We start from the raw sequence: 54,645 nt of genomic DNA on the forward strand, positions 1-54,645 counted from the left end.
CGACGAAGCACTCCGTCGAACACATCGGGGGTCAGGTGGGCTTCGGCTCACCCACCGCCTTCCGCGACCGCTTCAAACGCACCACTGGCGTCAGTCCGCAGACCTACCGACGCACGTTCAGCTGAGCCGCTGGCCCGGCACCGCGGCAGACCGTTTCCGATTGCACACCGGCCGGCAGCGTGCGGGACGCGGTGTCCGCCGGCCGGGTCTTCAGCGGTTGCGCGCGACGGGCAGTTCCATGCGGAGTTCGTAACCGCCGTCCGCGGTGGGCCCGGAGGTCAGGCTGCCGCCGAGGAGTTCGGCCCGCTGTGCCAGGCCGACCAGACCGTGCTGGGCGCTCGGCAGCGCCAGCGCCCGCCGGAGCGGGGCGGTGTTGGTGACGGTGGTGCGGACCCGGTCCCCGCGGTGGACGATGCGGACGGTCGCCGTGGCGCCGGGGGCGTGCTTGCGCGCGTTGGTCAGCGCCTCCTGCACGGTGCGGTAGACGGCGCGCTGCAGCCTGGGCGGCAGGTCGTCGGGCAGATCGGTCTCCAGTTTCGTCTCGATGCCGCTGGCGTCGATCAGCCGCTCCAGGTCGGCGAGGGAGGGCTGCGGTGTCAGTTCGCTCGGTTCGCTGCCGGAGTCGCGCAGGACGCCGACCATGTGCCGCAACTCGTCCAGGGTCTGCACACTCAGGCGGCGGATCGTGGCCGCGGCCCGCCTCGTCTCGGAGTCCCCGCTGCCCACCTGGAGTGCTCCGGCCTGTACGGCGATCAGACTGACCTGGTGGGAGACCACGTCGTGCATCTCGCGGGCGAGCTGGGCGCGTTCCTCGGCGAGGACGCTCCGGGCGGTCAGCAGCCGTTCCTGCTCGCGAGCCGCGCAGATGTCGGCGAGGCGCAGGGAGAGTTCGCGCCGGGCCTGGACGAGTTGGCCCAGGAAGACCGGGGCGGCAGCGGTGGCCACCGTGTAGCTGAGGTGGAAGAGGTTGTTCGTCTGGGACAGCTCCGTGGCGTCGAGGGACGACCACGGCCAGGGCAGGTAGTCGATGACGGCATAGGTGAGGGCGCAGGCCGCCAGCAGGACGCGGTGGCGATTGAGCGAGGCGAGCGTGTACAGCGCGGCCATCGGCGCGAGGACCGCGTCCGTGATCAGGGCGGTGGGGAGCGTGAGGACGAAGGTCGCCAGGGGCAGCCGGCGGCGCGCGCCGAGCGAGAGCGCGCCGAGGAGCGCGCAGGCGGCGGCCGGCTGGTCCGCGATGGCGACATGGGCCGACGCGTCGACCAGCGCGAGCCCGACGAGGACCACGTCGAGCTGCCGGTCCGAAGGCCGTCGGGGGGTCAACGTACGCCCTCGTCCCCGTCCCGCGCGAGCAGACCGGCGCGCTCGGCGATCAGTACGGCCTGGACCCGGCTGCTGACCCGCAGCTTGCCGAGCAGGTTGGTGACGTGGCCTTTCACGGTTCCGGTGCTCAGGTGCAGCCGCTCGCCGATGTCGGTGTTGGCCAGTCCCTCGGCCATGAGGGCGAGGATCGCGCGTTCACGCCCGGTGAGCCGGTCGGTGAGGCGCACCGCGGTGGGCTCGCGCACGCCGTGGTCGAGGTAGCCGTCCACCACCCTGCGCATGACCTTGGACGACAGCACGGTCCCGCCCTGCGCCAGCGTGCGCACCAGGTGGGGAAGCTCCTCGGGATCGGTGTCCTTGAGCAGGAAGCCGGCGGCGCCCGAGCGCAGTGCCGTCGTCACGTAGTCGTCCGCGTCGAACGTGGTGAGGATCGCGACCACCGGGGGTTCGGGCATGCGGCGCAGGCCGGCCAGCACGGACAGCCCGTCGACGTCCGGCATCCGGATGTCGAGCAGGACGACATCGGGGCGCAGTTCCCGCACCGCGTCGACGCCCCGGCCGCCGGGCACCGCGCCGACGACCTCGATGTCGTCGGCCGCGTTGAGAATGTGCGTGAAACCCGTACGGATCAGGGCTTCGTCGTCGATCACCATTACCCGGACCACGTGCGCTCCGCTCGTCGCGTGCCTCCGTGCGATGCCTACCCCCGCGGGAGCCCGGCGGGGCCGACCGGCATGCGGTACCCGCCGATCGGGGGGCACCGACTCAGCCGGTCGGCGGGCCGGCGGCCGTCCGGTCGGCGGAGGGGGTCGCGGACGTGTGGCGGAGGGGGTGGCGGACGTGTGGCGGAGGGGATCGGGACGGCTGCCGGAGTGGTTCGGGCGGCGTCGCGGTGAACCCATCGGTACATGGCCCGCAAAGCACCGGCGCACAGCGCGACACCGGCCCCCGAAGTACTCCCGGCCCCGTCGGCGCGTATGCCATCGCCGCCCGTACGAGCCCGTCCCCCCGCCCCGGCTCCCGCCAGGGCCGGGAGAGTGCCGCCGGGGCGGCTCATCGGGATCGACCTGGCCCGCGGGCTCGCGGTCTTCGGCATGTTCTCGGTCCATGTCGGTCCCGACCCGGCGGTGGGCGGCCCGGTGGGATTCCTGCTGGAGACGGCGAGTGGCCGCTCCTCCGCCCTCTTCGCCCTGCTGGCCGGGTTCTCCCTGATCATCATCACCGGCCGCCCGCAGCCCCGTACCGGCCGGGCGGGCAGGCAGGCCGTGGCCACGGTCGTGATCCGCGCCGGCGTACTGCTGGTCCTCGGGTACGCGTTGAGCGCCCTGGGCACCGAGGTCGACGTGATCCTCAGCTACTACGGGGTTCTCTTCCTCGCCGTGCTCCCCCTGTACCGGCTGCGGGCCGGGACGCTGGCCCTCATCGCCGCCGCGGGCGCCCTGGTCCTCCCCCAGGCCCTGTACGGGGTCCGGGCGGTCGTCTCGGACGGCGGCTGGGCGGACGTCATCGCGGCCCACGACCCCCTGGCCCTCGTGACCGGCACGGACGGCACCATGGAGCTGTTGTTCACCGGGGACTACCCGGTGCTCACCTGGATACCGTTCCTGCTCGCCGGAATGGCGGTGGCCCGGCTGGACCTGGGCCGGGCGCACGCGAGATCGCTGCTCGCGCTGACCGGTGGGGCACTCGCGCTGCTGGGCTACGGCGGCTCCTGGCTGGCTCTGCACCTTGTCCCGCACGCCCTGTCCGCCATCGCGTCCGCCACGCACAGTCCGGCGTCGTCCCCGTGGTGGTGGTCCGACACCGCGGGCGAACCGGCGGGCCGGCCCCCGCCCGCCTGGTTGCTGGTGGCCGTCCCGCACAGCGAGACGACGTTCTCCATCGTCGGCACCACCGGAGTCGCCGTGGTCGTGGTCGCCGCCTGCCTGACCGTCGCCGAGCGGACACCCCGGCTCGCGCGTCTGACCGGCCCCGTCGCCGCGGTGGGCATGATGGCCCTGACCTCGTACGTCCTGCACATCCTGGCGCTGTGGTTCTTCGACGACGTCTGGTACCTACCCGCCGTCGACGGCGACGGCATGTCCGCCCTGGCGGTGCTGGCCCTCTTCATCGCGGCCACCATGCTGCTGGCCACGGCGTGGACCCGGCTGTTCAGGCGCGGGCCCACGGAGCAACTCCTGCACCTCGTCACGCGCCCGGCCAGGTCGTTCGGGTGACTCCGACGGAGGCTCACCCGGGCGTGGGCGCGCCCCGCGGAAGCCGGGTTCCACCCGTCCTTCCCGTGGACGCCACCTCGGGCGGCAGACGCGGTGGCCGCCCCCCTTACGCGTGCGTGGCGCCCGGAGTGGCATGGTCGGCCACCCAGCGGTCGACGCGGTCCCACTGGGCGAGCAGCCATTCACTGCGGGCGTCCTCGCCCCGCGGCACGCTGTCTGCGGGTACGCGCCACCAATGCGCGCGCACGGCGTCGCGCAGGGGCAGCCGGGTCCACGCGGTGCGCGCCGAGTGGAGGACGTCCAGGCCGGTGTGGGCGACGAAGACGATGTCCGTCGTGGGCGCGGCGGCGATCGCGGCGAGGGCGCCGGCATCCCTGGGTGGCAGGACATGCTGCATCCGTTCCGCACGGCGCGCCCGGCGCGGCAATCCGCGGCGGCGCAGCGAGGCGATCGCGCGCCGCCGTCGGCGCGGCGTGAAGTTGCCGCCCTCCGGAAAGATGACGAGCGCGTCACCGGGCCGCAGTCCCGCCGCCAGTTCCCCGATCGCTTCCTCGTCCCGGCCGTCGAGGGACGGGAGAAAGCAGTGGGGCACCTGCCCGATCAACACGTCGAGGGCGGGGTCGGCGCGCAAGGTCCGCTTCAGAACGAGGTGCGGGCGCAGACCAGCCTGGCCGAGCAATGTCTGCATCAGCAGGAAGGAGTCGCCGACACCGGCGTGCCGTACGAAGACCAGCACCGGCGCCGCTACGGGACGGGACGTGGCGGCGAGCGCGGGCGTCACCTCCAGTCTGAGCCGGAAGACCGCTTCGGCGGCCCGCCGTAGCAGCCGTAGCAGTCGCTCCAGTACGGCGAAGGCGTCCGCCGCGCGACGCTCCTCCCGGTGCCTTCGGTCGGGAAGTCGGCGGGCCCACAGAACAGCGGCGGCCAGCAGTCCGCCCAGCTCCGCCAGCAGGTAGAGCAGAGCGAAACCGATGATCCGCACGGGCCGCCACGGCTCGCGCATGACGGGCGCGAGCGGGGCGCGGAGCAGGGCCGCTGCGACGAGGAGCCCCGCCGCCACGGGCACGAGCGCCAGCAGCAGTGTGATGGTGGTCGCACGGCGCAGGCCGGTGACCGCCGCACCGGCGAGCCTCGCCGGGCGCCTGTGCAGGGCACTCGCACCGGTCATGGTCAGGGCCCTTTCTGTGAAATCGGTCGGCTCCGTAACGGCTCCTGCTCCCCGACGAGAACCGGCGGAGTGGCTCTATCCGAGGGAGGCGTCGAGGTAGCGGGAGGAAGCCGCGTAGGCGCGTTCGATGCGTTCGGCCGTCCGTCCGAAGCTGCGGTGACGCAACTGCCGCAGGGTCGCCGTGCCCTCCTCGTGGCTCGACCCCGAGGGCAGCACGTGGACCGTGACTCCCGCCGGGAGGTCCGCCATGTCACGGGCGAACCGGTGCCTGCGGGCGATCTCGAAGGCCACCAGAGCGACCTGCCAGGGGGCCCGTGGCGGCGAGAGTGCCCGCTCCACCCGGCCCACCTGGAGGACGTACACCTCGGTCGCCCCGAGAGCCACCGCGCGGCCGACGGGAATGCTGTTGACCAGGCCCCCGTCGACGTAGTGCTCCCCGCCCACCCGGACGGGCGGCAGCAGGCCGGGCACCGCGCAGGACGCGAGCACGGCCTCGACCAGCGGTCCGTCGGCGAACCAGTGCTCGGCGGCCCGCTCGATGCTCGCGGCGACGCACTGGAACGCCAGGGCCAGGTCCTCGATGTGAGTGACCGGCACGTGGGAGGTGAGCAACTCGCTCAAGGGTGTGGCGTGGTAGAGGTGCGTGCCGCTGCGCGCGGCGGTGCCCAGCCGGCCCAGCAGCGATCCGGAGAACACACCGGAACGCCCGAGACCGGTCCACAGATCGGCGAGCCGGGCCACGGACGAACTCGACGGGTCTGCGGCGACGACAGCGCCGTTGATCGCCCCCACGGAGGTGCCGACGACGAGGTCGGGGCGCACGCCCGAGGCGAAGAGGGCCTTGAGCATGCCGACCTCGTACGCGCCGAGCGCGCCGCCGCCGCCCAGCACGAAGGCGCGGGTCGGTGGACGTGTGCTGGGGCTCTCCTCCATGGCCCAAGGGTGCCCCGAGGTGGGGCCACCACGCCTCGCGGGCTTCCGGCTTCACGAAAGCGGCGGCCGCGGGCCGGACGGCGTCCGTGGCACGAGGGCGGGATACGACCGGGCCCCGCGGGGCGTGGGTGCCGCCACGGGGCCCGTCTGCCGGTGGTACGGCGTCAGTGCTCGTCCGTGCCGTGACCGCCGTAGGAACGCCGCACCGCTTCCGCGGCCCGGTCGGTCTGGGCGTCGTACTTGTCGCCCGTGCGCTCGTCGACCAGCCGCTCGGCGCTCTCGACGCCCTTGTCGGCCTGGTCCGGGTGGCGCTCGGCCATCTCCTTGGCCTTGTTCGCGATGTCCCCGAGCTTGCTCATGAGATACCTCCCGCACTGCTTGTACGTCGTACCCGACGACGGGTACCCCGCGCCCGGAGTGGAATGCATCGAGTCCGGGGACGGCATCCGGGGCGGCCCCTCCCCTGACCACCGTGCGGTGATGGTGCGCCAGGTTGCGTGCCGGGTAAGCCGCAACCGCGGCAGCGACAACGACTCGTCCACCTCCGCCGGCGCGGTCGCGGACATCCCGGTCATCATCCGACGCCCCCTCAGATATTCACGCGGCGCACCCGATCCACCGGGCCCCACCCGACGCTCGGTCGCCGAAGGGGCAGGGGTGTGCGCCGGGCGGGTACCGCCGCGCAGGGACGGCCGGGCATGAGCCGGTGCGCGGCCGTGGCACGGTCCGTCAAGCGCTGCCGGTACGGCGGGGTGTCGCCCCTTTCTTCCAGTCAAGGCGCAGGACGGCGAGGTCGTCGGTATGGCGATCCGCGTTGAGCGCGCGGGTGCGGGCGATGATCTCGTCGAGATGGGCGCCGGGATCGGATGTGTGCAGCTTGCCGATGATGCGCAGCAGACCGTCCACGCCGAGCCGGGCGCCCGTGCCCTCCGCGAAGCCCTCGATGAGACCGTCGGTGTAGGCGATGAGCGCGCCTTCGGCGGGCAGCGCCACCGTGGTGGCGGGCCAGTCGCCGAGTCCGGGAGCGATACCCAGCGCGATGCCGTGGGCGGCGCTGACCTGCTGTGTGCCGTCCGGCGTGGTGATGAGGGGCTCGTGATGGCCGGCCAGGTGCAGGGTGAGAGTGGCGGCCGCCGGGTCCAGGGTGATCAGGGTGCAGGTGGTGAACAAGTCGTTGCCCGCGCGTTCGGCGATGTGAATCTGTTCGAGGAGGTGGAGTAGTTCCTGATCGCGGTGGCCACCGAGGGTGAGGGACCGCCAGGCGATGCGGAGGCAGACGCCCAGCGCGGCCGCGTCGGGGCCATGGCCGCTGACGTCTCCGATGACGGCGTGGACCTTGCCGTCCCCGGTCTGGACGACATCGAGGAAGTCGCCGCCCAGCAGGGCCTGCGCCCGGCCGGGGTAGTAGCGGCTGGAGGCGGTGACGCTGGCGGAGGACAGGATGGGTTCGGGGAGCAGCCCACGTTCAAGGCGCGCGTTCTCCTCCGCCCGCAGACGGCCGATCTGCAAGGCGGCGTTGGCGCGCTCGGCCTGCTTGCGCTGGACGGCGTAGCGGACGGCCCGCTGCATCAGTTCGGGCTCGACCTTGCCCTTGATGAGGTAGTCCTGGGCGCCGGCGGCAAGGGCGTCGACGCCGGCGCGGGGCTCCTCCAGCCCGGTGAGCACGATGATGGCGGCCTGTGTGTCGGCCTGGATCGCCTGGACCGTCCCCACGCCGCTCGCGTCGGGCAGGTGCAGATCGAGCAGGACGCAGTCGACGGGAGCCGCCTCCAGTGCCGTGCGCGCCTCGGCCGCCGAACGGCACCGCGTCAGGGTGTGCGGCAGGTCGGTGTCGTACAGGAGTTCCTCGACCAGGAGGGCGTCTCCGTCGTCGTCCTCCACCAGCAGCATCGCGTACTGCTCGGCGCGGCCTGCGGCTGGAGCGGTCACGACTGCGTCTCTCTGTCCGGGGCCGCCGTCGCGGCGTCGAGGGCGGGGAGGGTCAGGACGACGCGGGTTCCCAGGCTGTGGTCCGGATCGATCCTGATCGTACCGCCGTGGAACTCCACGACCTTCTTGCACATCGCGAGGCCGATGCCGGTGCCCGGATAGGCGTCTTTGGTGTGCAGCCGCTGGAAGAGGATGAACACCTTCTCCTGGAACTCCGGCGCGATGCCGATGCCGTTGTCGGTGACCGTGAACTCCCACACGTCCTGCTTGCGCTCGGCACCGATGTGGATGCGCGGCGGCCGGTCGGGGCTGTGGAACTTGAGCGCGTTGGACAGCAGGTTCTGCCACAGCATGCCCAGCTGGGTCAGGTCCCCGACGACGACGGGCAGGGTGTCGTGGGTGATCTCCGCACCGGTCTCCTCCACCCTCACACTCAGGTCGTCCAGCGTTCTGCCCAGTACTTCCTCCAGGTCCACGGTGCGGTGCTCGTTGTGGACACGGCCGACTCGGGAGAAGGCCAGCAGGTCGTTGATGAGGTTCTGCATCCGGTTGGCGCCGTCCACGGCGAAGGCGATGTACTGGTCCGCCTTCGCGTCCAGCTGGCCGCCGTAGCGACGTTGCAGCAGCTGGGTGAAGCTGGAGACCTTGCGCAGCGGCTCCTGGAGGTCGTGCGAGGCGACGTAGGCGAACTGCTCCAACTCCGCGTTCGACCGCCTCAGGTCCTCGGCCTGCTCGTCCAGGGCCTTGCGGGTCCCTTCGCTGAAGCGCAGCTCCTCCACCAGCCGCACGCGCATGGAGTCCACGTCGGTGGCCAGTCGCCGCAGGTCGGCGGGTCCGCTGCCGGTGATCGAGCGGTCGAAACGGCCCTGGGCGACGTCGCGGGCAGCAGCACCGAGCCGGCTGAGCGGGCGGGTGACACCGCGGCGCAGGCCCTCGAAGACGAGCACCGCCACCACGGCGATGACCAGGGCGATGACCGAGAACATCCAGTTCCGCAAGCTCACCGCCTGCTTCAGCTCACGCGTGGCCGTCGCCCGTTCGTCCTGGAGGTGGGCCTGCTGGCGTGCAAGCGCACGCCGCAGTGAGTCGAAGTCCGCCTTGCCCGCGTCAGCCCGCTCCCCGGCGATCCTCGCGGCCTCGGCGGGGGGAGCCGTCGCGATGGGCCGGGCTATGAGCTTCTGCCAGGCATCGGCGTTCTTCTCCACCTCGGCCAGATCGGCAAGTGCTCGGCTGTCGCCGTCGAGGAGGAGCCGCACTCTCCTGAGTGCCGTCTTCTCGTCGGCCACGCCCTGCGCGTACGGTTGCAGGAAGTCCCGCCGACCGGACATGCCGTAGCCCCGGATGCCGGTCTCCTGATTGATCAGAGCCTCTTCTATCCGGATCGACTCGATCAGGGCCGGGGAGCGCCGGTCGACCAACGAAGCGGTGAGCTCGGAGGTCCGCCACATGGCCCAGCCGCCCAGGGACCCCAGCACCGCCAGCACGACGAGCACGCCGGTCACCCCGACGCGCAACCAGCGGCGGGTCGTCCAGCCGCCCAACACGCCCGGAGCCTGCGCCTGCTCGCTTGTCATCGTTTTGGCTTCTCTCCCCTGGTCGGCCGCCCTTGCCGCACTGAGGTGCACGGCAGGGACACTGTACCCGCGCTTCGACAACACATGTTGTCCACCTCTGTGGCGGGGCAGTAGAGTGAGGCCATGCTTGATCCGTCTCCCGCTCCCCGCCCGCCCAGCGAGGATACGGCCGCTCTGGTGGCCCGGCTGGTGGACGAAGTCAGTCGGCGCCTCACCCCGGAATCCGTCCGCCCGCCGGTGCAGCCCGCTGATCAGATTCAAGAGACCCGCAGATATGCTCTGCTGCGCCTGCGGGTTCTCACCGACGTCAAGCAGGCCGTTCGACATCTGGAGGACCAGGCCGCGCACGCCGCCGCCGAGAGCGGAGCCGGGTACCCCGAGATCGGTCAGGCCGTCAGCATGAGCCGGCAGGGAGCACGGCGCCGCTGGCCCGGTCTGATCACCAGCGAAACAATCCATCCGACCCATCGCCCCTGACACCGGAGCACCTGAATCATGGCTGCCGCCGCAACCCGCCCCTACGACGTGCTGCTGGTCGAGGACGACCTCGCCGACGCGATGCTCATCCAGGACGCCCTCACCGAGCGCGGTACTCGTAACCTCACCCAGGTCTCCGACGGTGTCGAGGCACTCGACTATCTGCGTGACCCGGGCAACGCGCGTCCCGACCTCATCGTGCTCGACCTGAACATGCCGCGTATGAACGGGCGCGAGTTCCTCGCCGTGGTGAAGGAGGACGCCGACCTGCGCACCATTCCGGTCGTCGTGCTGACCACGTCCGCCGCCCCCGATGACGTCACCGGTGCCTACCACCACCACGCCAACGCGTACGTCACCAAGCCCGTCAACCTCGAAGAGTTCGAGGCGGCCGTCCGCAGCATCGACGCCTTCTACCTGGACGTCGCCGTCAAGCCTCCCAAGGAGTAGAACGGCGCGGCCCGCGCGTCCACCGGCCGGCCCCTCCCCCTCCTCGCGGCAGCGCGTCGCCCCGCAGGACCGCGCCGGAACCGGGCCAGGGACAACCCCGCCGGAACGCCGCTCGTCAGCCCTCGACCGGCCGGTAGCGCCCACGCGGGGCACCGCACGAGGCATCGGCCGATCGGCTCGCACGCGCGTTTGACCCCAGCGCACCGGGTCACACGAACAGGCAGCCCTCGCCGCTGCCCGGCGCGGCGTCGACGGGGCCACGCGGGACTGATGAAGAGGGGTTGGTCGTGATGACCGTGGCAGCGCGGGCTGGCGGCGGTGGCGGGTCCAGTGGCCTGTACGACGTTCTGGAGCTCATCCTCGACCGGGGGTTGGTGATCGACGCTTTCGTACGGGTCTCCCTCGTCGGTATCGAGATACTCAAGATCGACATCCGTATCGTGGTCGCCAGCGTCGATACCTACCTGCGCTTCGCTGAGGCATGCAACCGTCTGGACCTGGAATCGGGGCCGCGGAAGCCGGCCGGTCTCACCGAACTACCCGAGCAGCTCAAGGGATCCGGCACCCGCGGTATGGCCAAGGGTGTCCTGTCCGGTGCCGCGGAGGCGCTGTCGGACGCCTTCCACCAGGCACGGGACGAGGGCCGGGCAAGGTAAACCGGACGGGAACGGCATGGATGACGCGGGCCGGGCGGCCTTCCTGCAACTGCCGCCGGACCCGGTGACAGGCGGCGAGCCGAGACCGCGGCCGACTCGGGGCGTACGGAACAGCCCCCTGAATCCTCCGGCGCCAATGGTTGGCGGGATCACGAGAGGCTGAGCAGCATGACGCGGCGATCAGGGCGCTGCCACGCGGCGCGGACTGGGGTGCCGTACGGTGCCCTCTGGAAAGGCGGCGGCCAAGGCGTGCGGAACCGTCTCCAGCGAGTCCTCCAGGAAGACCCCTGAGAGGAAGACCCCCGAACGGCCGGAAGAAGGCCTCGGATGAACGGCTCGGAGAAGCCCGCGTCGGTCAACGCGGTGCCGGCGGTGCACTCGGGAGCGTGCTTGAGCGTGCGGGCCGGGGCGAGCGCATCGCGGGTACCGAGCACGGCCGGCGCCAGTAGGTCGCGCGGCCGGGCGAGCCGCCCGGCCGGCAGCGAGGCCACCGCGTCGGGATGACGGCGCGGGTCGTCCGGCAGCACGCGCTGATCACCCCTGTGCACCAGGACGCCCGGCAGGAAGGGGCGCGGGCCGACGAACCGCGCGGGCAGACGGCGGCGCAGCTGCGGACAGGCCGGGTTGTTGACGACATGGAAGCCGCGGACCACCGTGAAGCCGTCCAGGCGGTCCGTCCGCATCCGGCCGCCGACCACGTCGTCCGCCGCCAGCACGCTGACGCCTGGATGTCATCAACGCGGTCGGCGAGGGTAGGCGACAGGAGCCCAACCGTTCTCACGAAAGTGGTGCCACAGCCATGGCCGAAACCCAGGACGTCGTCGAACTCATCCTCCAGGACCACCGGCGCATGGAGGACCTGTTCCGCCTGATGCGCAGCGTCGAGGCGGACCGGGAGGCCGCGCTCCGGGAGTTCGCGGACCTGCTGGTCGCCCACGCGCTGGCCGAGGAGTCCGAGGTCTATCCCGCCCTGAAGCGGTACAAGAACATCGACGACGAGGAAGTAGAGCACGGCGAGCACGAGCACGAGGAGGGCAACCAGGCCCTCCTGGACCTCTTGGAGGTGGCGGACGTCGGCTCCGAGGAGTGGGACGCCAAACTGGAGGCGCTGGTGGAAGCCGTCACTCACCACGCCGACGAGGAGGAGCGCACCATCCTCAACGGCGCGCGGGAGAACGTGGCGATGGAGCGGCGCGAGGAACTGGGAGCGGCGTTCCTGGACGAGCGCGAGCGCCAGCTCAAGGCCGACTGCGGCTCGCTCGACAACGTACGCCGTATCGTCCAGTCCTGAGCGCAGCCCGGCGCGAGGGCGCCCGCGCCGGGGACATCGAACCGGATTCGCCGCTCGGCGTCCCACCTCGCCTGGCACCTGCTCCGCGGGGCCACCCGGCCGCACGCCGACCGCCTCGGTGACCTGAAGCCGCGGCCTCCCATCCCGGCGGTATCCGGGGCGAGTCGGCTCGGCCCACCGACGATGTCGCCCTGAGCCGGAGTGGTGCGGACCTCGCGGGCCCGGAGGACGGCGAGGTGCCGGCCGAGGCGGATGTGCGGCCCCCATGACCGAGTGCGGCAGCGCCTGCCGACGCAGGTACAGCCGGCCCGCGTCGGCCCGCTGGGCTCCGTCCCGCTGGAGTGCCGGCGGTGCCCGCTGACGCGGGTTCTCCGCCGGTGCTCCATGGGCACCGGGCGGCGCGGTGCCCGGCTGCGTGAGGGGACCGGTCTGTGCCGACATGACGTCGGCGGGGTCGGAAGTCACGGACACACACTCGACGACATCCGTAAGCGGCTGCCCGGACACCCTGCCGCCCGCGCACGCCCGCGCGACAGGACTGCTACCCGCCGACGGAACCGGTCACCTCGACCGGTGGAGGCGAACCCGGACGGGTGATCCGGGCGAGTGAGCATCGCCTCTGCGGGCAGAGCGCCTCCTGAGGGGATATCAATGACGTCCCCAGCCTGCTTCTTCGAAAGGGGTGCGACGGCCATGGCCGACGATGCCTTGTTGTTCCTTCTCCCGGAGCGTCATCCGCGTCTGGGGGCCGCCCTGTCGGCGGTCGGCGATCTGGAGTGCGCCGAGAGTCCGGCGGTCCTGGGCTGGCTCCACGCCCACGGGACAGCCATTTCCTCCGAGCACGTCAGGATCGTCCCGGCGGGCTCCGAGGTGCTCATTCCCGAGGAGGCGGAGCGGCTGCCGGTCCCCCTCAGTGAGGAGGAGACACTGCGGGTCGAGCACGCGTGCGCGCCCGCGTCCCTGACGGACATGGAGTCCGAGCTGCTCAGTTTCCGGGACACCACCCAGGACTGGCAGTCGCTGGTCCACCGCGCCCTCACCGCCGGCATCCCCGCGCCGCGCATCGCTCAGCTCACCGGCCTGGACCCGCAGGACATCGCCCAGGCCGTCGGCGACTGACCCTGGGCGTGCGCCGACGGCGCCCAGGCCTCGCCAGTGCGTGCCCCGCCGGTCATCCGGGGTCCGTGCAACCGAATAGACCTGCGTGCCCCGGTGGCAACTGGATGAGCAGCCGACGCAGCAGTGCGTGGTCCGCGGCGTCGGCGAGGGTAGGCAGTACGGCGTCGATCTCCCGCCTGGCCTCGGCGACGTCCTCGTTGCTGCGGTCGGCCACGGCTCGGACGAACGACGCCGGGGACAGTGGTTCGCTGGCCGGCTCGGCCGCGGTCAGCAGCGAACCGCATCCGTCGGGGAGCAGGGCGGCCAGGTCCGTGCGGTCCGCGCCCACGAGGTGGGCGCCGAGGACCTCCAACACGTTTTGTACGGCTCTGGCTGCCTGTTGCGGTCTGTCGTAGCGTGCGCGTTCGGTGACCCGGGCGATGAAGGTGTCCACATCCCATTCCATGGCGGCTCCTGTCGTAGGTCTGTCCCCCGCGGCGGTCCGGATCGTCCTGCCGGTCAGGGGTACGCATCGGGTGTCTCACGCGGGGCGGCGGTGCGCACCATGCGGGGGTGCATGGCGGCGACGCTGCTGCGGCGCGCCGCCAGCACGTCGGGCTTCCGTCCGGGCGAGGGGGGCGCCGAGTTCCTCCCGGCGGTGCCGACTGACGTTTTCCCAGGCGTGGTTGACGAAGATGCGCTCCTCGTCGTCAGTGTGGTGGGGCGGGACGGAGGTCAACTGCGTGACGGCGTGTACCAAGGCCCTCCCGGCCTCGCCGTGGTCGGTCAGCAGGTGCGCGAAGTCGCGCAGCGCAGCCCGGCGTTCGGCCTCCGCGCCGCACACGAGGCGCAGCGGATCGTCCATCGGCTGGTGATCTTTGAGGATCACCTCCAGGACATCCCCAGTCGGTGCCATGCGATGCGCCTCCCAAACGGAGTGGCTTTCACCTCCCGCTACCCGCGTCGGCACCAGAGATTCTCCAGTGTGACCCGTTTGTCCGATATGCCGAGGCCGCGAGGCGAGCGCAGACGCCACGCGCCGGCGCACACCGCCCAACCGAACGCGCGCAGCGGAGACCGGAACTGACGCAGCGACTACCGCCATGTGAGATGACATATCCGGGGCGCAAGCAGTCGTCGGCACTCAGGTTGGAATGAGGAACACAACCGCCCACACCACAGGGCGCGTGTCAGGGTCGGTCGCGCCTTCGCCCGCGAGAAGATCTGACGGCCCTCCGTGACGGAGGGTTGCCGGCGACAGGCGTTCATAGGCAATGCAAGCCGGCCAGGGCTTCGACGCGCCACCACAAGACGGCTGTGACGCGCTGAGCCGACTCTGCGTCACCTGGCGCCCTTATGACGTCGGGTCTGGGTACGCCGCCGTAGGAGTGGGCTACCATCACCGGGCCGTCGATGCGCCGCAGGCCGTCCCGGTGCGGGGTTCGTCGGGGGACTTGGCGATACCGCTCGGCCTCCGCCCCCCGGCGTCGATCCGGCCGGTCAGAGCACGGGCGAATGCTCCACCGTGTAGCGCTTCGCCGCCAGGAGGGCGGGGACCTTGCCGCCTTCCAACTCGGCGTCAGGGGAATCATGTTCAGGTTCGTCGGCGCACCTGTGCAGGGCGACGCGGCTCCGTGAAGGGGCGAACGCTCTACGGGCTCAGCCGGCCAGAACGCGCTCCGTGTCGGCCTCGGGCACGTCGGCGAAGAGTGACCGGCGGGTTGGCGCCCCGTACCATCCAGCTACGTCAATCCTTGCCGCGCCCTGTCAGGGCATCCCTGATCCGGTCCACCATGCCTGCACCGGGGGCCAGCAGCTTGTTGGCCGGCGGGGTGTCCGGAGCCGACGGGTGCGGCCGGGTCGGGGCGGTCTTCTTGGCTTGGCGGACCTTGTCGCCCAGCTTCATGAGCTCGTCCTCGGAGGCTGCCGAGCGCAGGCGGGGGAACAGGTTGGTTTCCTCGTCGCTGACGTGCGAGCGGATCTCGGTCATCAGCTGGCCGATGAGCCGGTCGAACTCCGGGTCGCCGGCGTCGAGACCCTCAAGTGCCTTCATCGTGCGCTCGGCCTCGGCGTGGTCTTCGATCTCCTTGTCGGCGACCGTGTCACCGTCCGGCAGGAAGTCGCGCACAGCCGGGTAGAGGTACGCCTCCTCGGCGACGGAGTGCCGCACCAGCTCGATCACGGCTTGGTCGGTGTACTTCTTCCGCTGCTCGTCCCCCGGAGGGAGGGCTTCGATCTTTCCGAACAGTTGCTCGACTTCGCGGTGATCGGTGGTCAGTTCCGCGATGACATCTCCACCATGGCCCATTTGGGTCCCCTTCTCCTGTGCTGACCGCAACGCCTCGACCGTGTATCCCCGGTCCCGCGAGCGCAAACCGAGTGGGCATTCGGCGTAACAGGGCGCGGTTGCTTCCCAGCGAGCACAAGTAGGGGCATCACAGCAGGTGGTGACGCTGACGCTCTGCGTCGACGAGGGCTGCCACTCCATTTCGGGTCCGGGTCCGGGGCTTCGAGGAAGACGCGTTCGCCGAGTTCGCCGCCGGCGTGCAGGCCGAGCAGTTGCCAGTCGACAGGTAACAGGTAGGGGGGCACTGCCGGTCCCAGTGGAAGCGCTCACGCGCCCGATTGACGACGCCGGGAGGCGCGTGCCCCGACGTGCCGGGAGCGCAAGGCTCGTCCCCGTTATGTCGGTCGGCCCGGACCCGGAGGGCCGGAAGCGCCAGTACGCAGCATCCGCACCGACAGCCGCGGTAGGCGACACCATGTTGTGGCGGCAACTCGCGGTCGTGCGGGTCGGGGCCTGCCCGGACATCGGTCCGACGAGCTGAGGCGGTAGCTGAGCAGGTCGCTGGGCTGGTACTGCGGACCTCGCAGATCGGCGGCCCCCTCGTATGCTTCACGCTCGCCTACCCGAGGCGCAGCCTCCGCGATCCTCCGCCCTGCTTTACTCCCCGCTCGTCGGATCGCTCGCGGCGCGGAAGACCGCCTCGGCCGCGCGGACGCGCCACTCCTCCAACGTCTTCTGCTGACGCCGGGCCCTCTCCAGCAGCGTGTCGAGCTGCGCCGCGTCAAGACGTTGGTCGACGGCACTGAGCCGACGCAGGGTTTGCCACCCGGCGGCCTTGCCCTCCACCGCGAGGCGCAGCGCCTCCAGCTCCAGCACCGTGCTGAGCGGCGAGCGCCGGATCAGTCGGCCATTGCCCTTCAGTCGTCCCAGCCTCTCACCCGCCCAGCCCGCGCAGACCTTGTAGCGGCGCACGGGAACCCCCAAGTCCCGCATGATCCCCAGCAGCGCCGCCCGGTCCTGCGCGATCTCCGTGGCCACAGGACCGACCGCCCGGCCGAGCGCGGAACCGCGGCTGCTCCGGGCCAAATGACCGGCCCGCAGCACTCCGGCGGTGGCACCGGCCATGTGGTCGTTGAGATAGATGCCGAGCAATTTCATGGCGAGGCCGTCAGCGGGCGGCCGGTGCGACGGCTTCGCCGAACGGTACGGACTGTCCATGTCGGGCCTCCTACGGAACCAGCAAGGTGAGCGGGGTGAGCGGCCGTGATGACCGTGGACCTCGGGTACCCGCGGTCACGCGATGACGCGTGCTGTGCCAGGTCCTCCTCGCCGGGACGGCCGGAGGTGGCGCCGGCTGGCTGGTCCGGGGTAGTGCCAGAGGCCGCTGCCCCGCCGCTGCACTTTCAGTCTCGTTTCGGCGGCGTGACGCCCGCGTCCGGCTGGGTCACCGACGCCTTCGGCCGATGTCGCACGACCATCTTCGGCATCGCTCTGTCCCTTCTCGCCGCACTGCCGTGCGCGGCCGCGCACAGTGTGCCGTAGCTGGTCGCCGGCCTCGCACTGCAAGGCGTCGCCGGGAGTTTCATCGTGCCGTAGGGCGTAGCCATGACCTCCTCCGCCGTCTTCACCTGGCCGCAAACGGGACACCGGCGTCGGCACGGTGCCGGCTTTCGCGAGCGGCGGCACAGCCGTGTCCCCGTTCGCAGCCGGAGGCCCGCTAGTGGCCTGGCTCGGTCGGCGCTCGGTCTTCCCGGTGAACCTCCCGGTGTTGATTACCGCCATGGCATTGATCTACTACCGGGGTGCCGCCCTCCAGCAACCCGGCGGCAGCGGCTCGGCGACCCCCTCTGCCCAACGGGGCGTGCGTAATGCTCGGCGCCGCTTTCGGACGCCACGTCTACCAGGACCGGCGGCTGCCCTGCCGGTCATCGCAGCGGCCGCCTCGGCGATCGCATTCGTCACTCTGACCGGCTGTAGCCAGGCGTGTTCGCGCAGGCGCGAGGCTGCCTCCCTCCCGCCTGCGCGAACAGCTGGAGCTTCGACTGAGGCACAGCGCGTTGCGCCCTCGCGGACCGTGATGCCGCTGCCAGTCGGTGTTCCGGACGCCTCCCCCCTTAGCGTTCACCTTCAACGCATTGCAATGAAGGATCGTTCGGCGTTGCATTAACTCCGGATCGGTCGCAATGATTTATGCATGCTCACCTGCGGGATTGTCAATCCAACGCAAAGCTGTCGTTGCCGTCTAATGGAAAGCAACGTAGTGTTTCCAACGTTCGGAAACAACGGGTCGCAAGTCAGGGAGAGCCGCCCCATGCAGAAGTTCGACACCCCCGCCCCGATCTCCGCCGTCCTGGACATCCCGGCGGGACGCGTACGGTTCGTCGCCGTGGACCGGGCCGACACCGCGGTCCAGGTCCTGCCCGCGAACGCCTCGAAAAGCCGTGATGTGAAGGCAGCCGGCCAGACCACGGTCGAATACGCCGACGGAGTCCTGCGGATCGAATCCTCGGCGAAGGACCAGTACTTCGGCTCCTCCGGGTCCATCGAGGTGACGATCGAACTGCCCGCCGGTTCCCACGTCCAGGCCAAGTCGGCCGGCGCCGAACTACGGGCCGTCGGCCGACTCGGCGACATCGCCTTCGAAGGCGCGTACCGCCAGATCAAGCTGGACGAGGCCGCGAGCGTCCGTCTCACCGCGGTCGACGGCGACGTGGAGATCGGCCGGTTGGGCGCGAGCGCGCAGATCAGCACCGCAAGGGGCGGCATCCGGATCACCGAGGCCATGGGCGGCACGGTCGTACTCAGCACCCAGCACGGCGACATCACGGTCGGCGCCGGCGCCGGTGTGTCGGCCGCCCTGGACGCCCACACCGCCTACGGCCGCATCAGCAACGCCCTCAAGAACGACGGCACCGCAGAGCTCGACATCCGCGCCACCACCTCCCACGGCGACATCACCGCCCGCAGCCTGTGACCCGCTCCCTTCCCGAGGACCCTCCGCAAAGCCATCCCGGCGAGCTGAACGCACCCGAACTCCCGAAGTCCGTGGACGACGCGCCGGGAGGCGTCCCGCACCGCGAACACCACCCGGCCACCGCCCAGGACCGGCCCGGCCCGGCCACGTCCCCCCGGATCGACCCCCCACCCACCCGCCCCGCAAGGAGCACACAGTTATGTCCGTCCACCTCACCGACCAGCACAGCGGCTTCTCCGAGGCGGGGCTGCGCAGAATCCGCGACGTGCTGGCACGGCACGTGGAGTCCGGGCGGATTCCCGGACTCGTCGCCCTGTTCAGCCGGGGCGGTGAGACACACGTCGAGGCGGTCGGAACGATGCGCCACGACGGTGGCGCGCCGATGCGCCAGGACACGATCTTCCGGATGGCCTCGACGTCCAAGCCGGTCACGATGGCTGCCGCGATGGTCCTGCTGGACGAGTGCCGGCTGCGCCTTGACGACCTGGTGGAGCAGTGGCTGCCCGAGCTCGCCGACCGGCAGGTGCTCAAGCGGGTCGACGGCCCGCTGGACGACACCGTGCCGGCACGGCGGCCGATCACCGTACGGGACCTGCTGACCTCCACCTTCGGGCTCGGCATGGATCTGACCTCGCTGGGCACCCCGATCATGGACGCGGTCTTCGAACGGGGCATCTTCAGCCAGAGCGCGTCAGCGACGGCCGCACCGGACGAGTGGATGCGCCGGCTGGGCACGCTGCCCCTGATGCACCAGCCCGGAGAGCACTGGCAGTACCAGATCAGCAACGACGTGCTCGGTGTGCTCGTAGCCCGGGTCACCGGGCAGTCGTTCGAGTCGTTCCTGCGCGAACGGATCTTCGGCCCGCTGGGCATGAAGGACACCGGTTTCCATGTGCCCGCCGGCACGATCGACCGGCTGCCGCCCTGCTACACGCCGGACCCGCAGACCGGGGAATTCACCATATGGGACGAGGCGGTGGGCGGGCAGTACAGCGCGCCTCCGGCGTTCCAGTCGGGCGGCGGCGGTCTCGTCTCCACCGTCGACGACTACCACGCCTACTTCCGGATGCTGCTGAACCACGGGACACACGGCGGCGAACGCATCCTGTCCCGGCCGGCCGTGGACCTGATGACCACCAACTGTCTCACCCCCGAGCAGCAGGCCGCCCGCAACGACCTCGCCCGCAACAACGTCCACATCTCCTTCGGCCAGGGACAGCACGGCGGCTGGGGCTACGGCATGGCGGTACGCACCTACCGCGGCGACTACGCGCCGATCGGCCAGTTCGGCTGGGACGGCGGTACCGGCACCACCGCCTACGCCGACCCGCACAACGGGCTCGTAGGCATCCTGCTCACCCAAGTCGGACTGTCTCTCCCCGCCCCGGCACAGCTCATCCACGACTTCTGGACCACGCTCTACCAGGCGATCGACGACTGACGAGGTGGCAAGTCGCGGTAGGCCCTACCGGCCTCAGACGCCTTCAGGAAGTCGTTGCTGCCGGTGGCGTCGAAGGTGGCGAGGAACCTGGCGTGACCAGCCAGGAGCGATCTCCCGGCCATGGCGCGGGCCGGCCTGCCGCGGGCGGCAACCCCGCTGGGGAGGCCGCCCGTCCGGTGCGCCCCGTAGGCATCATCCCTTGGCCGGTGGAGCGGTCCACGGTGGCGCGGGCCCGGTCGGCCGCCGCGCTGAAGCCGGCCTCAAGGTCGGTGTCGTCCTCGGGACTCCGGACGCGGTCACTCTTCTGCGTCCGGAGCCGCTTCCGGACCGGCTGCCAAAAAGTGGTCTCCCCCGTGTCGTACGGCCCTTGGGGCGGACACGCCGGGGCCGAGGACGGTGGCCTGGCCGTCCTCGGCCCCGGCATCGAGGTCAGCGGTGGGTCGGGATCTTCAGCTCGCCCCGGGTCACCGCGCGGATGTGGTCGCTCGCGAGCAAGTCGTGCGGGTAGCCGAGGCTGATCGCGCTGATCTCGTCGAGGCGGGCCAGTTGGGCGGCGGTGAAGTCGACCTCCAAGGCGCCGAGATTGTCCTCCAGTTGGGCGGGTGTGCGGGCGCCGATGACCGGGGCCGTCACGCCGGGGTTCCGCAACGTCCAGGCCAGTCCGACCTGGGCGGGGGTACGCCCCGTCTCCCCGGCGACCTCACCGACGACGTCGGCGATGGCGAGATTGCGTTCGGTGACCGTGCCGAGCGCGACGTTGAAGGCCCTGCGGGTGCCGTCACCGGCGTCCGCCCCGGCCAGGTCGGCGCGGCCGTACTTGCCGGTGAGGACGCCACCGGCTAGCGGCGAGTACGGGACGACGCCCAGCCCCATCTCGCGGGCCATGGGGATCAGGTCGCGCTCCCCGGTGCGCTCGACCAGGTTGTACTCGATCTGCAGCGCGACCAGCGGTGACCAGCCGCGCAGGTCGGCGACGGTCTGCATGCGCGAGATCTGCCAGGCGGGGGCGTTGGAGATGGCCACGTAGAGGACCTTGCCCTGCCGGACGAGGTCGTCCATGCCACGCAGGATCTCCTCGACCGGTGTCGTGAAGTCCCAGACGTGCAGGTAGAGCAGGTCGATGTAGTCCGTGCCCAGCCGTCGCAGACTCGCCTCCACCGAGGCGGACAGGCTCTTGCGGTGACTGCCCGAGGAGTTCGGGTCGCCGGGGTCGCGCAGCGTCGTGTACTTCGTCGCCAGGACCAGGCTCTCGCGCCGGTCGCGGACGAACTCGCCCAGCAGGCGTTCCGAGGTGCCGCCGCTGTAGGTGTTGGCGGTGTCGATGAAGTTTCCGCCGCGCTCGACGTACAGGTCGAACAGCTTGCGTGCCTCCTCCCGCTCGGCGCCCCAGCCCGATTCGGTGCCGAAGGTCGCCGCGCCCAGGGCCAGCGGTGAGACCCGGAGCCCTGAGCGGCCCAGCAGCCGGTAGGTGTCGAGGGTGAGCGGCATCGCGTCCTCCTGTGCTCGTGATCGTGTTCGGTGCCGGGAACAAGGCTGCGCCGGAGGCGGGACCGGCGTAAGGGAAGAAACGTCCTGGGAACGCCGGTCCTACCCTCGTTGTTGCAACGGGCATGACGACGCACACCGTCTCCCCCACCGTGGACACAGCACAGGAACTGGCCGCGTTCCTGCGAACCCGACGTGAGCGGCTGGATCCGCGCGACTTCGGCCTGCCGTCGCGCAGACAGGCGCGGCGGACCCCGGGGCTGCGCCGTGAAGAGGTCGCCGAACTGGCAGGGGTCAGCGTCGACTACGTCGTACGGCTGGAGCAGGCACGCGGGCTGCGGCCCTCGGCGGAGGTTCTGGAGGCGCTGGCGCGGGCGCTGAGGCTGGGCTCCGACGAACGCGCCTACCTCTTCGACCTGGCGCGGCAGCGGGCCCGCCACATCGACGACCCGGCCACCACCGCGGCACCGCCGCTGGCCCGGCTGGTCGCGGACCTGTCACCGATGCCGGCCATGGTGATGAACCACCGAACCGACATCCTCGCCTGGAACGACGGGATGGCGCGTCTCCTGCTGGACTTCGACACCCTGCCGCCGGAGCGGCGCAACGCGATGTGGCTCTGTCTGATGCACCCGCGGACCCGTGACCTCTACGTCGACCGCGATCGGGTCCTGCGGGAGGGCGTCGCTCATCTACGCGCCGCGTGGGCCGCGCACCCGGACGACCGGGTCCTGGCCGGTCTCATCGCGCAATTCACGTCACACGTCGACGGCTTCGCCCACTGGTGGGCCGAGCAGGACGTGAAGGGGAACGGCCGCGGCAGCAAGGAGATACGACACCCCGACGTCGGCCCGGTCTCCGTGCACTACGAGGTGCTGACGCCGACGCAGGACGCGGACCAGCGGCTGATGATCTGCCGTCCGGCGGACGAACGGAGCGAGGCGGCCTTCGGCCGACTGGGCGCACGGTGACCTCGGCGCGCACGGTGCCGTCGGGGCGCCGGCCGGTCGTCAAGGGATCCTGTCGGTCGCGGCGATGCCGCGGGCGTTCGGGGCGCGGGCAACCGCGACGCAGGAGGGCGTGATCATCGAGGGCGCCGCGCGGCAGCACGCGGCGGGGGCCGACAAGCCGCGGTGGCCACCGGATCGGGATCACGACCGCCGTCGCCGACACGTCCGCGTCCGGACGCACCGTCGTCTACGGCTGGGCACTCGATGGTGACACGTTGCCTGAGCGATCCCGGTCGGCCTCGTACGGCCGGCGGCCCGCTCCCTTCGTCCGTCGGGAGAAGTGGGCGCTACCGCCCGTTGGCCGGCTTGCCCGCGGCGGTGTCTATGCTGGCGCGGTGACTGATGCGCGGGAGCGGGTGCAGCCGTCGGGAGTGTGGGCCACGGCGGTGGGAGTGGCCCGAGTGCGGGCGCTGGAGTCTGAGCGGGAGAACGCGCTGTTCCGCGACCCGCTGGCACGGGCCTTCGCCGTTGCCGGCGGCCTGTGGCCTTCTTCGCCACCGCTGCCCGATGCCGAGGCCGCGCGCCGCCGCCGGCTGGCCGTGTCTTTCTCGATCGTCATCAGGACGAAGTTCCTCGACGACCTGTTGCAGCGGGCCTCCGCCTCCGGAATCCGGCAGGTCGTGCTGCTCGGCGCCGGCATGGACAGCCGGGCCTTCCGGATGAACTGGCCCGAGGGCACCCGGCTGTTCGAGGTCGACACCGCCGCGCCACTGGACTTCAAGGCATCGGTGCTGCGCCAGGAGCGGGCCGTCGCACGCTGCGAGCGGATCACCGTCGCGGTGGATCTACGGGAGGACTGGCCAGGAGCGCTGGCCGCCGCAGGGCACGACCCGGCGGTACCGACCGTGTGGATCGCCGAAGGTCTGCTGATCTATCTGCCCGAGGACGCGGTCGAACTGCTGATGGCCCGGATCAGCGCGCAGTCGGCGGCAGGCAGTCGGATGGGGCTGACCTTGGGCTCACGCGGCGTGATCGAGCGCTTCAGCGCGGACGCCGCGCCGGGATCGGCTGCGTCCATGTGGGTCTCGGAGATGCCCGACGACCCGGTTGGCTGGCTGGCCGGGCACGGCTGGGAGGCGGACACCCACACCCTGCGCGAGCGCGCTGCCGCCTACGGCCGCCCGATCAGCACCCCGCCGCAGCGAGAGGAGCGGCCCGGCGGACTGGTCTCGGCGGTTCGCCGGCAGGATCGGTCAGGGTTCACCGTCGCAGGACCGCGCAACTCATGCCGGCCCGTCCCATGAGGTGCGGGCGGATCTCGCGTGGGGCTCCCGACCGGCGGGCTCGTAATTCTCAGGAAGGTGTCGGGCCGGTCACCCCTTGGGGATCACGGGTATCTCCAGCGTGGAAGCGCGACCGGGCGCCCAGAAGATGGTGGCTTTCCCTGAGGTGGTCGGTTGGTAGCGGGTGGGGAAGTGACCGAAGAGGGGGTTGCGGGGCGGCTGATACCGGCCGGCCACGGTGAGCCGCAGTTTGTCGCCGGCGTGGAAGTAGGTCGCCGACGAGCTCAGCGGGATGAGCACTTCGACTTCTTCGTCGTCTTCGACCGGCTGAAGCGTTCGGAAGGTGTGCTCGGGCTGGTGGGGGGTGCTGAGCACCGGGTCGAGTTCGCGGAGCGCGAGACGGAGGCGGCCTTGCGCGACCAGGTCTCGCCCGTACCCGTAGGACCCCTCGAACGGGACCGGCGCGTCGTGTGACCACTTCTCGATGCCGGCGAAAAGCCGGGGGTCGTCGGCGCCGGTGGTAGCCACTCGCAGTCGCAGTGTCATCGGGCCGCTCAGCTCAGTGTCCTCGTCGAAGCGATAGTCGAAGACGGCCGCGTTGCGGCGCAGGTCGAACGTGACGCTTCCTGCGCCACCCTCGACATCGCTCAGGACGCCTCCCTCGCTGAGCCAGAGTTGGCGCCAGTCGGTGCGTGCGAGCGGCCATTCCTGCTCATCTCGTACCTGTACGACATGATCAAGCCGGTCCCTGATCTCCAGCCGCAGGCGGGGTAGCGGGGGAACGTCCCGTTCACGCAGGTGCCGGTCGAAGAACGCGAGCTGGGCCCGCAGGGCTTCTTCACCGTAGAAGGAAGCCCACTTGGGTCCGCGATGGGTGTACGCGTGCCGTTCTGTGGAGCCGACGCGCTGGAAGGCACGCATCGATCCCACGCTGTGGAGGTTGTTGTCCGAGAAGCTGGTGCAGACCAGAATCGGTACGGTGATCTTCGACAGCTGAGGAGTCAGGGACTCCCACCATGCGTCTCGCAGCGGATGCTTGCGCCGCTCGGCCGCGATGTCGGTCTTCAGGCGCGCCACACGGCCGGTGAGGAACAGCCAGACGCGGGCGAAGCCGTTTTCGACGACCCCGCCGGGGGTGAAGAAGTCACGGTAGGCGTCGGTGAACCCCTCCCAGGGAGAGATCGCCTCCAAGGCGGGCGGGTTGAGCGCGGCGACCTTGTACTGGGACAGGGCGAGATATGACACGCCGAGCATACCGACACGGCCTGTGGACCAGGGCTGCGCTGCGGCCCACGCGATCACCTGAGCGATGTCGTCGGCTTCCTGGTCGGAGAGCAGGTCCCCGCGCCCTTCCGAGCGACCGCCACCGCGGGTGTCCAGGTTGATGACCGCGTAGCCGTGCTGGGCCCACCACACCGGGTCGGGGGCTTCCCAACTCGTCTGGTCCGAGATCCGTAGCGGCTCGGACTGATTCATGATCCGGAACTGCGTATTCAGGGACCACTTCCCGCGCTTTTGCTTCGGCACGGAGTCCTTGCCGTAGGGGTGCGCGGACAGGAGGACCGGAAACGGGCCGTCACCGGCGGGGCGCCACAGATTCAGGCGCAGCGTTACCCCGTCGCGCATCCGCACCGGCACGTCCTCGTCTTTCCTGATGTCCGAGGGCATCGGGTAGACGGTGACTGGGGGGCGCAGCGCCGTCGCGACCCTGCGACGCGCGTAGGTCGCCACACAGGGGCGCTTCCATGGCCGATCGACCGTGTTCTTCGTCATGCCATCGTTCTACCATGCTTTTTAGTGACGTTCTAGAGCAGTTGATCGACACTAAAAACCATGGGGTATGCTGCTGCCATGAGCGTTGACGATGCCGGCGAGCCGCAGCACCGGAGCCGCCAGAAGAAGGTCGGGGACGCCTTGCGGCGGGAGACCCGGGCCAGGCTGCTGGAGGCCGCCGCCGAGGAATTCGCGGCACGCGGGTATGCGCAGACGACGGTCACCCGGCTTGCCGCCGCGGCCGGGGTTTCGGTTCCGACCCTTTACCTGGTGTGGGGGAGCAAACGCGAGCTTCTTCGCGGGTACATGGAGGAATGTCTCTCCGGAGCAGCTTCCTCCCCGGAGGACGCTGCCTCACGATTCGCGGGCTTGCCACCGCTGGAGCGCCTCGCAGGCCTGGCCGAACTCGTCGCGGAAGTCGCCGAACGTGCCGCGACCGGATGGCGCCTCTACCGAGAAGCCGCAGCCGTCGACCCTGAAATCGCCGCCGACTGGAACGAACTTCAGCTCCTCCGGCACCGGCTCTTCGCCCGAGTGCTTGACGGAATCCCCGAAGCCGCGCTGGCCGACGGCCTCACCCTCGAAACCGCGATCGACACGGCATGGGCGATCGCGAGTCCCGACGCCTACGACCTCCTGGTTCGCCGTCTCGGCTACAAATGCGACGATTTCCGCGACTGGATGAAACAAACCCTGACCACGGCCATACTCGCCCCCGCCGCCGTTGCTGACGCAACCAGGGCCTGAGAACGTCGTCCGAGACTGTGAACATGGGGACGGGTACGCCGTGTCGGCCAGGACCACGTCCGGTGTGATCCTGGGACGGCCCGTCCGTCTGGGCACCCGTAACCGGGCCAGGACCTGCTCGAATACGGGTACGCCTGCGGCCTGACCCGGCGTGATGACGAACGCCGGCGGTCGGCAACGACCATCCGCGACGAGGTGGATCTTCGTGGTCGGTCCACCGCGGGACCGTCCGAGGGCATGGTCTGGCCCGGACTGGGTCGTCACGCTCGACTCACCACCGTCCGAGCCCACCAGCACGCCGCCGGGGTCCGCCCCGAGGGGCCACGGCAGGCGAGCCGGCAGTGAGATCCGACGAGCGGGCTGGACTTCAGCTCATCCCGCGGGCATTGGGGCCGTGGACCTGGACGAGCCGCCCGCCGCCTGACTGTCATTGGCCACCTGTTTGCTTGGCATATGACCGACAAGATGAGTCACAGTGATGTCCGCCCAACTCCGGCTCTCGCGCCCGATGCCGAAATGGTGGAGCCCTCGCGGTTCAGGATCCGCAACGTGAAGATCAATGGCCAGGGTGCCGTGGTGCACGTCCAAGGAGGCGGTTCGTACCACATCGATTTCGAGCTGTTGCATGATTGCTCGGGATGCGGCAACGCCGTCAACCAGGTGATCGTTGGGCTGGCGGGTCAAGATCGTGCCCAGGCGTCGGTATGGAACGGCAAGCAGCGCAGCGGGGGCGGCTTGAAGGTGGTCAATGCCGGCACGCACGTCGAGGCGCTCGCGGAGGACAACCCTGGTCCGGCGGAGTGGGTGGATGTGTCGTGCGATCTCGTTGTTCCCGATGAACCCGGCGTGTACTCGGTTCGAGCACGTTACGCCCAGGCGTATCAGGGACGCCTGATGACTGCCGAAGGGCGTGTGATCCCGCAGCCGGAGTACCAGGACGTGCTGGGTTGGTGGAAGGTGGACCGTCCGGAGGGGCCCGGCCCGGAATCGACCATAGGCACCATCATCGTCGAGGCGTGAAGCTGCTGGTGGTCGCCCCGCCGACGTCGATCGCGGCCCAGCGGTCCGCCTCACCGCCACCGAGTCCGCCGCCGCAACCACCGGAAGTCCCTCATCCTCACCGACCAAGAGGTCACCTCGCGAATGGGCCACCCCGGGACGCGAGTTCGGGAGAAAAGTCAACTTTGAACAGTTGCTCCGCGGGGGCCTAGATTCAAGGTCGGCCCATCCCACAGGAGGAACACCATGGCACGCCCTGATCGTCCGACAGCCCTCGTCACCGGCGGCAGCCGCGGGATCGGCGCCGCCACCTCGCTGAGGCTCGCTTCCGCGGGGTTCCGCGTGGCGGTGAACTACTTCTCGAACCGCTCCGCGGCTGAAGAGGTCGTCGCGAGGATCGAGGCGGACGGCGGCAGCGCCTTCGCTCTCCAGGGAGACGTGCGCGACGAACAACAGGCCGCCCGGCTGATCGAGCAGGCGGCAGTCGACGGCCGCCTCGATGTCCTGGTGTGCAACGCGGCCGCTGCCGCCTTCACGCCCACACCGGTGAGCTCCTTGTCCTGGTCTGACTTTCGTACGAAGGTGTCGGACGAACTGGCCGGCTCCTACATCCTGGCGCAGCGTGCGCTGGCCCTGATGGAGAAGCAGGGGCGGGGAAACATCGTCTTCGTCTCCAGCACGGTGGCCGACGGTCCGCCCGCCCCCGGAATGACCGCCCACGGAACCGCCAAGGCCGCCCTGAACACGTTCGCCCGCTTCCTGGCGTGCGAGGCCGGCCCCCTGGGTGTCCGTGTCAACGTGGTCGCTCCGGGTTTCGTACGCACCGAGGCCAGCGCCCACATGCCGAAGGCGGTCCAGCAGCAGCTGGCGGACCGGGCGCCGCTCGGGCGCGTCGCGGAGGCGGACGACGTCGCGAGGGTCATCACGATGCTGGTGGGCGACGACGCCCGGTTCGTGACCGGGGCGGTGGTGCCGATCGACGGTGGGACGAGCGTGTCCCGCATGTAGGCCGTGCCCGATGGAACCGGGCGAGGTGTGCGGAGGTGAAGGTGCTCCGGGACTCCGCGGGCGCCACCGCGGTCACCGTCATCGAACCCCGCGCCGCCCGGCACCGGGAGGCCGGGAAGGCCACGACGCATGGCCACGCCCTTCCCGCCGGTACGGTTCGCCGCCGCCGTCTGTACGAACGCCACCCGCGCGCACGGTCCGCGCGTGGGCTGGGACACCCAGGGCAAGCGGCGGTGCAACACCCGGCGGTACGTCGAGCTGGAGAAGAGGCAACTCCCGGCGCGCGTCCACAAGTAGCGGATCGTTGAACGCTTCCTGGCCGTCCAGCAGCGACGACACAAGACGCGGCAGGCCGCCGAACAGGAGCACCTGACGGCGATCGAGGCCCTCTTCCGGCGCCAGAAGGCCCTGACCGGGCCGGTGGTGGCGTTTGTCTACCACGGGGCCGGCCGCATGCGGTTTCTGTCCCGTGGTCGGCCGTCGCCCCGCGCAGACGCTCGGCCCGTTCCGCCCGGCGAGCCCGCTCCTGCTCCGCGCCCGCCGACGGCGTTCCGTCTCCTCCCGGCGGGCCTCCCGCTCGGCCTTTCGCCGCCTCCTGCCGCCGCATCAACTCGTGCTCCGGTTACCGACCGGCTGCAACCGTCGCTGTTTGCCGGTGGGCGAGGATGCGAAGCACCTTCGGGCAGGGTTCGCCCGCCGTTGAGAACCGAGACAACGCGGCCGGAACCGTCGCCGCAAGGCGGTCAGGCCGGTCGCCCACCGGTATCGTCGGTCAGGGCGAGGCGGGCCGTGATGCGTTTGCCGACCGGCTCTCGCCGGGCTTCGAAGCCCTGGACGAGGGCCATGACGATCTCCAGGCCGTGCTGTCCGACACGGCCGGCGTCCGCGGCCCGTGCGATGGGCAGCACCGGATCGGAGTCCCACACCGAGACCTCCACGCTGTCGCCGGTCACGCGCAGGCCCAACAAGGCGGAACCGGGAGCGTGTTTGTGGGCGTTGGTGACCAGCTCGCTGACCACCAGTTGCGTCACTTCCATCGTGCGCCGGGAGACGGGCAGGCCGTGCTCGTCCTGCACACGGGCTAGGAAATCAGCCGCGAGGCGGCGGGCCCGGGCGATTCCGGCGCCATCCCCGTCCAAGACCACCGTCGTCTGTACAGGCTGTTCTCCCGGCCTGATGTCGTCCTCGCCCACCGGCACCACTTTCATCGCCGCCGCCTTCACCGCTCCGCGCGCCTACCCCCGCCTTACACGGTGCACGCCTCGCACTCTCCATCAGTCCCCTGCCGGTGCCGACAGGGCGCTGCCCGCACTATGCGAGTCGGCACTGCGGACTCGGTCCGGATGTGCCAGTATCGCCCACATGGCCGAAGGACATATGACAGACGCACAATCCACCGACCGGGCACCGCAGTCGGCCGGTCTGTCGATCACCGCCACGACGTCCGACGGCATTCACGTGGTGACACTGGTCGGTGAGATCGACCATCACACCGCCGGGACACTCCGACAGGCCCTGGACATCACCGCCTCCGGAGCTTTCCGCATCGTGGCCGACATGCGGCAGGTCACCTTCATGGACTCCAGCGGCATCAACATCCTCATCAGCGCCCACCACGCCGCCACCACTGCGGGAGGCTGGCTGCGCCTGGCCGCACCCACCGCCGCCGTCCTGCGCACCCTGCACATAGTCGGTATCGACCAAGTCATCGACTGTCTGCCCACGCTGCCGGACGCCCTCGCCCTCTGACAGCGCCTGCCGGCGGCGAGTCCGGCGACATTCCACGCGCTGCGCCAGGCGGAGCCCGACCCGTGACGCGGCTGCTCAACAGGCCCCCCGCGTCGGCCAAGGCTCCCTGACGGCAACCTCCTGTCCACGGCGGCCGCCTACTGCCCGTGCGGCCTGCCCCGGCAGCAGTCCTCGCCACCCAGCTCTCGTGGACACATGCCGGCGTCCAGGTCCTGGCGCAAGTCCGGCTCAGTTCCGTCTTTGTCTGCGAACAGTCAAGTCACGCTCAACATTCCGCCTCACTCATGACATGTACACAACCTTGATGCCACCATCACTCCACACCCCACACGAGCATCAACTGGCATAACCAGGACGCCACTTGCTTGCAAGGCGGCCCCAACCCCCCACAAGGAGCCCCGTGACGCCCCTCCACATGCGTCACCAGCGCATCACTCTGGCCATCGCCACGGCTGTTGCCGCAGGCACCCTGCTCTCCACCGGCCTGACCGCCAGCGCAGCTGCCGCGGGCAAGGCGGACAACAGGACCGCGGGCGCCCCGGCCGCGTTGTCCACCGCTGCCCACGCCTCCCTTATGCAGCAGGCGCAGGCCGGTGCGGCCCGGACCGCAGAGAAGATAGGTCTCGGCGCCAAGGAGAAGCTGGTCGTCAAGGACGTCGTCAAGGATGTCGACGGCACGGTCCACACCCGCTACGAGCGCACCTACGCGGGCCTGCCGGTCCTCGGCGGCGACCTCGTCGTCCACACGTCCAAGTCCGGCAAGACCGAGGGCGTCACCAGAGCGACCAAGGCCACCATCAAGGTGGCGTCACTCAACCCGCAGGTCTCAACCGCCAGGGCGCAGAACCTGGCGATATCTGCTGCTAGGTCCCTCGGTTCGGCCAAGTCCAGCGCGGACGGCTCACGCAAGGTGATCTGGGCCGGCTCGGGCAAGCCGGTCCTCGCCTACGAGACGATCGTCGGCGGCTTCCAGGACGACGGCACCCCGAACCAGCTGCACGTCATCACCGACGCGGTGACGGGCAAGAAGTTGTTCCAGTACCAGGGCATCGAGAACGCGACCGGCACCGGTAAGACCCTCTACTCCGGCACGGTCAGCCTGAACACCACACAGTCGGGTTCGACGTACCAGCTCACCGACTCCACCCGTGGCGGCCACAAGACCTACAACCTGGCCCGCAGGACGTCCGGTACGGGCACTCTGGTGGCCAGTTCCAGCAACGTCTTCGGAACCGGCACCGCATCCAGCTCCTCCTCCGACCAGACCGCTGCCGCGGATGCCGCGTACGGTGCTCAGGAGACCTGGGACTTCTACAAGAACACCTTCGGCCGCAACGGCATCAAGAACAACGGTGTCGGCGCCTACTCGCGCGTCCACTACGGAAGCTCGTACGTGAACGCGTTCTGGGACGACAGCTGCTTCTGCATGACGTACGGCGACGGCTCCGGCAACGTCGACCCGCTGACATCGCTGGACGTGGCCGGCCACGAGATGAGCCACGGGGTCACCTCCAACACCGCCGGCCTCGATTACTCGGGTGAGTCCGGTGGCCTGAACGAGGCGACCAGCGACATCATGGGCACCGGCGTGGAGTTCTACGCGAACAACGCGTCGGACAAGGGCGACTACCTCATCGGCGAGAAGATCAACATCAACGGCGACGGCACCCCGCTGCGCTACATGGACCAGCCCAGCAAGGACGGCGCATCGGCGGACTACTGGTCCTCGGACGTCGGCAACCTGGACGTCCACTACTCGTCCGGCGTCGCCAACCACTTCTTCTACCTCCTCGCGGAGGGCAGCGGCGCCAAGACCATCAACGGCGTCTCTTACGACTCGCCGACCTACGACGGCTCCACGGTCACCGGCATCACCCGGGCCAAGGCGCTCCAGATCTGGTACAAGGCGCTCACCGAGTACTTCACCTCCACGACCGACTACTCGGACGCCCGCCAGGGCACTCTGCAGGCGGCGGCCGACCTCTACGGCTCAGGCAGCGACGAATACAACGCCGTGGCGGCCGCATGGTCCGCCGTCAACGTGAACTGATTCACCGCGGGTCAGGACGGCAGCGTGGCCCTCGCGGGCGTGGGCCACGCTGCACCGCGCACCTCACGCCCGACCCGCTGCCTGATCCACACGGCTCGGAGCGATCCCAAGCACCCTGAGCGGCAGGTCGCCGAGACGTGTGCTGGGGATGGGCCTCGGGCAGGTGCTCCCTATGCGACCTCCCCAGGGGCGAGACAGGCAAGACCGCACCCGATCAACTGGTGTGGGTGCAAGCCGTACAGCGGAGCGTGTGGGGGAGGACGGCCTCACCCAGGACGAAGCCTTGATGTTGCGGCGGGAAAATGGGCAGCTCAAGCACGCGATGGAAAGCCGACCGGTCATCGATATGGCCCGTGGTGTGCTGATGGCCGGCTTCGGCTGCAATCCAGGCGGCCAGCCGGCGCGGGTCGGCGTTGTGCGCGAGGTCGGCCGCCAATGGGAGATCCTGGTCACGATCTCCCAGCGCACCAACACCAAACTGAGGGACGTCGCCGAGGCGGTCACCCTGGCCGCGGCCGGGAAGCCGATGCCGGAGGGGCTGCAGGAGCATCTGGCGACCGCCGTACAGTCCTGGCAGGCCGGACGGACATGAGCGGGACCTTCTGAGATAGCCGGACCCGACCTGCGGGCTGGCTCCGCATCACGAGCAGGGGCTGTCCCGGCGACGCTCTCCTCCAACCTGGCGACCTGGCCCTATGAGCTCGGGCCCGGCACCCCGCTGCCGAAGTCCGGCGTCGCGGGCCTGCCACCTCGTCTACGGCTGCGCCCCGAACTGGTGGGCCGTCCCGGCTCCGTCATCGGACCGCCCGCCGACTGAGCCCGCCGACCGTCTCGTCTCCGAACTCCGGTTGGAGCACGTGGTATTGACTTGTCCAGACGGTTGGCGCGATCGTTTGGCGAAGTCGATGTCGGCGGATCACGGCGGTGTTGAGCCCTGTCCCCCACGGCCCGCTCCGGAGGCAGAGATGCGGAACTCCCTCGTCCGTCCGCCCGCTTGGACCACGCTGGCGGTCCTGGCGGTCGCAGGTGCCCTTCTGAGCGGGTGCGGTGACAACAAGGACTCCGCCGCCGATCCTCTGAAGCATCCGTGCAGGCTCCTCACGGCCGCAGAGGGCAAAGCCGTACTGCGGCGCTCGCCGGGGCCCCAGTTGGAGATCGTGAATGGTGACGTGAGTGAGTGCGCGTACAAGGCGGGGGGTCTGTACATCGCCCTGTTACACGCGCCGTACACCGGAAAGTCCTTCAAGGCCGTGGTCGACGGCACCAAGGGGAAACGGACTGCCGTGCCCGAACCCGGACTCGGCGATGCCGCTTACAGCTTCCGCGAGTCGGGCCGTGAGCCCGCCCTGCTCGACGTCCTCAAGGACGGCCGGCTCGTGCAGATCACCGCGCCCACCGTCGCCACCGGCCGCCAGGCGGCTCGAGCCGTGCTTCGGCGACTGGGCTGACACCGCCGCCGCCCGGGGTGGGGCCGACCGCCTACCGGGTCCGGGCGGCGGCCCGGACGATGTTGCGGGCCATGCCGCCGAAAACGACCGCGTGAAACGGCGAGACGCCCCACCAGTACAAGTGTCCGAGGAGTCCGCGCGGGTGGAACAGAGCGCGCTGCCGGTAGCGGACCGGCCCGCCGCTGTCGCCCTCCACCCGCATCTCCAGCCAGGCCAGGCCCGGCAGCCGCATCTCGGCGCGCAGTCGCAGCAGTTGTCCGTGCACGATCTCCTCCACCCGCCAGAAGTCCAGCGAGTCCCCGACCCGCAGCCGCCGGGCATCGCGCCTGCCCCGGCGCAGGCCGACGCCGCCCACGAGACGGTCCAGCCAGCCACGCACCGCCCAGGCCAGCGGGAAGGAGTACCAGCCGTTCTCCCCGCCGATGCCCTCGATGACCTGCCACAGCGCCTCCGCCGGCACCTGGGCCGCGCACTCGCGTACGTCCGTATAGAGGCTGCCACCGGCCCAGTCCGGGTCGGTCGGCAGGGGGTCGCTGGGGGCGCCCGGCACGGACGCCGACGACCAGCGGGTGGTGACCTGCGCCTCGCGGACCCGCTGCAGTGCCAGGGAGACGGCCTGATCCAACCCGAGAGGATGACCGGGTGGGCTGGGTACGTACCGCTCGATGTCGTTCTCCCGGCACACCACCTCGTGGCGCAGCGATTCGGTGAGCGGGCGCGCGATCGCGGCCGGGACCGGCGTGACCAAGCCCACCCAATGGCTGGACAGACCGGGTGTGAGCACCGGCACCGGCACCACCAGGCGGCGGCGCAGTCCGGCGACGGCGGCGTACCGCTGCATCATCGTCAGGTAGGTGAGTACTTCGGGGCCGCCGATGTCGAAGCTCCGGCTGACCTCGGCGGGCAGGCGGGCGCAGCCCACCAGGATGCGCAGGACGTCCCGCACGGCGATCGGCTGGATGCGGGTGTGGACCCAGCGCGGGGTGACCATCACCGGCAGCCGCTCGGTGAGATAGCGCAGCATCTCGAAGCTGGCCGACCCCGAGCCGATGATGACGGCGGCGCGCAGCACGGCCGTCGGTACGCCCGAGTCGAGCAGGATCCGGCCGACCTCGGCGCGGGAGCGCAAGTGCGGTGACAGATCACGCTCGCGAACGCCGGGCGGGGCCAACCCGCCCAGGTAGACCAAGCGCCGCACACCGGCTCCGCGAGCTTGTCCGCCGAAGATCCGGGCCGCCGCCCGGTCGGTGCGCTCGAAGTCGCGGCTCGTGCCGAGTGCGTGCACCAGGTAGTAGGCCACATCCACGCCCGCCATGGCTCGCGCCACGGAGTCCGCGTCCGTGACGTCTCCCTGGACGATCTCCACCCGGTCCGCCCACGGGTGGTCGCGCAGCTTGCGCGGGGTCCGTACCAGGCAGCGCACGCGGTGGCCGGCATCCAGCAGTTCCGGCACCAGTCGCCCGCCGATGTAGCCGCTGGCGCCGGTGACGAGACAGGTGACAGCCTCGCCCGCGGCCCCCGTCTTGTCCTCTGCCAAGGGGACCACCTCTTTCCACCGGTGTGCTGGGTTCGCCGGATCGCGTTCCCCGTCCTCTCCAGCGTGCCGCCCGCACGGCCGGATGAACGGCGTGTACGGGACATTCGGGTGACTCCCAGCGGTTTCTCCCCGGTGGGCGCGACCCGGCCGTGGTGGCTGACGCGGCGGCCGGCACCGGGGTGGCGGCGCTGCGCTTCCGCCGACGGCGCCGGGACGCCCTGGGACCGGTCGGTCATGAAGAGAACGGCGTGGCGGCCCCGCGGAAGACTCCGCGCAAGGTTGCGCAGGCGGCACGCGGCGAGAGATGGTTGCAGGAAGACAATATTTACCAGCATAGAGAGGCGGTTGGGTGCGCACGATGCGTTCCCCTGCTTGTGATTCCTTCCCCCGTCCCTCCCGCGCACTCGCGCGGCTCTGCCGCGCTCTCCGAAGCTGCGTGGCTTAGGGCTCCGTACCCGGCCCTGGTGATGGACCGGGCCGGCACGGTCATCGAAATCAACGACTGCGCCCGCCGTCTGCTCAACCACCACCGGGACGAGGCCCCCTCGGAGCTCGTGGTGCCCGGCTGGCTCGCCCGGGCTCATCACGCCAGGACGGGCGCGGACACCGGTTCCGGTGCTCCCGCTGTCTCTGGGATGATCGCAGAGCGCACTTTCGAGGCCCATTGCACCGTCGTCGGTCGTGCGGGGGAGGTCGCGTGGTCGCTCGTGGACAGCTCCGATCTGGGCCTGGCCGAGCACGCCCTGGCTGAAGAGCGGGAGCGCGCGAACCTGCTCGCGCAGATCTCCAGCGCGCTGCTGTCGTCATTGAACGTCGAGCGCTGCACGGAAGTGACCGCGCAGATGGCCGCTGATCACCTCGCGGACGCGGCCGTCATCGTCTCTCCCGCGCAGGGGCGGCATCACCCGCTGGCCTACGCCCAGGCCGGAGGCAAGGTGACGCAGACCACCGCCGCGATCGACCCGGCGGCCGTGCCTGGGCTGGCCGAGGCCCTACAGGGCTTCCCACCGGTCCCGACCCGCTGGATCAGCCCCGCCGACATTCCGGGCTGGGCCATCCCGCCCGGTTTCACCGGCCCGATCGGTTCCGTGATCGTCACCCCGCTGCCCGGCCACGGCGTCCCCGCCGGCGTGCTGATCCTGCTACGCGCCAGTTCGCAGGCAGCGTTCAGTGACGGCGAGGAGGTCTTCGCGCGGCTGTTCGCCGCCCGGGCCGGCACCGCGCTGTCCGCCGCCCGCCTCTACAGCGAGCAGGCCGGCATAACCGCGGTGCTGATGCGCGATCTGCTACCGCCGGTGCTGGAGCGCGTATACGGCGTCGACTACGCCGGCCGCTACCGGGCCGCCAACGACCACGAGCGCATCGGCGGCGACTTCTACGACGTCCACCCTGGATCGGGCCCCACCCAGGAGACCTTCGTCATCCTCGGCGACGTGGCAGGCAAGGGCCTGGAGGCCGCCGTGCTGACGGGCAAGATCCGCAGCGTGTTGCAGGCTCTGCTGCCGCTGTCGGGCGACCACCAGCAAATCCTCACCCTGCTCAACGACGCGCTGCTCAGCTCGCACCACTCGCGCTTCGCCACGCTGGTCCTGGCCTCGGCACGGCGCCGGGCGGAGCGGGTGCACCTGCGGCTGACGAGCGCCGGGCACATGCCCCCGCTGATCATTCGCAACGACGGACAGGTGGAAGAGGCCTCCACTTCGGGGCGGCTGGTCGGAGCCTTGCCGCAGGTCGCCTCCACCACGGTCCATGCCGTTCTCGCTCCCGGCGAGACGTGCCTCCTCTACACCGACGGCATAACCGAAGCCCGCGGCGGACCGCTGCACAATGAGTTCTTCGGCGAGCAACGCCTGAAACGGGCACTGACCGAATGTGCCGGGATGCCCGCGGAGGCGGTCGTGGAGCGAGTGCAGATGCTGGCCGCCCAGTGGCTGGGCCACGCACGGCACGACGACATGGCCACTCTCGCCATCAGCGCGCCCAGAACCGGCCCCCTCACGCTGGTGCGCGGCGACGAGGACCGACAGCGGCATCGTGGCAGGAGGAGCAGTTCGTGAACATCCCCCACCCGTCGTGGGTGAGCGAACTGGGTGACCGTCTGTGGGCGGCTGCCTCCGGCGGCGACGAATACACAGCCGTCGGCGTCATCGACGACGCTCTCGCCGCCGGCCGCGACAGGGAGACGCTGCTGCTGGAGGTGATCGGCGCAGTCCAGGAGAAGGTCGGCGTCGAATGGGCCGCCAACCGTATGACCGTGGCGCAGGAACACGCGGCCACCGCCATCAACGAACGCGTCATCGGCGCCCTCGTCCACCGCGGCCGGACCTCGCCCGGCACCCCACGCGGCCGGGTCACCGTCAGCTGCGTGGACGGCGAATGGCACGCCCTGCCCGCCCGGCTGGTAACCGAAGTGCTGCGGCTACGCGGCTGGCAGGTCGACTACCTCGGCGCGCAGACGCCCACCCCGCACCTGATCTCCCATCTGCACGCCACGAACCCGGATGCAGTGCTGTTGTCCAGCTCCCTGCCCACGCACCTGCCCACGGCGCACACCGCCATCGCCGCGTGCCAGGCCGTCGGCGTCCCCGTGCTGGTCGGCGGACGCGCCTTCGGCGCCGACGGCCGCTTCGCCCGGACCCTGGGCACCGATCGATGGGCGGCCGACGCCCGAGGCGCCGCCGCCGTGCTCGAAAACGGACTGAGGCGGCCTGATGCGGCCGCCGCCCGTCAGACGGTGGATGACCTGCCGCACCTGGCCGACCAGGAGTACACGATGATTGCCCGCTCTCGCGGACAGCTGGTCAAACAGACCCTCGTCGACCTCGAAGAGCGCCACCCTGCGATGCGCTCCTACCGCCACGACCAGCGTGAGCGCACTGCCGAGGACATCGCCCACATCGTCGACTTCCTCATCAGCAGCCTCTACGTCGACGACACGGTGCTGTTCACCTCGTTCGTGACGTGGACCGCCGACGTCCTGAACGCACGCGCCGTCCCCACCCACTCACTGACCACCGCACTGGCTGTCCTCACCGAGCATCTGCACGACTTCCCCCGCGCCACCGTCCAGCTCAAAGCCGCCGCCGCCTGCCTCGCCGACCTCGCGCCCGGACCCAGCACCCACGCATAACCTCCCGCAGGAGGCCCTGCGTCTCCAGCACGCGGGCGGAAGGCGCGTTGCTTCGGTCTTGGGACCCGGGTTGCCCTTGTCAACTCCCATGCCAGAAGCGTCCGAGTCCGCGCAGGGCATCACGGCGTCGATGAGCTCCGTCAGACTGTCCACGTCACCGACGCCGCGGCCCACGCGGCCGACTGTGAGACAGACGGGAGCGGGCCTGAACGGCGAGGCGCTTACGGCCGGGGCGGTCCCTGGACCACTGCTCAGGTCGTGCGGGCGCGACGTTCTGCGGAGACGGGTTTCAAAACGCGTACCGAATCCGCAGCCAGGGCGCGTGCGCCGCGACCAGCTCGCGCAGGTCGTGCACGGCCTGTGCCTTGACGTGGTTGCGGTAGCGGACGTTCAGCGCACCGTTCTCGGAGCGCTTCGCCTGCTGGAGGTGCGGCTGCCAGAGGAGCTCCTCGCCTCTGGGGTGCCAGGCGAGGTTGACCTCGTGCAGGCCCTGGTTGTGGGTGAGCATGATCACTTCGGCCGCCGCCTGGCGCTTGACCCGCGCCGGCAGTACCTCGTCCAGGTGTTGCAGCAGGTCGGCCCACGCGTCGCGCCACCCGGGGCGCAGTACGACGGGAGAGAGGTTGAAATGCACCTCATAGCCCGCGTCCAGGAAGTCCCCGGCGGCCGCGATCCGCTCGTCGACCGGAGAGGTACGCAGGTCCAGGAGCCGCGAGTCGTCCGTCGGCATGAGGGAGAACCGGATGCGCGTGCGGCCGCCCGGGTCGTAACCCAGAAGGTCCGGATTGACGAACTTGGTGGCGAAGGACGCCTTGGCCGTTGGCCACTGCCGGAAAGCGTGCACCAGGTCCGCCGTGTTGTCGCAGACCAGGGCGTCCACCGCGCAGTCGCCGTTCTCCCCGATGTCGTACACCCACGCTGTGTCGTCGCACTGGTTGGGTTCGTGTTTCCTGCCCTGTCGCGCAACGTGGCGGCCCAGGTGAGCGATGATCTGCGCCGTGTTGGTGAAGACAGTGATGGGGTTCGCGTAGCCCTTGCGGCGCGGGACGTAGCAGTAGGAGCAGGCCAGCGCGCAGCCATTGGACGGACTCGGGGCGATCCAGTCGGCGGATCGGCCATTGGGGCGGGTGATCAGGCTCTTCTTGATCCCGAGGATCAGTGTCTCGCCCTTGACACGGACCCAGCGCCGCAGGTTGCCCTCGTTCCCGTGGAGCCCGGGGATACCCCAGTGCGAGTCGACCTCGATCAGACGGGCCTGCGGAAACCGGCCCAGAATCTGCCGGCCGCGCGGTGACGCGGCCGCGGCGGGCTCGGCGTAGATCTGCCGTACGGGCAGCAGACGACGTGCCGCGTCACTGGTCCGGAAGGTGCCGTCGGCTGCCCGCGAGGCAGAAGGATCGCCCGGCGCGACGAGGGACTCCAGACCGAACAACGCGTCGCCGCTGTCGTCCGACGCGGCAGACAGTCGGGTCATGACGGGCTCCGGAGGCGACGGTCTTGCGCGAGGGCTCGGCCGCGGCGAAGCGGCGACCAGCCGATGCTCAAGCCTACGCCCGTCGCGGAGGTGCGACGGCAGCCGGCGGCGCCGCCGTCCACGCGGTCCTGTCAAGCACGCCTCCGGGTCGGATGCCGATCGCCTCGCGCGCGGGGTCGTCCACGCCAGCTCACTTCTTCTTCAGTGCGGACGGCTTGTGCACCGCTGTCCTGCCGGACTTGTCACTGCGCACCTCGTACTGCGGATCGTCCGGCGACGCGTCCACCGTGCGGCCCGCGGCCGGTGTCCGATCGGTGATCTTCCTTTCCACGTCCCCCTCCGCCTGGCCGCCGTGACTGCGCCAGGTGACGTGATCACCCTTCTTCAGTTCCTTGCCCGCATCACGCCTTTTCGCCATGCCGGCCCTCCTTCGCACATCTGTTGTGATCCGCTGTCACTCCTCCAGCGTGGCGGCTCTCGGCCGATTCCGCGACGCGCCCACCCCGGCGTGCACCGCGGGAGCAGTTCAGGCAGCGCGACACGGGCGGCGGCGCGACGGGCCGGGGCGCGTGGAGTCCGACTGGGTTGCGTTCGGCCATTTCACCGTCGTCCGCGCTGCTCAGCTGCGGGCTGACCACCAAGATCCACCTGGCCGCGGACGGTCGTTGCCGACCACTGGCCTTCGTCCTCATACCCGGCCACCCCCGCAGCCCTCCGACCGACCGCGAGGCGTGCACGAACAGTGGCGCGGCCTGGCCGCCCGCCTACGACAAGAACGCCACCATCCACTCGCCGTACTCCACCTCGCCGCCATCTGAACTGGTCAGCGAGGTGAACCGAAAGAAACCTCCCGGCCGCGAACCGGCCGAGCCGTCTGAAAGACCGCACCGGCTGATCGAGCCGCCCTGGGCCAGTGGAGAGGCGACCTGGAGTCCTCGGCCGATGCCGCAAGGACCCCCGAGCGGCATGTGGAACACCCGTGTGTGTCCCTCTCGCCGACGGCCGTGGGGTCACCATCGGTGGCACGGCCTCCGACGGGCGCGGGTCTGCTCCCGGCGCAGACGTGCACCACGAGGACGGAACACGAGACCACCGCCGCCCAGCAATGTTCACACGAGGGGATCACCCGCCAAGCGGGCCGGAGGTCACAAGTCGTGCGGTGAAGTTCGCCAACCGCGCGCGGAGAGCCTCCCGCGGTACGCGTTCTTCTCCGGCCAGATGCTCGACGAGGTCGGCTCGCGTGGCGGCGAGCAGGGCGTGGGCCGTGAAGTCGCTGTCCATCAGGCCGGGGATCTGCTCCAGTACGGCTCGGAGCAGGCTGTGCCACCGCTCGTAATGCTCCGCCCGGTACGGGCTGCCGCTGCCCCCGCCGTCCTCAAGGGCCAGCGCGAGGCGCCGGTTGTCGAGTTTGAAGCACAGGACGGCGTCGAGCAGAGCGGGTACGCGCTCCTGCGGCGGGGTCGTGGGACCCAGGGGTGGCGGGCCGGTTTCGACGGCCTCCCTGAGCGGTTCGAGTCGCACCTCGTACAGCGCGCGGAGCAGCCCGGCGCGGTCGCCGAAGGCCCGGAAGACCGTGCCCTTGCCGACGCCGGCCGCCGCAGCGACACCCGCCATGGTGACGTCCTCGGGACTCCCGCAGCGGGTGAAGAGTTCGTCGGCGGCCGCGAGCACGGCCTCCCGGTTACGGGCGGCGTCCTTGCGGGACCGGCGTTCCGTCATGCTGCTCCTCCGTTTGCAAAGCGGACCCGTGGTCCGTATCTTCGAAACGGACCCATAGTCCGGATTCTACGAGCTGGAGTACACCCATGTCCGCACCGACTTCCCCCGCGGAGCTGTACCGGCACAGCCTGCGACTACTGCTCGACAAAGACATCGCCGCCTGGGTCGCCCTGTGGGCCGGCGACGGCGTCATGGAGTTCCCCTTCGCCCCCGACGGCTGGCCCCGGCGTCTGGAGGGCAGGGAGGCCGTCGCCGCGTACATGCGCCGTTACCCCGACCACATCGATCTGCACGACTTCCGCGATGTACGCATCCATCAGACGACCGATCCGGGGACCATCGTGGTCGAGATGCGCGGCGTCGGCCGCATGGTGGAGACGAACGCTCCCTTCGACATGACATACATCGCCGTCGTGACCGTTCGGAACGGGCGCATCGCCTCTTACCGCGACTACTGGAACCCCCTCGCCGCCCAGGAGGCCGGCACCGACTTCGCCGGGAGCAGCCGATGACCACCACCGCCACCACCTTGGTCACCGGCGCCACGGGCACCATCGGCAGCCGCACGGTCGCTCAGCTGACGGCCGCGGGCCACCGGATCAAGGCCGCCAGCCGTCGGGCGACCGCGGTCGCCGGTGCCGAGGCAGTCGCCTTCGACTGGTACGACCCTGCCACCCACGCGGCCGCCCTCGACGGAGTCGACCGCGTCTACCTCATACCGCCTCCGGGCGAGCCCGACCCGGCGACGGTCATGCTGCCGTTCCTCCAACGGGCACGCGCCGCGGGCGTGCGCCGTGCCGTGCTGCTGAGTTCCTCGGCGATCCCCGAGGGCGGTCCGGCGGTGGGAGCAGTGCACCAGGCCCTGCCCGGCCTGTTCGAACAGTGGGCGGTGCTGCGGCCGTCGTGGTTCATGCAGAACTTCACCGGCGCGCACGCGCACGCCCACAGCATCCGCGACGAAGGGATCATCTGGACCGCCACCGGAGACGGGCGGGTCGGTTTCGTCGACGCCGAGGACATCGCGGCCGTCGCCGTCCGCGCCCTGACCGACGAGCGGGCCCCGGACACCGACCTCGTCCTCACCGGCCCCGAGGCGCTCGGCTACGACGACATCGCCACGACCATCACCGAGGTCACCGGCCGACCCGTGGTTCACCGCCGGCTGTCCTACGAGCAGATGCGCGACCGACTCGCGACCCAGCTGCCCTCGGAGTTCGCCGCGATGCTGGCCGGCATGGACTGTGCCATCGCCGAAGGGGCGGAGGACCGCGTCACGGACACCGTCCGGCGCCTCACGGGTCGGCCTCCGCGCTCCTTCCGGGCCCTTGTCGAATCTCATGTGCGAGGCGGCAGTTGACGTTCCGGTGAGGCTCCGGTGCGGGGCCCCGTGTGACCTGCGGGGCTCCACATGATTCGGTTCGGGCGTCGTGCGGGGAGCACCTGTTCGCAGACCGAGCCGGACGGGCTCGGAGGGAGCGGCGGGTGACACGCTGCCCTGATCTTCCGGTGCGAGACCATTCGGTACCCGCAGAGCTCCGCCGCCCGACAGCCCCTCGCAGCCGAACCGCCAAGCCGCTGTGGCAAGCCCGTCCGGAACGCTCAGTCAGACACCCCGTACGACGACCGCGTACTCACCGACACCCAGGAGGTGGTCCCCGGAGATGTCGCCGAGGGCCGTGTACAGCGTCTGGATGTGCCCGGTGGTGGGGTCGAAGGCGATGTCCTTGACGGTGCCGTGCGCGGTGCCGTGTTCCGTGAGGAGCCGCTTGCCGAGGATCTCGTGATGGGTGGGGAAATCGTGCCGTCCGCCACCGGCGGAGGCGGCGGACCGTACGACGACGGCGTCCTGTCCCACTCCTTCGACCAGGTCCCACGCGATCGTCGTCGCGTGTTTCGGAGCGCCGGACAGCCGCACGCAGACGACGCTCCTCGTGCGCGGGTCAACGGTCAGGTCCTCCACGCGGCCCAGTTGTTCGGCCTCCTCCCTCGTGATCACCGGCAGGCCACGGGTCCGACTCAACAGCCTCATGCCTGGGCCTCCTCGGTGGTCGTCGGTGCGAGGTGGGACGGCCGCGCGGTGTACCGGCGGAACGCCTCGACCTGGGCACCGAAACTGGGCAGGTCCTCCGCGACGAAGTGGCGGGCGTGCGCGGGGACGACCATGGCCCGCCCGGAGACGGCGAGTTCCTCTCCGCGCGGAATGAACGCCCTGCGCTTCTCGTGCTCGGTGTTCTCCTTCATGGCGATCTCGAAGCCGATCACACGACCGCTGCCGCCGGCCTCGATCACGACGTCCAGGACCGTGCCCGTTTCGGTTCCCTGGTCGGTGAGGACAGGTGCGCCGATGACCTGGCCGTGCTCGGCTTCACCGGCCTCCAGGACCGCCTTCCGCTCCGCCAGGACCGCCGTACTGGGAATCATCACGGCGGACGGTCCGATGGCGTGGACTCCGGAGAACGGCAGGCTCACCTTGAGCGGACCGGCGAGCAGGCCGCGCCCGCTCAGGGTGAAGCCGGTGATCCGGCCTGCTCCGGAGTCGAAAACGGTGTCCTTGACCTGGGCGACCGCCTCGCCGCTCAAGGTCACGACCACCCGCTTGGTCAGTTCCGAGGCGAGCAGTGGGGTGATCACCGCAATCCCTCCCCGCCCCGCCTGCGGCCCGAACGCATGGCGATCACCGTTCCGCTACGGCGTTTGGCCTGGACCACCAGTGCCACCGCGGCGAGCAACACCGCCACCGCGATGAAGAGGACAACCCAGCCAGACCATTCCATCGCCGACCTCCTTCTGCATCTCCGCCCAGGGCGTGGCCCCTTGTGGGGCGTCCCTGGCTTCCGGCTTCCCGCGCAGACGGGTTGCACGCCTCCCTCACCGGCCGTGCCGGATTCTTCAGCCCGGATGGCGGCAGGTACCCGGGTCCGGGCCGTGTCCAGGGCGTGACGCGGCCCGGCGGATCGGTCTGTCGCCTGCCTCGTGGCGAGGGGTTGGACGCCGCCCGGGCGGGGGTCAGCCGTCCTGGTGACCCCGCAGGACGAGCATGGCGTGGGCTTCGACCTCGACCTCGCTGCCGCCCTTGATCAGCGGCCGGTACTCGGTGTAGGGGATGGCCGTGTCCACCTCCACCGCCCACCACCGGCCCGTCTCCTCGGGGAGGGTGAAGGTGAGGGCCTGGTCATGGGCGTTGAAGAGCAGGAGGAAGGAGTCGTCCTGCACTCGCAGGCCGCGCAGGTCCGGTTCCGTGATGGCGTTCCCGTTGAGGTGGACCATCAGGGATCTGGCGAAGCCGGTGTCCCAGTCGGTGTCGGTCATCTCGCGCCCGGCGGGGGTGAACCAGGTGATGTCCTTGCTGTCGGCGCTGGTTCCGCGCGCCACCCGGCCCTTGAAGAAACGTCGGCGGCGGAAGACCGGGTGGTCGCGGCGCAGGGTGATCAGCCTGCGCGTGAAGTCCAGCAGTTCGCTGCCTTCGGCGACGTTCGCCCAGTCGATCCAGGTCAGCGTCCCGTCCTGGCAGTAGGCGTTGTTGTTGCCGTGCTGGGTGCGGCCGAGTTCGTCACCGTGCAGCAGCATGGGCACGCCCTGGGAGAGCAGCAGGGTGGCGAGGAGGTTGCGCTGCTGCCGTGCGCGCAGGGCGAGGACGTCACGATCTCGGGTGGGGCCCTCCACGCCGCAGTTCCAGGAGCGGTTGTGGTTCTCGCCGTCCCGGTTTCCCTCGCCGTTGGCCTCGTTGTGCTTGCCGTTGTACGACACCAGGTCGCGCAGGGTGAACCCGTCGTGCGCGGTGACGAAGTTGACCGACGCGTAGGGGCGGCGGCCGTCGCTCTGGTAGAGGTCGGAGGAGCCGGTAAGGCGGGAGGCGAACTCCCCCAGGGTGCCGCCCTCGCCGCGCCAGAAGTCGCGCACGGTGTCACGGTACTTGCCGTTCCACTCGGTCCACAGCGGGGGGAAGTTGCCGACCTGGTAGCCGCCGTCGCCGACGTCCCACGGCTCGGCGATGAGCTTGACCTGGGAGATGACCGGGTCCTGCTGGACGAGGTCGAAGAACGAGGACAGCCGGTCGACCGCGTGGAACTGCCGGGCCAGGGTGGCGGCCAGGTCGAACCGGAAGCCGTCGACGTGCATCTCGGTCACCCAGTAGCGCAGCGAGTCCATGATCAGCTGAAGGGTGTGGGGGTGGTTCATCCGGAGGCTGTTGCCGGTGCCGGTGGTGTCCCAGTAATAGCGTGGGTCCTCGTCGGACAGGCGGTAGTACGCCGCGTTGTTCAAACCCCTGAAGGACAGCACCGGACCGAGGTGGTTCCCCTCCGCGGTGTGGTTGTAGACGACGTCGAGGATCACCTCGATGCCTGCCTCGTGCAGGGTCTTGACCATCGAGCGGAACTCCTGCACCTGCTCGCCCCGCTGCCCCGCGGAACAGTAGGCGTTGTGCGGCGCGAAGAATCCGATGGTGTTGTAGCCCCAGTAGTTCGACAGTCCCTTCTGTACCAAGGCGTGGTCCTGCACGAACTGATGGACCGGCATGAGTTCCACCGCGGTGACACCGAGCTTGGTGAAGTAGTCGACCATGGCCGGGTGCGCGAGCGCGGCGTACGTGCCGCGAATGGCCTCCGGGATCGCGGGGTGGGTCCGCGTCATGCCCTTGACGTGGGCCTCGTAGATGACCGTCTCGTGGTACGGGGTCCGCAGCGGGTGGTCGCTGCCCCAGTCGAAGTAGGGGTTCACCACCACCGACTTCGCGGTGTAGGGCGCGGAGTCCAGGTCGTTCCGCCGCTCGACGTTCCCGAAGCGGTAGGGGAAGAGGGCCTCGTCCCACTGGACTTCGCCTTCGATCGCCTTGGCGTAGGGGTCGAGCAGCAGCTTGTTCGGGTTGCAGCGATCACCCCGCTCCGGATGGCAGGGTCCGTGCACCCGGAACCCGTAGCGCCGGCCGGGCCCGACATCCGGAAGGTAGATGTGGTGGACGAAGCCGTCCACCTCGCGTAGCGGGACGCGCTCCTCCGTGCCGTCTTCGTCGAAGAGGCACAGCTCCACGAGCTGTGCGACTTCGGAGAACACGGCGAAGTTCGTCCCGGCGCCGTCGAAGGTGGCACCCAGCGGCGACGTCCTGCCCGGCCGCGGACCCATCTTCGTGCTCTCTTGCCAGATACGCATGATCACGTCCCTCCCGAGCAGGATGGTGGGAAGCCCACGCCCGCCGTTCACTTCTGCCCGGTCCGGCCGCGGGCATTCTCCCTGCGCCCGGTCCGCCACCGCGGCACATGCCGGCGGTGAACACCGCGGCCGGGAAGTGGAACAACCGACGCGCGGCGGCCGAACGGCTGCGGCCCGAGACCCTCGTCCACCCTGACGGGCTCGTCGCCGCCTACGCCGCGCTCGTGGCAGCTCGGGGACGGTGCGCCGGTGGGCGGAGGCGGCTCGGTTGCCGATGGGGCACGACGGCCTGGCGGACCGGATGATCGACTGGGCCGGCTGACGCGGGCTCGCCAGGGAGCGGGGCCGAGTGGGAGGGGGCCGCGGCGCCGGCCGTGACCATGTCGTGGTCCGCGTGGAGATCCGCGCCGGACCACACCAGGTCGTGTCCCTGGTGTCCGGCCAGCCGGTGCAGGAGCCGGGCCCGGCGGTCGGCGTCACCGTCGTGGCGCGGATGAAGTCGACGAACGTGCGGGACGAGCGGTCGTAGCGGCGGAGGCGCCGCTCGGGTCCACGGCCGTCGTGGCCGGCGGGCAGGCCGGGTCCGTGCGGCACGCCAGCGCCGCGCACAGGTCGAGTCGGTCCCTGAGCCGGGAAAGGACACGGCCCGTCAGGTGCTCTATGCGCTGGATGCGGTAGTGGACGGTGTTGACGTGCACGTGCAGCGCTTCGGCCGTGCGTGCCCAGGAGCCGTCGTAGGCGAGGAAGACCTCCAGGGTGGTCAGCAGGGCGGCGGCGGAGGCGTTCGCCGGGTCGAGCAGCGGCCCGAGGAGGGTGCTGCTGAACGCGGTGCGGACCTCGGCCGGTACGCCGGTGAGCAGCGTGCCCAGCGTGGTCAGGGTGGTGGCATCGGTCAGGGCCGAGGTGCCCGGCGCGGTGGTCCGGGCCGAGGTGAGGGCGTAGCGGGCCTGGGCCAGGCAGCCGGGCAGCCCGGTCACCGCGTTCGCCGGTGAGGAGAGTCCGCCGTACAGGAGGATGTCCGGCGCACAGGCGGCCACCGGCCGCCACGTCTCCCCCAGCCCGCGGGCGGCGTCTTCTGGCAGCACCGCGAACGCGGTCCCGTCCGGCAGGCGTCCCACGACGGCGAACGCCGGGTTCGTGAGCGCGATCGCCTCGGACAGAGCGCCCTCCGCGAGGCCCTCCTGGCGCGTGCTGGTGGCGGCTGCGACCACGCGGTACGGGCCCTCGGCCGGCAGACCGCAGGCGCGTGCCGCGGCATCGACGTCGCCGGCTCGGTGGCCGCTGATCAGGCCCCCGATGTCGTCCGCCGCCTGGCGCCGAGCGGCCCGCCGCCGGGACAGCGCCTCGCGGCAGCGGCCCAGGAACCGGGCGATCTCGTGCAGGAGTCGTGGGGGTGCTCCGGCCGCGTCCGGCAGATGCAGCCACCAGAGGTCGTACGGGGTGGCACCGGCGGCCTCCACGGCGACCGTCACCCCGCTAGTGCCTCCCAGCCGGGCAGCGGCCTCCCGTGCCGGGAGCGTCCGCGCGCCCGGAGTGGCCGCGACGGTCCGGCCGGTCGCGGTCAGGACGTAGGCGGCGGTCCCGTCGAGGTGCGCGAAGGCGGCGCCGAGTACCCGGGCCGGGGTGGCGTCCTGCGCGACCAACTGGTGGGTCCTGGACGACACCGTCCGCTACATCGGCCAGCGCGTCGCGGCCGTCGTGGCCGACAGCGAAGCGGCCGCGGAGGAGGGCTGCCGGCGCATCGAGGTGACGTACGACGTGCTGCCGGCCGTCCTCGATCCGGAGGAGGCCATGCGGCCGGGCGCGCCGGTCGTGCACGACAAGGACGCGAAGAGGCACCGGATCTCCCGCCCCCGCGACAACGTGGTCGGTGAGGCGCACGGGGTGATCGGCGACATCACGGCCGGTTTCGCCGAGGCGGACGTCGTCTACGAGGAGACCTTCCGCACCCAGCGCGCCCAGCACGCCAGCCTGGAGACGCACGGGGCCGTCGCCTGGTTCGACGAGGACGGCCGCCTCACCGTGCGCACCAGCTCGCAGACCCCCTTCCTGACCCGCCGCGCGCTGTGCGCGCTGTACGACCTGCCCGCGGAGCGGGTCCGCGTGGTCGCGGGACGGGTCGGGGGCGGGTTCGGCGGCAAGCAGGAGATGCTCGTCGAGGACATCGTCGCCCTGGCGGTGCTGAAGCTGCGGCGCCCGGTGAAGCTGGAGTACACCCGCGCCGAGCAGTTCTACGGCGCCACCACCCGGCACCCCTTCATCATCCGCGTCAAAGCGGGCGCCCGCCGCGACGGCACCCTCACCGCCTTGCAGTTGCGGGTGGTGGCGAACACCGGTGCGTACGGCAATCACGGACCGGCGGTGATGTTCCACAGCGTCGGCGAGTCCATGGCGGTCTACCGCGCCGCGCACAAGAAGGTCGACGCCTACTCGGTGTACACCCACGCCGTTCCCGCCGGGGCCTTCCGCGGTTACGGCCTCGGCCAGGTGAGCTTCGCCGTCGAGTCCGCCTTCGACGAGCTCGCCCGCCGACTCGGCTTGGATCCGCTGGAGTTCAAGGCCCGTAACGTCATCGGTGCCGACGAGCCGATGGTCACCCCCGGCGGGCACGAGGAGGATCTGCACATCGCCAGCTACGGCCTCGACCAGTGCCTCGGCGTCGTGCGCCGGGCGCAGGCCCACAAGGACGCCGGCGAAGGCGCGCCGGAGGGCTGGCTGGTCGGCGAGGGCGCGGCTCTGGCGATGATCGCGACCGGTCCGCCCGGTGGGCACATCGCTGATGCCAAGGCCGGCCTGCTGCCCGACGGCACCTACGATCTCGCCGCCGGCACGGCCGAGGTCGGCAACGGTACGACGACCGTGCACAAGCAGATCGCGGCCGGGGAGCTCGGCACGACGGTCGACCGGATCGCCATCCGCCAGTCCGACACGGATGTCGTACGGCATGACACCGGCGCCTTCGCCTCCACCGGGACCGTCGTCGCGGGCAAGGCGACGCTGCGCGCCTCACGCGCCCTCGCCGACATGCTCCTCGACTTCGCCGCCGCCCATCTGCGCGTCCCGCGCGCCGACTGCCGGCTCGCCGAGGAAGCCGTCCTGCACCCCGGCGGACGCCTGCTGCTGAAGGAGCTGTACGCCGCCGCCCGCGCGGTCGGTGTCGAGTTCTGTGCCGACGGGCGGTTCGGCGGCACTCCGCGCTCGGTCGCCTTCAACGCCCAGTGGTTCAAGGTGGCCGTCGACCCGGGCACGGGTGAGATCCGCATCCTGCGCAGCGTGCACGCCGCCGACGCGGGCAAGGTCATGAACCCGATGCAGTGCCGCGGTCAGGTGGAGGGCGGCGTCGCGCAGGCCCTCGGTGCCACCCTCTTCGAGAACGTCCGCATCGACGGGCGGGGCGAGGTCGAGACGGCCGCTTTCCGCCGCTACCGGTTGCCCCAGTACGCCGACATCCCGCGTACCGAGGTCCACTTCATGGAGACCGCGGACGCCATCGGTCCCCTGGGCGCGAAGTCGATGAGCGAGAGCCCCTTCAACCCGGTCGCCCCCGCCTTCGCCAACGCCCTGCGCGATGCGACGGGCATCCGCTTCACCGAACTTCCCCTGACCCGTGACCGCGTGTGGCTGGCGCTGCACGAGGCGGGTGTGACGGAACGTTGAACACTTCTCGGAGCCCTCCAGGGGCGGGACGGCACTGTCCGTACCGATGCGGCAGCGGAATCCGCCGGCCGGATGCGGCCTGACTGCGGTACGTGCGTCACCTGAGGACCGGTCGGTGACGTCCCCGGCGCGTGAGGCGCGCGTCCGCGGGTAACCGGCGATGTCATGAACGCGTTGACGAAACGGCCGCAGAGGCCGTCGTACGGAGGCGGCGGCGAACCGCCGTCCATCGCCTGCACCGTCGAACCGAGGAGGTAGACGTGCTCTTCCTGGTCGTCGCCCTGCTCCTGCTGGGCATCATCCTGGGCTCGGCCGCCTACCTTCCCTGGCCCGTCACCCTGCTGGCCGGTGCCGTGATCGTCGGCTGGCTCGTCGTGTTCGCCGGACGCGAGCGGCGCCGGCGCTCCCGGTCGAGGAGGGCCTGACCATGCGGTTGACCGCACCACCCTCCGCCCGCACCGGCCGACGGGACACCGAAGGCATGGCGGTGGCCTCCTTCGTCCTGGGACTCCTCGGACTGCTCGTCCTCAACCTGGTTCTCGGCCCCATCGCCATCGTGCTCGCCGTCCTCGCCCTGCGCCGGGACACACCCCGCCGGTTCCGGGCACTGCTCGGGCTGGGCCTCGGCATCGCCGACCTGGTCCTCTTCTCCGTCCTGGCCTCCGTCCACGGAGCCACCTCCTGGTCGGTCTGGGGCGGCTGACGACTCCGGGACGCCGATGCCGCGTGCGGGCGGCCCGGGGTTTCGTCGCACCCCCGCCGGGGAAATGTCGCGCGTGAACTCGTACCGGCCCCAGCAGCCCGTTTCGTGTCCCACAGGGCGCCGCGGGCGGCTGCGCTTCGACGGCTGGATCGCCGGGGTGGGCACCACGTCCGGCACCCGGCTGGTCGTCGGATACTGGGCGCGCTCGCCCTTCGGCCCGTTCGCTGACGTGATGCTGGAGCGGGCGGACGGCCACCGGCTCCTGCTGGCGCCCAGCCGGCGGACGGCGGACTTCATCGCCGGCACCTACAAGTTCGACGAGGCGCGGGTGGCGCCGGTGCGGGTCCACGTCACCGGTGGCCTCTGGACGGTCACCGCGAAACCGCACCTCGAACTGCGCTTCACCGTCGGCCGTCGGCCGCTGCCGGGCCTGCTGCTCGCCGCGGTGCCCGGAGCGCTGGCCGCGCGGCCCGGCTGGACGGCGGTGACCGATCCCCTCGCCCGCCTGCTGCTCGGCCTGCGCACACGGGGAAGCGCCGGGGGCGGCCGACGCGAGTGGTACGGCGCCCGCGATCTGCACCGGATCGTCGCGGCGAGCGCCGTCCACGAGGGCCGCGACCTCGGTTCCCTCGCGCCGGTCGAGCCCGCCGTACGGTTCGGATTCGGCTCGGCCCCCCGCTCCCCCGGCCTGGTACGCGTCACGACGACGGTGGGGCCACCCCGCGCGGCCGGACGCCGCCGGGCGTCCTCGGCACGCTGAACCGACGGCGCGTCAACCACGTTGGGCTGTTCAGCGGTTGGGGCGGTTCATGACGATGCCGCCCAGACGGGCGGGTGGCTGCGCTCGCCTCCGTCGGCGAACAGCACGGCACCGTTGACGTACGAGCTGGCCGGGCGAGTGAGGAACGACACGACCTCGGCGTCCCCGGCGTGGCCGCGGGCGGTGACGGCGGTCAAGGCGGCGCCATGCTCGCCGGGCGTGCGGCGCCGGTCCCGGTCGCCTTACAGGGGCCGGCGTCCGGCGATTGCCCCGCCCGGATCGTCGGCCAGGGCGATGCGTGCGGTGATGCGTTTGCCGACCGGCTCGCGCTGGGCTTCGAAGCCCTGGGCGACGGCCATGACGATCTCCAGGCCGTGCTGGCCGACCCGGCCGGCGTCCGCGGCCCGGGCGATCGGCAGTACCGGGTCGGAGTCCCACACGGCGACCTCGACCGTGTCACCGGTGACACGCAGGTCCAGCAGCACCGGCCCGGGGGCATACTTGCGAGCGTTGGTGACCAGCTCGCTGACCACCAACCGGGTGACATCCATCGCGCGCTGAGAGACTGGCAGGCCGTGCTCGGCCTGCACCCGAGTGAGGAAGCCGGCTGTCAGGTGGCGGGCCCGGGCGATGTCCGTGCCGTCTCCGACTAGGGCTGCGCTTGTCTCTATGACCGGCCTGTCCACCACTGCGTGGTCCGCCGGTGCCGGATCTGTCTTTTTCATCACGCCCGCCATTCGCTCCCCCGTTCATGTCGTTCCCGCACTTACCCGCGCTGCCGCGGATCACACCCTGTGTATTCCGTCGGATCGGCCACACACGGACGCGCGTCGGGCCGCACTGGGCAGGAGGGCCTGACTGTGCCAGGATCACCGCATGTCTGAGGTAGAGATGACCGGCCCCGAACCCGCCGGGCAGACCGGTCAGCTGTCGGTCGAGACCACCAGCGCCGACGGCATCCGCGTGCTGACCCTGGCCGGAGAGATCGACCACCACACCGGCGACACACTCCGCCAGGCCCTGCACGTCTGGGACACTCCCCGCCCGCGGGTCGTGGCCGACCTGGGCCAGGTCACCTTCATGGACTCCAGCGGCATCAACATCTTCATCACCGCCCACCGTGCCCTCGGCGAGGCCGGCGGCTGGCTTCGTCTGGCCGCTGCCGGCGAGTCCGTGATGCGCACCATCAGCCTCGTCGGCGTCGACACCGTCATCGACTGCCGCGAGACTCTCCACCAAGCCCTCCTCACCGGCTAGGACTTGTTCTGCTTGAGCTTGTTGAAAAGCACTCGACGCCGCTTCTGCTCAGGTAGGAGGGGATGCCGCACAGGCGTGGGCCGGGACCGTCGCCCCGCGTCAGCAGCCGGAAGTCACCGAGGCCCTCGATGCGGTCCTTCGAGCACGGCCTCGGTGATCAGCGCGGCGGCTTCGCTGTAGTTGAGCTTGGTGCCCCGGTCCCTGCGGCGCCGGGCCAGGTCCGCCACCACGTAGACGTGAAGCTCGTCGATTTCGCGGGGTGCGAGGTTCATCGCGTCACTTCGCTTTCCCGTACGACATGCCGGGCCGGTCCATCGCCGGCGCGGCCGCCAGGAAGAGCCAGGTCGTCACCACGAACGGCCAGGTGAAAGGTGATCCGCCGGACGGCTGGGCAAAAGCCGTCCAGGCGGTGGTGAAGGGCACCGAGGCCACGACGGCGAGTGCGGCGTAGCCCGCGGTCCACGGGGTGGGGGCCAGGAAGGTCGCCGCTAGCGCGATGGCGACGAGCACCGCGTTGTAGCCGTACAGCCCCTCGCTCAGGCGGTCGGCGGGCAGGCCCATCGCACAGGCGGTCACAATCGCCAGGGCACTGCCACCGGCGGCGGCCGCGGCCGCGCGCCAGGAGGTGACAAGCAGTCCGGCCAGCAGGATCAGGCCCGCGTACCACTTGTCGAGGATGAAGACCTGCCCGATGTTGTCGCAGAAGGCGTGCCCGATGTCCGCCATCGAGGGGCCGGCGGTCCGGGCGACGGCAGCGGCTGGTGCCGCGGTGGGCTCGGGGAGCGCGATCGTCATGACGCCGACGACGAGACAGTACGGGGCGGTGAGCACGGGCAGGCCCGGGCGCTCCAGGAGCCGGGCGGCGGCCGTGGTCAGCACCGAGCAGACCGCCGCGGCGAGGACGACGAGCAGCGCGGTGCGCCAGGAGGCGCCGAACCGGACGAGGAGCGCGATGCCGACGAGGCAGCCGCAGTACCCTTCGAGCCCCTGTTCCAGACGGTCACCGCGGTCGCTGCGGAGCGCCGCCGCCGTGGCGGTGGACGCCACCGTGCCGAGCAGACCGGACACCCCGATCCGCCAGTCGTCGGCGAACAGCGCGGCGAGGAACAGCAGCCCCGTCCACGGGTTCGCGCTGAGCGCGACCTGTGCGATGCCGCGCGCCTGTGTCCGCCCGACAGCGATCGGTCTCCAGCCCGCCGGCCGCACCGCCTGATCCGCTGTAGGCATGGGTGTTCTCCCTGCGCGAGGACATGTCAAAGCCATCAACTCCCCTAAGACCGGGGGGGAAGATGCGATCCCTTCAACAACTTGTTGAACACTACGCTCGGCTTCCGGCCGGACGGTTCCGGCTGAAGCCGACGACGAGTCCGGCGAGTCAGGTGCGGACAAACCGTGCCGGATTGGCCAGGTAGCGGTCGAGGTCCGGGTCTTCTTCGAGTGCGTAGAACTCGTCGTGGATCCGCCATTCCGGGCCGAGTTCGGCGCGAAGACGGGCGAGCGCTTGGCGTACCGCCTCGTTGAAGTCGCGGCACTCCGCTTCACGCCAAGGCCCCGGGTGCGGCGGATAGTCCCAGTTCAACGACGTGTCGTAGCGAGCTATCAGCGCCTTCAGGCCGTCGCGGAGGTCGTGACTGATCGGCAGACGGTCCAGATCGACCGGATACCCCCACGCGTCCCGGTCCTCAGAGGACGCCCATAGGACACCGCCTGATCCCGCGTCGAAGAAGAACCTGGCGTTGGGCACGGCGTCGACCTCTCGATATGGGTATCGGTTCACGTGGTACCCACCGTACTCAACGGGTTTGGCGCCGCAGCCCCGCCCTGGTGCGCAGCTGGTCCAGGGCGACCCGGGCCGCAGTGCCGAGGACGTCCTCGCGGGTGGGTGCGCCGAGCGTCAGCGGCCGGGTGAGCACGGCGATCGCGTACCGCCGCCCGTCGGGAAAGGTGACCG

The 54,645-nt window shown here is 70.6% G+C and carries 57 protein-coding genes and 2 pseudogenes (2 of these 59 running past the window's edge); 28 read left to right on the forward strand and 31 right to left on the reverse strand.

Annotated elements, in window-relative coordinates; genetic code table 11:
* A protein-coding gene (locus ACE4Q9_RS00825) for a GlxA family transcriptional regulator (protein WP_397982232.1) crosses the window boundary here: on the forward strand, positions 1-125 show its final stretch. It extends 814 nt beyond the left edge of the window; 125 of the gene's 939 nt are visible here — the last part of the coding sequence; its start codon lies beyond the left edge, outside the window; the stop codon is at positions 123-125.
* Positions 126-210: 85 nt separating this feature from the next.
* Here the strand turns inward: ACE4Q9_RS00825 and ACE4Q9_RS00830 are convergent, their stop codons facing one another.
* Both ACE4Q9_RS00830 and ACE4Q9_RS00835 read right to left on the reverse strand, forming a co-directional pair.
* Positions 211-1,323, reverse strand: a complete 1,113-nt coding sequence (locus tag ACE4Q9_RS00830; protein ID WP_397982233.1) for a sensor histidine kinase — start codon at positions 1,321-1,323, stop codon at positions 211-213.
* On the reverse strand, positions 1,320-1,988 hold the full coding sequence (locus ACE4Q9_RS00835; protein WP_397982234.1) for a response regulator: 669 nt from the start codon (positions 1,986-1,988) through the stop codon (positions 1,320-1,322). Before ACE4Q9_RS00835 ends, ACE4Q9_RS00830 begins: the two co-directional genes overlap by 4 nt.
* 312 nt (positions 1,989-2,300) lie before the next feature.
* Between ACE4Q9_RS00835 and ACE4Q9_RS00840 the strand changes: the two genes are divergently transcribed.
* Complete coding sequence (locus tag ACE4Q9_RS00840) at positions 2,301-3,539, forward strand: DUF418 domain-containing protein (protein WP_397982235.1); 1,239 nt, start codon at positions 2,301-2,303, stop codon at positions 3,537-3,539.
* Positions 3,540-3,645: 106 nt separating this feature from the next.
* Here the strand turns inward: ACE4Q9_RS00840 and ACE4Q9_RS00845 are convergent, their stop codons facing one another.
* The 5 genes from ACE4Q9_RS00845 to ACE4Q9_RS00865 all read right to left on the reverse strand — a co-directional run bounded on the left by ACE4Q9_RS00845 (position 3,646) and on the right by ACE4Q9_RS00865 (position 9,143).
* On the reverse strand, positions 3,646-4,707 hold the full coding sequence (locus ACE4Q9_RS00845; protein WP_397982236.1) for a 1-acyl-sn-glycerol-3-phosphate acyltransferase: 1,062 nt from the start codon (positions 4,705-4,707) through the stop codon (positions 3,646-3,648).
* A 75-nt stretch (positions 4,708-4,782) separates the two neighbouring features.
* A complete protein-coding gene (locus tag ACE4Q9_RS00850) occupies positions 4,783-5,640 on the reverse strand; it encodes a patatin-like phospholipase family protein (RefSeq protein WP_397982237.1) in 858 nt (285 codons plus the stop codon).
* 164 nt (positions 5,641-5,804) lie between these two features.
* Positions 5,805-5,999 carry an antitoxin gene (locus ACE4Q9_RS00855; protein ID WP_397982238.1) on the reverse strand — a complete coding sequence of 65 codons (195 nt, stop codon included), beginning with the start codon at positions 5,997-5,999 and terminating at the stop codon, positions 5,805-5,807.
* 370 nt (positions 6,000-6,369) lie between these two features.
* The gene (locus ACE4Q9_RS00860; RefSeq protein ID WP_397982239.1) at positions 6,370-7,569 is read right to left on the reverse strand and encodes a PP2C family protein-serine/threonine phosphatase; all 1,200 of its coding nucleotides are present in this window, start codon (positions 7,567-7,569) and stop codon (positions 6,370-6,372) included.
* Positions 7,566-9,143, reverse strand: coding sequence for an ATP-binding protein (locus tag ACE4Q9_RS00865; protein ID WP_397982240.1), 1,578 nt, complete (start codon positions 9,141-9,143; stop codon positions 7,566-7,568). Before ACE4Q9_RS00865 ends, ACE4Q9_RS00860 begins: the two co-directional genes overlap by 4 nt.
* A gap of 123 nt (positions 9,144-9,266) precedes the next feature.
* Here ACE4Q9_RS00865 and ACE4Q9_RS00870 point away from each other — a divergent pair, with 123 nt between their 5' ends.
* From ACE4Q9_RS00870 to gvpJ, 3 genes are all read left to right on the forward strand, one after another.
* Entirely contained in the window at positions 9,267-9,620 is a 354-nt protein-coding gene (locus ACE4Q9_RS00870; RefSeq protein ID WP_397982241.1) for a hypothetical protein, read from the forward strand.
* An 18-nt stretch (positions 9,621-9,638) separates the two neighbouring features.
* On the forward strand, positions 9,639-10,070 hold the full coding sequence (locus ACE4Q9_RS00875; RefSeq protein ID WP_397982242.1) for a response regulator: 432 nt from the start codon (positions 9,639-9,641) through the stop codon (positions 10,068-10,070).
* Positions 10,071-10,360: 290 nt separating this feature from the next.
* The gene (gvpJ, locus tag ACE4Q9_RS00880) at positions 10,361-10,726 is read left to right on the forward strand and encodes a gas vesicle protein GvpJ (protein ID WP_397982243.1); all 366 of its coding nucleotides are present in this window, start codon (positions 10,361-10,363) and stop codon (positions 10,724-10,726) included.
* 149 nt (positions 10,727-10,875) lie between these two features.
* Here gvpJ and ACE4Q9_RS00885 read toward each other — a convergent pair whose 3' ends face one another.
* The gene (locus ACE4Q9_RS00885) at positions 10,876-11,442 is read right to left on the reverse strand and encodes an FAD-dependent oxidoreductase (protein ID WP_397982244.1); all 567 of its coding nucleotides are present in this window, start codon (positions 11,440-11,442) and stop codon (positions 10,876-10,878) included.
* 83 nt (positions 11,443-11,525) lie between these two features.
* Here ACE4Q9_RS00885 and ACE4Q9_RS00890 point away from each other — a divergent pair, with 83 nt between their 5' ends.
* Together ACE4Q9_RS00890 and ACE4Q9_RS00895 are read left to right on the forward strand one after the other, a co-directional pair.
* Positions 11,526-12,017 carry a hemerythrin domain-containing protein gene (locus tag ACE4Q9_RS00890; RefSeq protein WP_397982245.1) on the forward strand — a complete coding sequence of 164 codons (492 nt, stop codon included), beginning with the start codon at positions 11,526-11,528 and terminating at the stop codon, positions 12,015-12,017.
* Positions 12,018-12,710: 693 nt separating this feature from the next.
* Positions 12,711-13,136 (forward strand): DUF6003 family protein, encoded by a 426-nt coding sequence (locus ACE4Q9_RS00895; protein WP_397982246.1) that lies wholly within the window; start codon positions 12,711-12,713, stop codon positions 13,134-13,136.
* Between the two features lie 52 nt (positions 13,137-13,188).
* On the opposite strand, the gene ACE4Q9_RS00900 is transcribed toward ACE4Q9_RS00895, so the two are convergent.
* The 4 genes from ACE4Q9_RS00900 to ACE4Q9_RS00915 all read right to left on the reverse strand — a co-directional run bounded on the left by ACE4Q9_RS00900 (position 13,189) and on the right by ACE4Q9_RS00915 (position 16,620).
* Positions 13,189-13,581 (reverse strand): DUF2267 domain-containing protein, encoded by a 393-nt coding sequence (locus ACE4Q9_RS00900; protein WP_397982247.1) that lies wholly within the window; start codon positions 13,579-13,581, stop codon positions 13,189-13,191.
* Between the two features lie 75 nt (positions 13,582-13,656).
* Positions 13,657-14,031, reverse strand: coding sequence for a hypothetical protein (locus tag ACE4Q9_RS00905; RefSeq protein ID WP_397982248.1), 375 nt, complete (start codon positions 14,029-14,031; stop codon positions 13,657-13,659).
* 831 nt (positions 14,032-14,862) lie between these two features.
* On the reverse strand, positions 14,863-15,423 hold the full coding sequence (locus tag ACE4Q9_RS00910) for a hemerythrin domain-containing protein (RefSeq protein ID WP_397982249.1): 561 nt from the start codon (positions 15,421-15,423) through the stop codon (positions 14,863-14,865).
* 636 nt (positions 15,424-16,059) lie between these two features.
* Positions 16,060-16,620, reverse strand: a complete 561-nt coding sequence (locus ACE4Q9_RS00915; protein WP_397982250.1) for a hypothetical protein — start codon at positions 16,618-16,620, stop codon at positions 16,060-16,062.
* A gap of 1,093 nt (positions 16,621-17,713) precedes the next feature.
* On the opposite strand from ACE4Q9_RS00915, the gene ACE4Q9_RS00920 reads away from it, so the two are divergent.
* Together ACE4Q9_RS00920 and ACE4Q9_RS00925 are read left to right on the forward strand one after the other, a co-directional pair.
* A complete protein-coding gene (locus ACE4Q9_RS00920) occupies positions 17,714-18,376 on the forward strand; it encodes a DUF4097 family beta strand repeat-containing protein (protein WP_397982251.1) in 663 nt (220 codons plus the stop codon).
* Between the two features lie 199 nt (positions 18,377-18,575).
* Positions 18,576-19,817: a serine hydrolase domain-containing protein gene (locus ACE4Q9_RS00925; protein WP_397982252.1), complete on the forward strand. Its 1,242-nt coding sequence runs from the start codon at positions 18,576-18,578 to the stop codon at positions 19,815-19,817.
* Positions 19,818-20,246: 429 nt separating this feature from the next.
* Here ACE4Q9_RS00925 and ACE4Q9_RS00930 read toward each other — a convergent pair whose 3' ends face one another.
* Positions 20,247-21,305: an aldo/keto reductase gene (locus ACE4Q9_RS00930; RefSeq protein WP_397982253.1), complete on the reverse strand. Its 1,059-nt coding sequence runs from the start codon at positions 21,303-21,305 to the stop codon at positions 20,247-20,249.
* A 122-nt stretch (positions 21,306-21,427) separates the two neighbouring features.
* Between ACE4Q9_RS00930 and ACE4Q9_RS00935 the strand changes: the two genes are divergently transcribed.
* Positions 21,428-22,273 carry a helix-turn-helix transcriptional regulator gene (locus ACE4Q9_RS00935; RefSeq protein WP_397982254.1) on the forward strand — a complete coding sequence of 282 codons (846 nt, stop codon included), beginning with the start codon at positions 21,428-21,430 and terminating at the stop codon, positions 22,271-22,273.
* 410 nt (positions 22,274-22,683) lie between these two features.
* On the forward strand, positions 22,684-23,556 hold the full coding sequence (locus ACE4Q9_RS00940) for a class I SAM-dependent methyltransferase (protein ID WP_397987079.1): 873 nt from the start codon (positions 22,684-22,686) through the stop codon (positions 23,554-23,556).
* Between the two features lie 69 nt (positions 23,557-23,625).
* Here ACE4Q9_RS00940 and ACE4Q9_RS00945 read toward each other — a convergent pair whose 3' ends face one another.
* On the reverse strand, positions 23,626-25,308 hold the full coding sequence (locus tag ACE4Q9_RS00945; RefSeq protein ID WP_397982255.1) for a CocE/NonD family hydrolase: 1,683 nt from the start codon (positions 25,306-25,308) through the stop codon (positions 23,626-23,628).
* A gap of 78 nt (positions 25,309-25,386) precedes the next feature.
* Here ACE4Q9_RS00945 and ACE4Q9_RS00950 point away from each other — a divergent pair, with 78 nt between their 5' ends.
* A complete protein-coding gene (locus ACE4Q9_RS00950) occupies positions 25,387-26,055 on the forward strand; it encodes a TetR/AcrR family transcriptional regulator (RefSeq protein ID WP_397982256.1) in 669 nt (222 codons plus the stop codon).
* Between the two features lie 27 nt (positions 26,056-26,082).
* Here the strand turns inward: ACE4Q9_RS00950 and ACE4Q9_RS00955 are convergent.
* A pseudogene (locus ACE4Q9_RS00955) lies at positions 26,083-26,298 on the reverse strand (IS5/IS1182 family transposase); the annotation flags it as partial.
* Positions 26,299-26,508: 210 nt separating this feature from the next.
* Here ACE4Q9_RS00955 and ACE4Q9_RS00960 point away from each other — a divergent pair.
* From ACE4Q9_RS00960 to ACE4Q9_RS00970, 3 genes are all read left to right on the forward strand, one after another.
* On the forward strand, positions 26,509-27,075 hold the full coding sequence (locus ACE4Q9_RS00960; protein ID WP_397982257.1) for a hypothetical protein: 567 nt from the start codon (positions 26,509-26,511) through the stop codon (positions 27,073-27,075).
* Positions 27,076-27,300: 225 nt separating this feature from the next.
* Complete coding sequence (locus ACE4Q9_RS00965) at positions 27,301-28,062, forward strand: SDR family oxidoreductase (RefSeq protein WP_397982258.1); 762 nt, start codon at positions 27,301-27,303, stop codon at positions 28,060-28,062.
* Positions 28,063-28,191: 129 nt separating this feature from the next.
* A complete protein-coding gene (locus ACE4Q9_RS00970; RefSeq protein ID WP_397982259.1) occupies positions 28,192-28,359 on the forward strand; it encodes a hypothetical protein in 168 nt (55 codons plus the stop codon).
* 446 nt (positions 28,360-28,805) lie between these two features.
* Here the strand turns inward: ACE4Q9_RS00970 and ACE4Q9_RS00975 are convergent, their stop codons facing one another.
* A complete protein-coding gene (locus tag ACE4Q9_RS00975) occupies positions 28,806-29,270 on the reverse strand; it encodes an ATP-binding protein (RefSeq protein ID WP_397982260.1) in 465 nt (154 codons plus the stop codon).
* A 169-nt stretch (positions 29,271-29,439) separates the two neighbouring features.
* Here ACE4Q9_RS00975 and ACE4Q9_RS00980 point away from each other — a divergent pair, with 169 nt between their 5' ends.
* The 4 genes from ACE4Q9_RS00980 to ACE4Q9_RS00995 all read left to right on the forward strand — a co-directional run bounded on the left by ACE4Q9_RS00980 (position 29,440) and on the right by ACE4Q9_RS00995 (position 33,309).
* The gene (locus tag ACE4Q9_RS00980) at positions 29,440-29,811 is read left to right on the forward strand and encodes an STAS domain-containing protein (RefSeq protein ID WP_397982261.1); all 372 of its coding nucleotides are present in this window, start codon (positions 29,440-29,442) and stop codon (positions 29,809-29,811) included.
* 400 nt (positions 29,812-30,211) lie between these two features.
* Positions 30,212-31,861: a M4 family metallopeptidase gene (locus ACE4Q9_RS00985; RefSeq protein ID WP_397982262.1), complete on the forward strand. Its 1,650-nt coding sequence runs from the start codon at positions 30,212-30,214 to the stop codon at positions 31,859-31,861.
* Between the two features lie 250 nt (positions 31,862-32,111).
* Complete coding sequence (locus ACE4Q9_RS00990) at positions 32,112-32,453, forward strand: ANTAR domain-containing protein (protein ID WP_397982263.1); 342 nt, start codon at positions 32,112-32,114, stop codon at positions 32,451-32,453.
* Between the two features lie 577 nt (positions 32,454-33,030).
* A complete protein-coding gene (locus tag ACE4Q9_RS00995) occupies positions 33,031-33,309 on the forward strand; it encodes a hypothetical protein (RefSeq protein WP_397982264.1) in 279 nt (92 codons plus the stop codon).
* Positions 33,310-33,340: 31 nt separating this feature from the next.
* Here ACE4Q9_RS00995 and ACE4Q9_RS01000 read toward each other — a convergent pair whose 3' ends face one another.
* A complete protein-coding gene (locus ACE4Q9_RS01000; RefSeq protein WP_397982265.1) occupies positions 33,341-34,855 on the reverse strand; it encodes an SDR family oxidoreductase in 1,515 nt (504 codons plus the stop codon).
* Positions 34,856-35,313: 458 nt separating this feature from the next.
* Between ACE4Q9_RS01000 and ACE4Q9_RS01005 the strand changes: the two genes are divergently transcribed.
* On the forward strand, positions 35,314-36,903 hold the full coding sequence (locus tag ACE4Q9_RS01005; protein WP_397987080.1) for a PP2C family protein-serine/threonine phosphatase: 1,590 nt from the start codon (positions 35,314-35,316) through the stop codon (positions 36,901-36,903).
* Positions 36,900-37,976, forward strand: coding sequence for a B12-binding domain-containing protein (locus ACE4Q9_RS01010; protein WP_397982266.1), 1,077 nt, complete (start codon positions 36,900-36,902; stop codon positions 37,974-37,976). Before ACE4Q9_RS01005 ends, ACE4Q9_RS01010 begins: the two co-directional genes overlap by 4 nt.
* 289 nt (positions 37,977-38,265) lie before the next feature.
* Here the strand turns inward: ACE4Q9_RS01010 and ACE4Q9_RS01015 are convergent, their stop codons facing one another.
* The 3 genes from ACE4Q9_RS01015 to ACE4Q9_RS01025 form a co-directional block, all read right to left on the reverse strand.
* Positions 38,266-39,450, reverse strand: coding sequence for a spore photoproduct lyase family protein (locus ACE4Q9_RS01015; protein WP_397982267.1), 1,185 nt, complete (start codon positions 39,448-39,450; stop codon positions 38,266-38,268).
* A gap of 190 nt (positions 39,451-39,640) precedes the next feature.
* The gene (locus tag ACE4Q9_RS01020; protein WP_397982268.1) at positions 39,641-39,868 is read right to left on the reverse strand and encodes a DUF2945 domain-containing protein; all 228 of its coding nucleotides are present in this window, start codon (positions 39,866-39,868) and stop codon (positions 39,641-39,643) included.
* A gap of 704 nt (positions 39,869-40,572) precedes the next feature.
* Complete coding sequence (locus ACE4Q9_RS01025) at positions 40,573-41,169, reverse strand: TetR/AcrR family transcriptional regulator (protein ID WP_397982269.1); 597 nt, start codon at positions 41,167-41,169, stop codon at positions 40,573-40,575.
* Positions 41,170-41,255: 86 nt separating this feature from the next.
* Here ACE4Q9_RS01025 and ACE4Q9_RS01030 point away from each other — a divergent pair, with 86 nt between their 5' ends.
* Both ACE4Q9_RS01030 and ACE4Q9_RS01035 read left to right on the forward strand, forming a co-directional pair.
* Entirely contained in the window at positions 41,256-41,681 is a 426-nt protein-coding gene (locus ACE4Q9_RS01030; RefSeq protein WP_397982270.1) for a nuclear transport factor 2 family protein, read from the forward strand.
* Positions 41,678-42,526, forward strand: coding sequence for an NAD(P)H-binding protein (locus tag ACE4Q9_RS01035; protein ID WP_397982271.1), 849 nt, complete (start codon positions 41,678-41,680; stop codon positions 42,524-42,526). Before ACE4Q9_RS01030 ends, ACE4Q9_RS01035 begins: the two co-directional genes overlap by 4 nt.
* A gap of 246 nt (positions 42,527-42,772) precedes the next feature.
* Here ACE4Q9_RS01035 and ACE4Q9_RS01040 read toward each other — a convergent pair whose 3' ends face one another.
* From ACE4Q9_RS01040 to ACE4Q9_RS01060, 5 genes are all read right to left on the reverse strand, one after another.
* A complete protein-coding gene (locus ACE4Q9_RS01040) occupies positions 42,773-43,198 on the reverse strand; it encodes a PRC-barrel domain-containing protein (protein ID WP_397982272.1) in 426 nt (141 codons plus the stop codon).
* The gene (locus ACE4Q9_RS01045; protein ID WP_397982273.1) at positions 43,195-43,800 is read right to left on the reverse strand and encodes a PRC-barrel domain-containing protein; all 606 of its coding nucleotides are present in this window, start codon (positions 43,798-43,800) and stop codon (positions 43,195-43,197) included. The genes ACE4Q9_RS01040 and ACE4Q9_RS01045 overlap by 4 nt, the downstream gene beginning before the upstream one ends.
* The gene (locus ACE4Q9_RS01050; protein WP_397982274.1) at positions 43,797-43,943 is read right to left on the reverse strand and encodes a hypothetical protein; all 147 of its coding nucleotides are present in this window, start codon (positions 43,941-43,943) and stop codon (positions 43,797-43,799) included. The genes ACE4Q9_RS01045 and ACE4Q9_RS01050 overlap by 4 nt, the downstream gene beginning before the upstream one ends.
* A gap of 232 nt (positions 43,944-44,175) precedes the next feature.
* Positions 44,176-46,317, reverse strand: coding sequence for a glycogen debranching protein GlgX (glgX, locus tag ACE4Q9_RS01055; RefSeq protein ID WP_397982275.1), 2,142 nt, complete (start codon positions 46,315-46,317; stop codon positions 44,176-44,178).
* A gap of 476 nt (positions 46,318-46,793) precedes the next feature.
* A complete protein-coding gene (locus tag ACE4Q9_RS01060; protein WP_397982276.1) occupies positions 46,794-47,981 on the reverse strand; it encodes a PucR family transcriptional regulator in 1,188 nt (395 codons plus the stop codon).
* On the opposite strand from ACE4Q9_RS01060, the pseudogene ACE4Q9_RS01065 reads away from it, so the two are divergent.
* The 4 genes and pseudogenes from ACE4Q9_RS01065 to ACE4Q9_RS01080 form a co-directional block, all read left to right on the forward strand.
* Positions 47,968-49,974, forward strand: a pseudogene (locus ACE4Q9_RS01065) (xanthine dehydrogenase family protein molybdopterin-binding subunit); the annotation flags it as partial. The gene ACE4Q9_RS01060 and the pseudogene ACE4Q9_RS01065 sit on opposite strands and share 14 nt — an antisense overlap.
* Positions 49,975-50,234: 260 nt before the next feature.
* Positions 50,235-50,399 (forward strand): hypothetical protein, encoded by a 165-nt coding sequence (locus ACE4Q9_RS01070; RefSeq protein ID WP_397982277.1) that lies wholly within the window; start codon positions 50,235-50,237, stop codon positions 50,397-50,399.
* Between the two features lie 2 nt (positions 50,400-50,401).
* The gene (locus tag ACE4Q9_RS01075) at positions 50,402-50,677 is read left to right on the forward strand and encodes a DUF4190 domain-containing protein (RefSeq protein ID WP_397982278.1); all 276 of its coding nucleotides are present in this window, start codon (positions 50,402-50,404) and stop codon (positions 50,675-50,677) included.
* A 64-nt stretch (positions 50,678-50,741) separates the two neighbouring features.
* Positions 50,742-51,437 (forward strand): hypothetical protein, encoded by a 696-nt coding sequence (locus tag ACE4Q9_RS01080; protein ID WP_397982279.1) that lies wholly within the window; start codon positions 50,742-50,744, stop codon positions 51,435-51,437.
* 47 nt (positions 51,438-51,484) lie between these two features.
* Here the strand turns inward: ACE4Q9_RS01080 and ACE4Q9_RS01085 are convergent, their stop codons facing one another.
* Entirely contained in the window at positions 51,485-51,634 is a 150-nt protein-coding gene (locus tag ACE4Q9_RS01085; RefSeq protein ID WP_397982280.1) for a hypothetical protein, read from the reverse strand.
* Between the two features lie 45 nt (positions 51,635-51,679).
* The gene (locus ACE4Q9_RS01090) at positions 51,680-52,162 is read right to left on the reverse strand and encodes an ATP-binding protein (protein ID WP_397987081.1); all 483 of its coding nucleotides are present in this window, start codon (positions 52,160-52,162) and stop codon (positions 51,680-51,682) included.
* A gap of 151 nt (positions 52,163-52,313) precedes the next feature.
* On the opposite strand from ACE4Q9_RS01090, the gene ACE4Q9_RS01095 reads away from it, so the two are divergent.
* Positions 52,314-52,694, forward strand: a complete 381-nt coding sequence (locus ACE4Q9_RS01095; RefSeq protein ID WP_397982281.1) for an STAS domain-containing protein — start codon at positions 52,314-52,316, stop codon at positions 52,692-52,694.
* Positions 52,695-52,807: 113 nt separating this feature from the next.
* Here ACE4Q9_RS01095 and ACE4Q9_RS01100 read toward each other — a convergent pair whose 3' ends face one another.
* From ACE4Q9_RS01100 to ACE4Q9_RS01115, 4 genes are all read right to left on the reverse strand, one after another.
* On the reverse strand, positions 52,808-52,966 hold the full coding sequence (locus ACE4Q9_RS01100) for an urease subunit gamma (protein WP_397982282.1): 159 nt from the start codon (positions 52,964-52,966) through the stop codon (positions 52,808-52,810).
* Positions 52,967-52,970: 4 nt separating this feature from the next.
* Positions 52,971-53,921 carry an urea transporter gene (locus ACE4Q9_RS01105; RefSeq protein ID WP_397982283.1) on the reverse strand — a complete coding sequence of 317 codons (951 nt, stop codon included), beginning with the start codon at positions 53,919-53,921 and terminating at the stop codon, positions 52,971-52,973.
* Between the two features lie 148 nt (positions 53,922-54,069).
* Positions 54,070-54,438 (reverse strand): hypothetical protein, encoded by a 369-nt coding sequence (locus ACE4Q9_RS01110; RefSeq protein WP_397982284.1) that lies wholly within the window; start codon positions 54,436-54,438, stop codon positions 54,070-54,072.
* 49 nt (positions 54,439-54,487) lie between these two features.
* Positions 54,488-54,645 carry the 3' portion of a serine hydrolase gene (locus tag ACE4Q9_RS01115; protein ID WP_397982285.1) on the reverse strand. It continues 769 nt past the right edge of the window, so the window shows 158 of its 927 coding nt (coding positions 770-927); its start codon lies off the right edge, out of view — the gene reads right to left on this strand; its stop codon occupies positions 54,488-54,490.

This window comes from Streptomyces sp. AM6-12, from assembly GCF_044327085.1.
Classification (GTDB): domain Bacteria; phylum Actinomycetota; class Actinomycetes; order Streptomycetales; family Streptomycetaceae; genus Streptomyces.

Coding starts and splice junctions, on each gene's coding strand:
- gvpJ (WP_397982243.1), top strand. CDS start 10,361: ATGACCGTGGCAGCGCGGGCTGGCGGCGGTGGCGGGTCCAGTGGCCTG.
- ACE4Q9_RS00890 (WP_397982245.1), top strand. CDS start 11,526: ATGGCCGAAACCCAGGACGTCGTCGAACTCATCCTCCAGGACCACCGG.
- ACE4Q9_RS00965 (WP_397982258.1), top strand. CDS start 27,301: ATGGCACGCCCTGATCGTCCGACAGCCCTCGTCACCGGCGGCAGCCGC.
- ACE4Q9_RS00900 (WP_397982247.1), bottom strand. CDS start 13,581: ATGGAATGGGATGTGGACACCTTCATCGCCCGGGTCACCGAACGCGCA.
- ACE4Q9_RS00870 (WP_397982241.1), top strand. CDS start 9,267: ATGCTTGATCCGTCTCCCGCTCCCCGCCCGCCCAGCGAGGATACGGCC.
- ACE4Q9_RS00865 (WP_397982240.1), bottom strand. CDS start 9,143: ATGACAAGCGAGCAGGCGCAGGCTCCGGGCGTGTTGGGCGGCTGGACG.
- ACE4Q9_RS00840 (WP_397982235.1), top strand. CDS start 2,301: ATGCCATCGCCGCCCGTACGAGCCCGTCCCCCCGCCCCGGCTCCCGCC.
- ACE4Q9_RS00845 (WP_397982236.1), bottom strand. CDS start 4,707: ATGACCGGTGCGAGTGCCCTGCACAGGCGCCCGGCGAGGCTCGCCGGT.
- ACE4Q9_RS01015 (WP_397982267.1), bottom strand. CDS start 39,450: ATGACCCGACTGTCTGCCGCGTCGGACGACAGCGGCGACGCGTTGTTC.
- ACE4Q9_RS01050 (WP_397982274.1), bottom strand. CDS start 43,943: ATGGAATGGTCTGGCTGGGTTGTCCTCTTCATCGCGGTGGCGGTGTTG.
- ACE4Q9_RS01095 (WP_397982281.1), top strand. CDS start 52,314: ATGTCTGAGGTAGAGATGACCGGCCCCGAACCCGCCGGGCAGACCGGT.
- ACE4Q9_RS00945 (WP_397982255.1), bottom strand. CDS start 25,308: ATGACGAAGAACACGGTCGATCGGCCATGGAAGCGCCCCTGTGTGGCG.
- ACE4Q9_RS00930 (WP_397982253.1), bottom strand. CDS start 21,305: ATGCCGCTCACCCTCGACACCTACCGGCTGCTGGGCCGCTCAGGGCTC.
- ACE4Q9_RS00855 (WP_397982238.1), bottom strand. CDS start 5,999: ATGAGCAAGCTCGGGGACATCGCGAACAAGGCCAAGGAGATGGCCGAG.
- ACE4Q9_RS00920 (WP_397982251.1), top strand. CDS start 17,714: ATGCAGAAGTTCGACACCCCCGCCCCGATCTCCGCCGTCCTGGACATC.
- glgX (WP_397982275.1), bottom strand. CDS start 46,317: ATGCGTATCTGGCAAGAGAGCACGAAGATGGGTCCGCGGCCGGGCAGG.
- ACE4Q9_RS01105 (WP_397982283.1), bottom strand. CDS start 53,921: ATGCCTACAGCGGATCAGGCGGTGCGGCCGGCGGGCTGGAGACCGATC.
- ACE4Q9_RS00960 (WP_397982257.1), top strand. CDS start 26,509: ATGACCGACAAGATGAGTCACAGTGATGTCCGCCCAACTCCGGCTCTC.
- ACE4Q9_RS01020 (WP_397982268.1), bottom strand. CDS start 39,868: ATGGCGAAAAGGCGTGATGCGGGCAAGGAACTGAAGAAGGGTGATCAC.
- ACE4Q9_RS01100 (WP_397982282.1), bottom strand. CDS start 52,966: ATGAACCTCGCACCCCGCGAAATCGACGAGCTTCACGTCTACGTGGTG.
- ACE4Q9_RS00910 (WP_397982249.1), bottom strand. CDS start 15,423: ATGGGCCATGGTGGAGATGTCATCGCGGAACTGACCACCGATCACCGC.
- ACE4Q9_RS00925 (WP_397982252.1), top strand. CDS start 18,576: ATGTCCGTCCACCTCACCGACCAGCACAGCGGCTTCTCCGAGGCGGGG.
- ACE4Q9_RS01005 (WP_397987080.1), top strand. CDS start 35,314: ATGGACCGGGCCGGCACGGTCATCGAAATCAACGACTGCGCCCGCCGT.
- ACE4Q9_RS01090 (WP_397987081.1), bottom strand. CDS start 52,162: ATGAAAAAGACAGATCCGGCACCGGCGGACCACGCAGTGGTGGACAGG.
- ACE4Q9_RS00850 (WP_397982237.1), bottom strand. CDS start 5,640: ATGGAGGAGAGCCCCAGCACACGTCCACCGACCCGCGCCTTCGTGCTG.
- ACE4Q9_RS00895 (WP_397982246.1), top strand. CDS start 12,711: ATGGCCGACGATGCCTTGTTGTTCCTTCTCCCGGAGCGTCATCCGCGT.
- ACE4Q9_RS01025 (WP_397982269.1), bottom strand. CDS start 41,169: ATGACGGAACGCCGGTCCCGCAAGGACGCCGCCCGTAACCGGGAGGCC.
- ACE4Q9_RS00980 (WP_397982261.1), top strand. CDS start 29,440: ATGACAGACGCACAATCCACCGACCGGGCACCGCAGTCGGCCGGTCTG.
- ACE4Q9_RS00970 (WP_397982259.1), top strand. CDS start 28,192: ATGGCCACGCCCTTCCCGCCGGTACGGTTCGCCGCCGCCGTCTGTACG.
- ACE4Q9_RS01035 (WP_397982271.1), top strand. CDS start 41,678: ATGACCACCACCGCCACCACCTTGGTCACCGGCGCCACGGGCACCATC.
- ACE4Q9_RS00915 (WP_397982250.1), bottom strand. CDS start 16,620: ATGGACAGTCCGTACCGTTCGGCGAAGCCGTCGCACCGGCCGCCCGCT.
- ACE4Q9_RS01030 (WP_397982270.1), top strand. CDS start 41,256: ATGTCCGCACCGACTTCCCCCGCGGAGCTGTACCGGCACAGCCTGCGA.
- ACE4Q9_RS00935 (WP_397982254.1), top strand. CDS start 21,428: ATGACGACGCACACCGTCTCCCCCACCGTGGACACAGCACAGGAACTG.
- ACE4Q9_RS00905 (WP_397982248.1), bottom strand. CDS start 14,031: ATGGCACCGACTGGGGATGTCCTGGAGGTGATCCTCAAAGATCACCAG.
- ACE4Q9_RS00875 (WP_397982242.1), top strand. CDS start 9,639: ATGGCTGCCGCCGCAACCCGCCCCTACGACGTGCTGCTGGTCGAGGAC.
- ACE4Q9_RS01040 (WP_397982272.1), bottom strand. CDS start 43,198: ATGAGGCTGTTGAGTCGGACCCGTGGCCTGCCGGTGATCACGAGGGAG.
- ACE4Q9_RS01080 (WP_397982279.1), top strand. CDS start 50,742: ATGTCGCGCGTGAACTCGTACCGGCCCCAGCAGCCCGTTTCGTGTCCC.
- ACE4Q9_RS00950 (WP_397982256.1), top strand. CDS start 25,387: ATGAGCGTTGACGATGCCGGCGAGCCGCAGCACCGGAGCCGCCAGAAG.
- ACE4Q9_RS00975 (WP_397982260.1), bottom strand. CDS start 29,270: ATGAAAGTGGTGCCGGTGGGCGAGGACGACATCAGGCCGGGAGAACAG.
- ACE4Q9_RS01075 (WP_397982278.1), top strand. CDS start 50,402: ATGCGGTTGACCGCACCACCCTCCGCCCGCACCGGCCGACGGGACACC.